Genomic DNA, 51,058 nt, shown 5'->3' on the forward strand with positions numbered 1-51,058 from the left:
CTTGTATAGCAAATTCTTTTGGTTTATAATTTTTACTCAAATATAATCACCCCTAAATATATTATATTACATTTGATTATATTTGAATATATTTTTAATAACTATTAATAAGCTCCTTAAATAATTATTTATTCCAAAATTCTAAACATTTTTTATTAACATCTTGTGGATCTCTAACTTTGCAGTTATATTTCCAATCAATAGGAAATAAATCCTTGTATGTTCTATTTCCATACCTTTCATCAATTAAAAGAATAACTCCCTTATCATCTTTAGTTCTTATACATCTCCCTGCTGCTTGCAAAACTTTTATCATTCCAGGATATACATAGGCATAGTTAAAGCCTCTATTATTTGACTTTAAACGGTTTATGTTATCCTTTATAATATTCCTGTCTATACCAATCCTTGGCATTCCAACACCTACAATTATAACACCAATAAGTTTATTATAAGCTAAATCTATGCCTTCTGAAAAGTGGCTTCCAAGTACACTAAAAGCAACATTTGTATCATTTAAATCTTCTTTAAATATAGATATAAAGTCTTCTTTTTCTTCTTCTTCCATTCCTTTACTTTGAATATGAATATTAGATTTAGTATCTATAGTAATATATTTATCATAAATCATATTCATATAATCATAGGATGGAAAAAATACAAGATAATTCCCCTTTTGTGATTTTACACAATTCTTAATATAATCCACAATTTTCATACTGGTTTCCTCTCTTTTTTTGAAAGTTGTGGATAAATTGTCAGCAATCATTAACAATCTATTATTGTGATCAAATGGACTCATTAAATTTACTATATAATCTTTTTCTGTATACCCATACATTTCTTTAAAGTATTCAAGTGGAATAAGTGTTGCAGAAAATATAACAGAAGCTCTTCCTATGTTCATTTTATCCTGAAGGAGCTTTGATGGATTTACACAATAAAGTTTTATTATAATATTATTATCCTTTTCTTTAAATACAGTAACATAATTATCATCATAGTAATCCATCATAGAAACAAATGTATGTGCTTCAAAATAACATTGCAAAAACTCATCACTTTCTTCATTATTTCTTGCTAAATATTCATCACATGCATTAATAAATAATTTTAATATTTCCTTTAAATCACTTGGCGATCCATTTTGAACAATAATTTTATTTTTTTCTGCACTTAGATCTATAGATTTTTCACTAAAATAAAGTTCTATTTCCTTTATACATTTTAAAATCTTTCTATTTTTCTTTATAACTTTTTTGCACTCTTTAATCTTATCTTCATATAAGTAAGCAGAATACATTTCTCTTCCTCTATCTATAAGATTATGTGCCTCATCTATTAAAAAAGTATAATCAGTATTTTTTACATCAAAAAATCTTTTTAAATACACAGATGGGTCAAATAAATAATTATAATCACATATTACAATATCACATAATAAAGTAAGCTCTAAGGCAAATTCAAAAGGACATATTTTATATTTCTTTGCTATTTTATTTATAGTTTCTCTATCAAAAAAGTTATACTCCTTTCTAACCTCCATAATTATATTGTTTATTTTATCAAAATAGTCTTTTGCATATGGACAATATTCTGGATTGCAATTTGTTTCTTCCATAAAGCATATTTTATCTTTAGCAGTTAATGTAACAGATTTTATTTTTAAATCTTTACTAATCATAAGTTTTACCGCATTTTCTGCTACTTCTCTCGTAATAGCCTTAGCTGTTAAATAAAATATTTTAGATGTAATACCTTCTCCTATAGCTTTTACTGTTGGGAAAAGTGTAGATATAGTTTTTCCTATACCTGTAGGTGCCTGTGCAAAACATTTACTTTTATTTTCTATAGCTTTATAAACCCTTACAGCAAGTTCTCTTTGACCTCTTCTATATTCATTAAATGGAAATTCAAAATTTTTAATTGAAATTTCTCTTTCTTTCTTCCAGTTAATATCTGCCATGCACCATTTTTTGTATTCATTAATTAAGAAAAAAAAGCTTTCTTTTAATTCATCAATATTATAGCTTTTTCTTATGGATCTTGTATTTTGCGTATCTATATTGTAATAAGTTACTTGAATATCAATATTATTTAAATCATTTTCTACTGAATAAATATATCCATAACATTTTGCCTGTTCAAAATGAAGAGGATTATAATCTTCATCTATTAATAAAAGATCTCTTGTGGTTGTTTTTATTTCATCAATAATTATTTTATCTTTTTCTTTTAATATTCCATCAGCTCTTCCTTCTATTTCAATATGTATATCATCATCTTCATAATCATAATTTAATGTAACCTCTGCCTTATCATCTTTTCCATATGCACTTTGAACATATTTGTGCCCCTTAATTCCTTCAATAGCCTTAGAAGCTGCTTGAAACCTACTATCTATACTTCCTCTGCGCATTACAAATTCAACTAATGTTCTTACAGATATCTTATAATTATTAATCAACTTTTTCACCTTTTATTTTTATACTTTAAAAACATTATTAAGTAAAATAAAAGTGGCATAAAACCACTTTTATTTTACTATTCCATAAATCCTTGTACTATCCTATCTTCAGCTTCCTTTTCGGTTAATCCAAGTGTCATAAGCTTTATTATTTGTTCTCCAGCAATTTTACCAATTGCTGCTTCATGAATAAGTGATGCATCAATTGAATTTGCTGTTATTTCTGGAACTGCAGTAACTTTTCCATTATCCATAATAATAGCATCACACTCTGAATGCCCTGTACATTTATTATTACCATTTATTTGAGATTCAAACTTTTGTTTTGAATTTCCTTTTGCTACAGATCTTGAAATTAAGTTAACTGCTGAATCTTCACCATTTAATTCCACTGCAAAGCTTGTTTTTGCTGTTTGATCTCCATCTGTCATTATTTTTTCCTTAACTACTAATTTTGCATTATCCTTAAGTTCTGCTGCACATTCCCTATGAGTAGAATCTACTCCTCCAATTTGGACTGTATCCATTTCAAGATACCCACCTTCTTCAATAAATGCTTCAGTTTTAGGATTTATAATTCTTTTACCTTCTCCGTTTCCTGTTCCAATATGCTTTTCTAAATATAATACCTTAGCATTTTTTCCCACAAAAAATCTGTGAATTCCTCTATGTTCTGAATTATTGCATCCATCATTATGAACTCCACATCCTGCTGAAATAATTACATCTGCATTTTCTCCAATATGAAAATCATTATATACAAGATCCTCTACATTATCATGAGTTACAAGAGCTGGTATGTACACAGTTTCACCTTTTGTATTAGGTTTTATAATTATGTCTATTCCAGGTTTATCCTTTTTAGAAACTATATCTATATGATCAGTTACATGCCTATCTGCGCACTGACCATTTTCACGTATATTATATGCATCATTTTTTCCTATCTTTGTATCTGATACAAGTTCTATTAGGCTTTTAGTTATTTCCTGCATTACAGCCACCTCCTGCTTTTCTACAGCATGATTTATCTGCCTTTTTTAATAAACAAGGAAGAATATCTTCTCTTTTTTCGTGAGAAGTAACTTTTCCTTCTTCAATTAGTACTATATCATCTGCTATGTCCATAATTCTTTCTTGATGTGATATTACAATAATTGATTTATTTTCTTCCCTCATATTTTGAAATACTTCAATTAAATTATTAAAGCTCCAAATATCTATTCCAGCCTCTGGTTCGTCAAAAAGATAAAGTTTTGTATCTTTTGCCATAACCATAGCAATTTCTATTCTTTTCATTTCACCACCAGAAAGGCTACTATTTACTTCACGATTTATATATTCATCACCATTAAGTCCCACTTTACTTAAATATTCATAAATTTCTTTAGATGATATTTTTCTATTTGCTGCAATTTCTATTAAATCTTTTACTGTAATCCCCTTAAATCTAACAGGTTGTTGAAATGCAAAACTTATGCCCTTCTTTGCACGCTCTGATATACTCATATTTGTAATATCTTCACCATTAAAAAGTATTTTTCCTGATGTAGGCTTTTTTATTCCCATAATAACCTTTGCAAGAGTAGATTTTCCTCCACCATTAGGTCCAGTTATTACAACGAACTTAGAATCTTCGATTTTTAAGCTAATATTTTTTAATATATGCATATTAGCATTATCCTCTGCTATATATGAAACATCAATTAATTCTAACATGGCAGTCCTCCTAATATTAGTATTTTATTTCAATAAAATTGATAAACAATTAATTTTTATTTACTAAACACTATTCTATCATTTTAATATATTTTTTCCAACATAATAAAAAAAATATATATATGATATTTATTTTGCCACTTTTACCCCAGAAAACTAATATTAAAAAAGAGCATGGCTCATGATTATAAAAAATACTTCTAAGCAACACACTCTAAAAAATTGTTTTAATACATTCTTTTTTTTATTACAGAAAGATACCTTTTATGATAGTTCAAATGCTCCAGTATATAATTGATAATATCTTCCTCTTTGACTTATTAATTCATCATGACTTCCTCTTTCTATAATTCTACCTTGATCTAGAACCATAATAACATCTGAATTTTTAACAGTTGAAAGTCTATGGGCAATTACGAAAACTGTTCTTCCTTCCATAAGTTTATCCATACCTTCTTGAACAATTGTTTCCGTTCTTGTATCTATACTAGATGTTGCTTCATCTAATATAAGTACTGGTGGATCTGCAATTGCTGCTCTTGCAATAGCAAGAAGTTGTCTTTGTCCTTGTGAAAGACTTCCTCCATCACCAGTAATTACAGTATCATATCCATGAGGAAGATGCTTTATAAATTGATCTGCATTTGCAAGCTTTGCCGCATTTATTACATCTTCATCAGTAGCATCTAAATTACCATATCTTATGTTATCTTTTATAGTTCCAGTAAAAAGATGGGTATCTTGAAGAACTATTCCAAGAGATTTTCTTAAGTCATCTTTCTTTATTTTATTAATATTTATACCATCATATCTTATTTTACCATCTTGAATATCATAAAATCTATTAATAAGATTTGTAATAGTAGTTTTACCTGCACCTGTTGCTCCAACAAAAGCAATTTTTTGACCAGGTTTTGCAAAAAGTTTAATATTATGAAGAATTATTTTTTCATCATTATATCCAAAGTCTACATCATTAAATACAACATCTCCTAGAAGCCTTGTATAGGTAATTGTACCATCACCATGTGGATGCTTCCATGCCCACATTCCTGTATGTTTTTCTGTTTCTTCAATTTCTCCATTATTATTAATTTTTGCATTAACAAGTTTTACATAACCATCATCTATTTCTTTTTCCTCATCCAAAAGTGTAAATATACGCTCTGCACCAGCTAAAGCCATAATAATGGCATTAAATTGTTGTGATATTTGTGTAATAGGCATATTAAAACTCTTTGTAAGTGCTATAAATGATGCAATAGAACCTAATGTTAAAGATCCAACTCCATTAATTGCAAGTATCGAACCTACAACTGCTGTAATAACATAATTTATGTTACCAAGGTTCCCCATTATAGGCATTAAAATATTTGCAAAAATATTTGCATTATTAGCACTATCAAATAATTTATCATTTAATTTGTCAAAGTTATCCTTTGCTTCTTCTTCATGACAAAAAACCTTAACAACTTTTTGTCCTTCCATCATTTCTTCTATATAACCATTTACTACACCTAAATTAGTTTGTTGCTTTATAAAATACTTTGAACTTTTACCACCTATATTTTTAGTTACAAAAAACATAATTATAACCATTAGTACAACAATTAATGATAGTGGAATACTTAAAACAAGCATTGAAGCAAATACACTAACAATAGAAAACACTGATGATATTAATTGTGGAATACTTTGACTTATCATTTGTCTTAATGTATCTGTATCATTTGTATAAAGACTCATTAAATCACCATGTGCATGTGTATCAAAGAACTTTATAGGTAAAGTTTCCATATGAACAAACATATCATCTCTTATTTTCTTTAAAGTCCCTTGAGCGACATTTATCATAATTCTATTAAATGCATATGTTGCTACAACACCAATTAAGAATATAATTGCCATTACAAATAAAGCTTGTGATAATTTAGTAAAATCAGCTGTTCCTGATTCTGATATAAAAGGAAGTATATAATCATCTATTAAATTTTTTATAAATAATGTGCTAGCTACAGTAGCTAATGATGATATTAAAATACAGATTACAACTATAATTCCCTGCCACAAATATCCATCAATTATATACTTCATAAGTCTTTTTAATGTTTTCATAGGATTTGTTTTATTTTCCTTATGTTTTGAAGCAGGTTCTTTACTATTTGTCATCCTTATCATCTCCTTTTACCTGTGATTCATATACTTCTTTATAAATTTTATTATTTTTAACTAAATCTTCATGAACACCAAAAGCATTTATTTTTCCATCATCTAAAACTATAATTTTATCTGAATCTTGAATTGATGAAATACGTTGAGCAATTATAATCTTAGTTGTATTTGGAATATCTTCCTTAAATGCCTTTCTAATTAATGCATCTGTTTTCGTATCTACAGCACTAGTAGAATCATCCAATATTAGTATTTTAGGTTTTTTAAGCAATGCTCTTGCTATACACAATCTTTGCTTTTGACCACCTGAAACATTATTACCACCTTGTTCTATAAATGTATCATAACCTTCTGGAAATTTTTCAATAAACTCATCAGCACAAGCTGATTTACATGCTGCAATAATTTCTTCATCTGTAGCATTTTTATTTCCCCATCTTAAGTTTTCTTTTATAGTTCCTGAAAACAATACATTTTTTTGAAGAACCATTGATACTTCGTTTCTTAAAGTTTCTATATCATAGTCCCTTACATCTACTCCTCCTACTTTTACGGATCCTGATGATACATCATAAAGTCTTGGAATAAGTTGAACAAGAGTTGTTTTTGCACTACCAGTACCACCTAAAATTCCTATAGTCTCGCCAGAGTTTATTTTTAAATTTACATTATCTAAATTTAAACTATCTTCACTTTTATCATATTTAAAATCAACATGATCAAATTCTATTGAACCATCTTTAACTTCAAATATTGGATTTTTAGGATTTATAATATCACTTTTTTCTTCTAAAACTTCTACAATTCTTTCTGCAGATGATTTAGACATAATAACCATAACAAAAACAAATGAAACCATCATTAAGCTCATTAAAATGTTCATTAAATAAGTAAATAAACTTACAAGTTCACCTGTTTGCATAGTATTACTTACTATCATATTAGCACCAAGCCATGAAATTACAATTATGCAAGTATACATTACAAATTGCATAATTGGATTATTTAAAATAATAAGCTTTTCTGCAATAACTGATAAATCATATAACTTTTTAGATGCTTTTTTGAATTTTTGTTTTTCATATTCTTCTCTAACATATGCTTTAACTACTCTTATGCCAGTTAAATTTTCTTGAACACTTGCATTTAATTTATCATAATTTTTAAATAATTCTCTAAAATGTGGATGAGCTTTTATCATTATAAAATATAAAGCTACTCCTAAAACTATAATAGCAATTAAAAATATACATGATATTTTTATATTAATATAAAATGACATTATCATTGCACAAATCATAGTAAATGGTGCTCTTACAAACATTCTTATAATCATTTGAAATGCATTTTGCACATTAGTTACATCTGTTGTAAGTCTAGTTACAAGCCCTGCTGTGGAAAATTTATCTATATTTGAAAATGAAAAGTTTTGTATATTATAATACATTTCCTTTCTTAGATTTCTAGCAAAGCCTGTTGAAGCAGTTGCTCCAAACTTTCCTCCTAATATACCAAAGGTTAATGAAAAGCATGCTGCTACAAGCATTAATGCTCCTACCCTATAAATGTATCCTAAATCACCTTTTGATATTCCGTTATCAATTAAAGAAGATAATAAAAATGGAATTAGTATTTCCATAACAACCTCAAGGGCCATAAATATTGGCGTTAAAATTGTATCTCTTTTAAATTCCTTAATACAACTAGATAATTTTTTTATCATATTAATCCTCCTTTTGTTAGATTTCTAACTTTTTATATATAAAATTACTTTATTTACATTTAACTTGTAATATTCTTATTAAGTCTTGTTATTATATCAAAAAACATATCAATTTCTTCCTCTGTTAAAACTCTTTGCATAGAATTTTCAATTTCAGTAATTGCCTTATATGCATCCATATGAATATTTACACCCTTTGGTGTTAAAACTATTTTTTTAAGTCTGCCATCTTCCTGACTTGGAATTCTTTCTATACATCCGTTTTTTTGCAATAAATTTAAAACACTTGTTACAGATGAACGCCTAATATCAAATTCTACTTCAATATCCTTTTGAAATATATCCCTTTTAGGTGATTCACTATAAATGTATCCTATTATCTTACCCTGAATACATGTAATGCCGTATTTAGATATGTTCTTATTTATCATTCTGTTCATTTTATTAGCTAAAATGCTAATTTCCTTACCTAAACATTTAGAATTGCACAAATGAAAGCCTCCTTTTGTTAGATTTCTAACTAATTATACTTAAATAATATTTTATTGTCAAACTAAAAAACTCAAAACATCCCATATATTTATTATGAGAGGTTTTGAGTTTTATATTTTCTACTATCTTTTTAATTTGATAACATTATCTACATCTTCATAAACTTAGACATAATACAAGCTCCAACTGCATTAGTAGATTTTATTAAATCTAAATTATCCTTATTAATTCCACCTATTGCATATACAGGAACATTAGAATTTTCACACATATCATTTAAAAAATTAATTCCACGTCCAGGTAATCCTTTTTTACAATTAGTTTCAAATATATGACCTGCATTTACATAGGTTGCTCCAAGGTTTTCTGCATCTTTAAGCTGCTGCAATGAATGTATTGACATTCCAAGACAATTAAAATACTTTAATAAATGCTTATTATTTTTACCATCTTCTACTGATAGATGAATACTTTTATGGTTTAACTTACAAGCCACATTTATATACTTATGAAGAATACATTCTATATTATATTCATTACACTTTTTAATTATTTTCTTGGCTAAAATATAATATTCATCTTCACTTAAATCTTTTTCACGAAGTATAAGCCTATGAGGTTTGTATATTTTTGATATTCTATCAATTTGATCAGGCAAAGCTCTTTCACAAAGTTTTCTATTTGTTACAAGTGTTATTTTAAACATAGACATAATCATTCATAACAGGTTGAAGTCCATGTTCCTTAAGTGCTTCTCTTACTTCTTCAACATTTCTTGTATCAGCTATTTCAAACTGACTATCACCTTTTTCATCTTCAGGTTCTTCTGAATGGCTTCCTATTCCTGTACTAACTCCTGCTGATATTTTTGTTGCAGCAATTCCTACAATATTATCTCTAAATCCCTTACGTTCTCTTGTTGAAATTGTAATACTTGCATATGGCATAAATATTCTATAAGCACATATTATTAAGAGAAGTTGCTTTTCATGAACATCCTTTGGATTTATTTTATCATTATTAATAATTGGTCTAAGTCTAGGACAAGAAAATGCTATTTCTGCATGTGGATATTTTTTTTGAATTAAATATGCATGCATACCAGTTGCTAATGCATCTTTTCTAAAATCAGATAATCCAAGTAATGCTGCAAAACCTACACCTCTCATGCCACCCATAAGTGCACGTTCTTGGGCATTTACTCTATATGGGAATATTCTTTTATGGCCTGCTAAATGAAGTGTTTCATATTTATCTGAATTATAAGTTTCCTGAAATACTGTAACATAGTCAGCACCGCATTTATGAACATATGCATATTCATCAGAATTCATAGGATAAACTTCAAGTCCCACCATTTTGAAATACTTTTTAGCTATTTTACATGCCTCTCCAATATACTTTACATCAGACATAGCTTTACTTTCACCTGTTAATATAAGTATTTCTTCAAGTCCTGTTTCTGCAATAGCCTTCATTTCCCTTTCTATTCCTTCTTTATCAAGCTTTGCACGTTTTATTTTATTATGGCAGTTAAAACCACAATATATACAGTAATTTTCACAATAATTAGATATATATAATGGTGTAAACATATATACAGAATTACCAAAATGCTTTCTAGTTTCTTTTTGTGCCTTTTTTGCTATTTCTTCTATAAAGTCTTCTGCAGCAGGTGATAATAATGCCTTAAAATCATCTATTGAACATTTATCATGTAAAAGAGCTTGCCTTACATCTACTGCTGTATAAGCATTAGGGTCATATTCATTCATTTCTTTTATTACTTTATCCATTATATCAGATGGTATTTGCTCCATATCATCCATATATTTCATATGATCTATTCTTTGTTCCATTTTTATCTACTCCCTTATAAAACCTGTTAATGGTGATGATGCTGAAGCTCCTTTTTCAAGAACTCTACCAAGCTTAGACATATAAGCAGCTCTTCCAGCTTGAATTGCTAAACTAAAAGCTTTAGCCATTTGTGGAATATTACCACTTGTAGCAATAGCAGTATTTGCCATAACTGCTGATGCTCCCATTTCCATAACTTCACAAGCCTGAGATGGTCTACCTATTCCAGCATCTACTATTATAGGTAAATCTATTTCATCAATAAGTATTTGTATAAATTCTTTTGTAGCAAGCCCCTTATTAGTTCCAATTGGTGCCGCAAGTGGCATTACAGCAGAAGCTCCCGCATTTACTAAATCACGAGCTGTATAAAGATCTGGATACATATAAGGCATAACAACAAATCCTTCCTTAGCTAAAATTTCTGTAGCCTTAACAGTTTCTTTATTATCTGGTAAAAGATATTTAGAATCTCTCATTATTTCTATTTTAACAAAATCACCGCATCCAAGTTCCCTTGCAAGTCTTGCTATTTTTACAGCCTCTTCTGCATTTCTTGCACCTGATGTATTAGGAAGAAGAGTTACCCCTTTAGGAATAAAATCTAATATATTATCCTTATCTTTAGTATTTGCACGACGTACAGCAAGTGTTATCATTTCTGCCATTCCATCTGTTACTGCTGATTTAATTAAATCAACATTATATTTACCTGATCCTAATATAAATCTTGAGTTAAATTCATGACCACCAATTATTAATTTATCATTTTTATCCATTTTTTCTTCCTTCCTTACTACTTATTTAAATATTAATTAAAAGCTAATTTAATCAGCCTCCACCTACAAAACTTACAACTTCTATACTATCTCCATCTTTAATAACTTTTTCTTTGTAAATATCCTTAGGTACAATATCATCATTTACTATTACAGCAATTCTAGATGTATCAAATTTATTAATTTCAAGAAGTTTTTCAAGAATTATTTCACTACTTAATTCCTTTTCTTCACCATTTATTTTTATCATTTTGTCACCTCCCAAATAGCAATTTAATGTATAAAAAAAGTCGCAGAAAAGACCTACACCCGTGGTGGTGTACCCCTTCCTGCGACTTGTCCAATCACATTCTATAACTTATTATATATTCTTTTTCTTATTTGTCAATATATTTCAAAGTTTTTTATTTTAAACAATGCATTTTATCTTTAACCTCATTCCATGGAACAATATATCCCTGACCCTTACTGCAAAATATAGATGAGGATGTATATTCAATATCTGCATTTTTATCATAATTTTGATTTTTTAATATTTCTTGCTCATTATGACAAGGTTTATATCCATTATTAATCATCATAATTGAACTTTGCCCCTTAGTTATAGCTGCAAGTTCCACTGGATAATCCATAAATGTTTCTACAGGACCTTCTCCTGTAATTTTAACATTTTCACCTAAAATAATAGGTTCATTAAACGTTCCATAGAATCTTTCAATATCTGTTAATATTTTTCCCATACAATTTTATTGTTTGATATACCTTGCTTTGAATCATCATGAGTTATTTTATATATTTTTCCTGAAAATTTAGCACTATTATCATAACTTGTCTTAGTTAATTTATCTAAATTATTAATAAAAGTAGAAACTTCAGTATCTAAAAGTGCAGAGCCTTTAGATGCTATAAATACTTTTCTATGTTTTATTAAATTTACAAGTGTATTTATCCACAAATCTTCATGATAATTGCCTTTTAAATATTTTTCCATAAGACTATCATCATATTCACATATAAATTCAATAAGTTCTTCCTTTAAACCATTACTTAAATCATAATCTAAATAATAAATATTCTTATTTAAGTTTGCTTTTAAATCCTTTATAACATTACAATAATCTGAGCCTTCTCTATCATCTTTATTAATAAAGAAAAATACTGGAACATTATTTTTTTGTAAAAGATTATAAACAGTCTTTGTATTTCCTTGAATTCCTTCAACTGCACTTAATAATATAATGGCATAATCAAAAACCTTTATTGCTCTTTCCATTTCAGGTGAAAAATCCATATGACCAGGAGTATCAATAAGATAATATCTTGAATTATTAATATCAAAAATTGCCTGTTCTGAAAATATTGTAATTCCTCTTTCTTTTTCAATAACATTACTGTCAAGAAAAGAATCTTTATGATCTACTCTTCCTTTTTTTCGTATAGCTTTTGTATAATTTGAACCTCTCATGGCTAAAGCCACGAGATTCTTGGGAACTTCTTACTACCGTAAGAATATTTACCAAGCTATCCCGATTGTTCCAACCGTTCTTTTATAGCTATTACGCTACATCTAATATTCTTAATCCTTCATTCAGAATGTTAATAGCAGAATTTATATCTCTATCTAATTCTGAATGACATTCTGGACAAATCCAAAATCTAATATCTTCTGATTTCTTACCATCTCTATTCCCACAACAGTGACAAATTTGTGATGATGGATAATACCTATCTATTACAGATAATGTTTTTCCATACCATTCACATTTGTATGTCAACATTCTACGAAATTCTGACCAAGACACATCGCCAACTCGCTTATTGCGAATAGTAGAATCTGTTTCTTTCATAGATTTAGCATCTAAATCTTCAATACAAATTACATCGTAATTGTTTACTATCGTTGTAGATAATTTTTGTAAGAAGTCTTTTCGTTGATTAGAAATATGTTTCTGTAAATTTGCAACCTTAATTCTCGCTTTGTTCCAACGATTACTACTAATTGTTTTTCTCGATAATTCTCGTTGTAGCTTTAAAAGCTTCTTTTCTGACTGTTCATAAAACTGAGGATTCTCTATTTTATTTCCATTAGATAAGATTGCAAAATCACATATTCCCAAATCTATTCCAACATTTTTATTAGTTTTTGGTAACTGCTCAAACTCTACATCTGTACAACATAGAGAGCAGTAGTAATGTCCACTAGGTTCTTGTGATACAGTAGCATTAAGTATTCTTCCTTGAGGCATTAACTTGTTTTTCGTTTTTACCATTCCAAGTTTAGGTAACTTAATATACCTATCACAATACTGAATATTATTATTTACACATTTTGACTTGTAAGAATATCTATGTGTTTTCTTTGATTTAAACTTAGGATAGCCTGTATGTTCTTTAAAAAACTTTTGATAAGCTGAATCTAAATCTTTAAGTGAAGATTGAAGAGCAGTAGAATCGACTTCTTTAAGCCAGTCAAGTTCTGATTTTAATTTCTTCATATCATTTGCACACTGAACATATGAGAATGTTTCTTTATTCTGTTCATACATATCAATTCGTTTCGCAAGATATTTATTATACACAAATCTACAACATCCAAATGTCTTTGTAATTATTTCTTTTTGCTTTTTATTTGGATAAATCCTGTACTTATAAGCTTTTTCCACTACTCTCACCTTACTTTCTTTTCTGATTTTGGATATATTTTCTTATTTGTTCTTCTGTATTTTCTGATACAGTTGCTACGAAATATGATGGATTCCACAAGTGACCACCCCATAATTTTCTTTTTAATTCTTCTCCATATTCTTTCATTAGCAATCTTGCAGATACACCCTTTAATGCTTTTATCATATCTGGTATATAATGTTGTGGAGAACAATTTACAAGAAGGTGAATATGGTCTTTATCTGTATTACATTCTAATATTTGAAACCCATTATCATCAGCTATTTTATTAAGTATCTCTATTAATCTATTCTCTATTTGTTCTGTAATTACTTTGTGTCTATATTTAACACACCAAACAATGTGATATTGTATTGAATATACATAACCACGTCCGTTAGTTACTTCCATATGTTATCACCTCTTAAATATAATAACATATGTATATTACAAAATCAAGTATTTTCAATATATTATCGTATGTTTTAATTTAACATATGTATGTCAATTCATCCTATGACTAAAGTCACAGGTGTTCTTGACATATTAAATAAAATTAATAATGATGTTTTAATTAATATAATCAAAAAAAACACCAATACAATAATCTGTAAAAAATATCATTTTGAAAATATAAATTCTATAGAAGATTACAAAAATAATATGCCTCTAACTACCTATTATTTCTACGAAAATTACATTAATGATATGACTAATGGCAAACATAATGTACTATTTTCAGATGATATTGACTACTTTGGACATACTTCTGGTACTACAGGTAAACAAAAGCTAATTCCTGTTTCTCATAAAAATAGATTACTAGCTTCAAAATATATGGCTTTTTTAATTCAAAAATTTGCTTATAATAAAGTAAAAGATAAGTACAATTTTAAAAAAGGATTATTAATATCTGACATTGTATTAACTTCTTATACTTCATCTGGAATCCCTATATGTTCTGCTACTTCTGGTGGCATTGAAAAATCAAATAAAAATACCACGAGTAATAAACAATAATAAATACTTATTATCAATATTGCAAAAAAATTTACTTTAAAATTTAAAAAGGGCCCTATTAAAAAGTCCTTTAATCTAACAGAAATTAAATTTGCACAATTTGTAAGTGCTAGTGAAACATTAGCTTGTCCATCATCTACAACTTTATTATTACCTGTTGATTCATCATAATAAGTGCCATTCCATGAATAACCTTCATTAAATAAACCTGCTAGTGAATATTGAATATAATAAGAATAAAGATTTTTTGTTCTATCATTAAATTTTCTTGTATTACCTACTAAGTTTTTGTTTTTATCTAACACTTCTACTTTGTATTCCCTAGCGTTTCTCAAAAAATATGTCATTAATTGAACATCATCTTTAACATTATCATTATTAGGAGAAAATGCAACATTATCACTATTAACCTTAACTTTTGAATTATACTTTTCATTATTCATTCCATATGGAAAATCATAATCATTTTTCTCTGTACTTCCATAATATTATATTGCTTTCATTAAAAGATATTTTTGCTCCACTAATTTCTTTTTCCATACTTATATTATTTTCACATACTTCTATATATAAATTTTCATCTTTTAAAGTATAAAAAACATCTTCTTTACCATAATTAGTTAATGTCATTTCAAATGAAACACTATTACTATGGATATTTTTCAATGCAATATATGGTTTCTTTCTATCGTCAGTAACAATAACATTATTGTTTACTGCCTTTTCAAGTTGCATAAGTCCTGCTCCTTGTTGTCTTGGTGAATATATTACTCCAGTACTGCTGTTTGTTAAAACTTTTGCAGTATTCATCATTAAACATTTTATTATATCAACTTTATTAATATCTTGAGAATAATCAATGTTCTTATGTTTTAATGACTGAAGTATTAATGCACAACCACCAGCCACATTAGGTGATGCCATTGATGTACCACTTTCTGTTTCATAAGAATCATTATATACAGTAGATTTTATATTTCCACCTGGTGCTGTTATTTCAGGCTTTAATTCTAAATCTGGGCTTGGCCCCCATGATGAGAATGAATACATATTTTCGTTTTTGCTGTTGCTACCTGCATTATTTGAAAAAGGAAAAAAATCATCTCTATCATAATTATTATTTGTTAAATTGTCCATTTTTATCAGCAACTCGCATAGCAAGTAGCTGCGCTTCTGGAGCTACCCCCTTAATTTCCCCGTTAGCTAAAGCAATACCTGCTACATGCATTCCATGTATTTGGTCTTCATTTTTAATCTCATCATTTCCATCTGCATAATTGTACCCATAAGGAATTTTTTCACTGAAATATTTTCCATATCCAAGATTTTTTATATCATTATCTGCTAAATCCTTTGTAATTTTTACATTTTCCTCATCAATAGTTTGAAAATCTTTGTGAGTATAATCAAAACCAGTATCTATTACTGCTATAACCATACCTTCCCCTTTATATGAACAATTATTCCAAACAGATTCAGCTTCTGTAAGCGTATTAGATGTTTGCATTTTACTTTGCATTTTAACAGATTCTTCTGGATCTTTTATTGAAGAAACCATTGAAACATTAGTATTTTGCCTATTGTCTAAACTATCATTTGCATATGTAGTTATGCCGCTAAATAAATTACAAACCATAAAAGATGAAATAATTACAGAAAAAAACTTTTTCTTAACACTTTTCACAAAAAACATCCCCCATACTTTTATAAATTTATATTATATAATACCAATAAAATCTTAAAATTAGCTGATATTTTAAAAAAATGAAATTAATTCTTTAATAGCTTACTCTAAAGAATTAATTTCATTTTCTAACATTTCTATTTGCGATTTTAATTTTTTAATTTCTTCCTTCAATCTTCTAATTTCCTTATTTTTTCTATCTTTTTTACTAATTATATCTTCATCATTGTTAGTATCACAAGCTTTACCTAAATCCGAACGTTCACCACCATTAGGTGCTTTTACATTAGTACAAAAAGGATTTGATACATTTCTATATACGGGATTATAGTATCTTCCAGGGCCTCCTTGAAAATATGCTTGTTGAGTATTAAAAGCTACAATAACTTGTGCTATAAGTTGAAGCCAGTTTCCATAGGCATTTGCTATATTAGTTGGAAGTTCATTAGAAACTACATTTGATAGTATTTCACATACAACAATAGAAAGCATCGGGTCAATATCTTGAAACCCATAAAAAACATCTGAATCAAAATTTCTGCAATAATTATCTTTAGCTCCAGCTGTTGGATCTATTTTTGTGTCTGATTCTGAAGAATTACAATTACACTTTTCATATCCATAAGATTTTAATATTTCATCTATATTTCCAAAATAAATTGAATTCATAACTTACCTTTATTTGTATATACACTTTCTATTTTATCTATTTTTAGATTAATCTCATTTATTTCCCGGGAAAAATTATCCTTCATTAAATTTAAATATATTTCTATATTTTTTATTTTTTCATACACATTTTCATTGTCATCATTATCTGCTTTTGAATTATCTTTTTCAGCACAACTCATAAAAGGATTTGTTACATTTTTATATTTTTTATTATAAAGTCTTCCAGGACCTCCTTGAAAATATGCCTGTTGACCTGCATATGTTTCAATAACTTGCCCAATTAAATTCAAATAATTTGAAATTGCATTAGCCACATTAAATGGTGTACTACCTGCAATAATATTTCCTATAAGTTCGCCAACTACAAGAAATAATATTGGATCTAAATCTTGAAATCCATTAGGTATGTCCATATTAACATCTGCACAACAATTTGAATCTGCTCCTCCAGACTTATCTATTTTACAATATTGTTGTTTTTTACTATTATTTTTTTCAGAATTATCTACATTTACCTTTTTGTACCCAAGATAATTTAAAATTTCTTCTATAAAATTATTATCATCCATAATTAACACTATTAAAAGTAATTTACTATATTTTACTCAATATTTTTGTATATGATACAAAAAGTATCTGCATTTTTAATTATAACTCATATAATAATATTGTTATTATTGCATGGGAGTGATTATTTGTATGATTTTTCTTTTATAAATAATATAGATGAGTACTTAAAAAATATAGATATAAATATTGCTCAATTAGAAAAAATAGGTGCTACATTTTTATCTATTGGATATGCAATATTTTTTTATGGAGCAGATTTAGATATTAAAGAAGCTACTAAAAATCATGATGATTATATTCCCACAGATGAAGTAACTTTATTCGGACAAACACTTGTACTTATAGGTTATATAATTTTATATATAGTTAACAAAAGGCGAATTAAGGAAAAAATACTTTTAAATAAATATAAAAATGATAACATTAAATTGTGGCCATATATATTAATTACTAATGGATATCTTTTAAGTGTTTTTTCAAATATTTTAAGATATATAGGATTTTATTATATTATAATATTAGAAGATTCTGATGATTAATCTTTGTAAATATTTTTCAAAAACTCAATTCCAGCTTTAGTTTTAAAAATCTTATTTTTTACAGTTTTTATAGAATCACTACTAATTCCATCTTCATATATATTAACTAAAAAATCTGCTTCAACTAATATTTGATAATCTATACTACAAATATTAGTATAAGTATGATGATGACCAATTAAAAAGCATACTCTTTTTATAATATCATCATTAAAATTAAGTTTTTTCAACATTTTTTCTGCTATAATTGGTCCCTCTAATTCTTGGTATTTTCCTGCTGAAGAATTATATTTTTCTTCACTTACTTTTATGCCTATATCATGCATAACAGCAGCTACTTCTAAAATATATTGAGTATCATTATTTATTTTTTCAAGTTCTCCTATTGATTTTGCAAAAGAATAAACTTTTAAAAAATGATTAATTCTTTTTACATCACCAGCATAGTATTTTATCATTTCATTTATAACAATAGATACATCCATACAATATTCTCCTTTAATTATTTATCAAATAATCCACCACCATTATGACTACTTCTACCTTTTTTAGCTGCTCCTATTTTTTTAGTTGCTTTATCTGTATTTTTTGTATTTTGACCTTTTTTCTTTTTTTCCTCTATAAGTTTTTTCATTTTTTCAATACTTTCTTTATTCAAAAATAATACCTCCAATATATTTTTATATACTATTAAATTCATTATACATTAATAAAATAAAATTCTAAAGCTTATTAAATATACATTTATAAAAAAAATATTTATTGTACTGCTACTAAAATAAGACAAGGTAAGTCTATTGCCTTTTATAATGCTGAAATAACTAATGATAATGGTGAAATCTTAGAAACTGGTTCTTTTTCTTTTTACATATTAAAAAACACTAAATTTAATAATTAGTTATTTTATTCACCTTCGTATATTTGCTACATATACTAAATAATAATATTATTTAGATTTAGCAATTACAAAGGAGTATTTTATGTTTACCCTTGATAAAATAACAGAAACCAATGGTTTTGATACATCCTGCAAAAAAAATGCTATTCAAAACAGCTACGCATCATGTATAACTGAACTTGGTGATTATATATATGTAGGAACTGTGCGAAATGCCTTAACTACCCTAGGCTGTTCTAAAAGGTGCATAATAAATATTCCACCTTGGATAATAAAAGGCACAGATAACAATGCAGAAATTTGGCGTTATAAAAGAGATGGCAGCCGAGGCTGGGAAAGAGTTTTCAGAGCAGATTGTAATGATAAAATAAAAGGCTTTAGTTCACTTATAACTCACTCAACTGATAATGAAAAAGCAATGTATGCTGCAGGATTAGGCACAAAAATTTACCTGATAAAAAGTACAGATGGTATAACATGGACAAAAGTTAATACAAAAAATGTTTTAGGTACTACATGTAAATGCCTACTTTCATTTAAAGGGAAATTATATCTCTCTACAATAAAAATTGGTTTTGCTAAAAATACCCCCTTCCTTTATGAAAGCAAAAACCCTGACTGTAAAAAATTTAAGCCTGTTATAGATACAGAAAATATCTGTTTTGATTCAAATAAAAACCCTGTTGGAAGAATCGAAAATTTAAATGAATTTAATAATAAGCTTTATGTGGGAATATCTACAAATAGTGGATGTGAGCTTTGGCGTTCTATAAATTCAAATCCTAAAACTAATGAATGGGTCAAAATTGGAAATTCTGGTTTTTATGACAGAGCAAATTCAAATATAATAGCTTCTTATGTATTTAAAAATCATCTATATATATCTTGCACTAAAAACCTTCCTCTTTCTCTTTTCGCACCACTAGGATTTGATATTATAAGAGTAGATGTAAATGATAATGTAGATGTAGTAGTAGGTGGGGACCCTTTAATTCCATTAAACAAATGTGACAATAATATACAAAGCTTATCTGGATATAAATCTGGTTTTAACAATTTTTTTAATATTTATGGTTGGCAGATAAATTGCTATTGTGGCACATTATTTATAACTACTTTAGATAATTCAACAAATATGAAATTAATAAGAGATACAATTATATACAATAGTGATCAATATATAGAAAAACTAGGTTATGCAAATTATAATGAACTTTTAAGTGCTTATACAGATATATGCAATATAATAACATGTTATAAATACCCAAAAGGATTTGATATTTACACATCTACAGATGGCATACATTTTAAATCTTTAACTCTTAACGGATTAGATAATAAAAATAATTACGGTGGAAGTTCGTTATTTAAAAGCTGTAATGGCTTAATGTATTTAGGAACTGCAAATCCTTATGATGGATGTGAAGTTTGGGAAATAAATAAAAATAACTTTATTGAAGAATCTAATGAAGAAGAAAAACTTCTTTATCTTGAAACTCTTAAAAAAATAAATAAGCAATTAATGAAAATTTATCCTAAATTGCTAAGAATTTTAAGTTCAACATCTTGTATTGATAGAAATTGAAATTTAGGATAATTAATGTGGGGTCTATTTACCCCACATATAAAATCTTATTCATTTAACATTCCTACTTTATACCCTAAATCCTTTAGCATTTTCATATCATAATCTATTGTTATTCCAGATGTTGTAAGCATATCTCCAGATATTGCTGCATTAGCACCTGACATAAAACACTTCTTTCCTTTATCAGGTAATAGTCCTCTTCCTCCTGCAAGTCTTATATTAGCATCTGGATTAATAAATCTAAATAATGCAACAATTCTACACATTTCATCATTAGTAAGTACCTTATTATTTTCATAAGGAGTACCTTTTATAGGATTAAGCATGTTTACAGGTATTGACTTAACATTAAGTTCTCTTTCCTGAAGTGCTAAATCAATTCTATCTTCCATAGTTTCTCCAAGTCCTACAATGCCACCACTACATACATTAAGGCCTGCTTCTCTTGCCATTTTTATAGTTTGTATCTTTTCATCATAGGTATGAGTTGTACAGACTTTAGAAAAATATTTACGTGATGACTCAAGATTATTATGAACTCTCTTTAATCCTGAATTTTTTAATTTAACAAACTGTTCCTTATTTAATAAACCAAATGAACCACATAATGATATATCACATTTCTTTTGAATCTCTCTTAAACTATCACACACACTATCAACTTCTTTATCTGATAACCTTTTTCCTGATGTAACTATAGAATACCTTAATATACCTTTACTGTGGTTATATACAGCTTCTTCTACAATTGGCTTACTAGATAGAAGTGGATATTCTTGTATTTTTGTATTATAAGAAATAGATTGAGCACAGTACTTACAATTTTCCGAACACCTTCCACTTTTTCCATTTATAATAGTACACAAATCAAACATATTACCACAAATCTTTTCTCTTATTTCATTTGCACTCTTGCATAATTCATCTAAATCTTGCCTAGATAAAAATATTGCTTCTTCTCTATTTATAGAACCACCATTTAACACTTTATTTTTTAAATCTTTAACTGAATATTTCATTTTATAATTTCCTCCAAATTATATAAGATATCCTAAATATATTCCAATAGTCTTTAATTGTCAACTCGCTTAAGAAATAAAGTTTACATTTATGTTATAAAATAAAAAATACTTTAATTTTTTCCCTATTAATATATAATAATATGTAATGGTACTATATAAGGAGGTTATAAATATGCATAATACTTTAACAGAAGAAAATATAAAAAAATTAAGAGAAGAATTAGATTATAGAATGACAGTTAAAAGAGCTGAAATTGCAAAGGAAAAATTAATTGCTGCAGCTCATGGTGATAGGTCTGAAAATGCAGAATACAAAGAAGCCTGTGCTAATTATAGAGCTAATGACAATAGAATCCAATATCTCTTAAATATGATTTCTACAGCTACTGTTGTTGATGATACTGAAACTAATAATTCTGTTTTAGGCATAAATAGCAAAGCTAAAGTAAAATTTGTAGAAGATGATGAAGAAGAAATTGTAACTCTTGTTACAACAATGGATTTAGATCCAGAAAATATGATGATAAGTATAGAATCAGACCTTGGAAAAGCCCTTTCTGGTAAAAAGGCAGGAGATATTGTTACTGTGGAAGCTCCTGGTTCTAGTTATACAGTTGAAATTCTTGAAATACTTTAAAAAATAGGATTAAGCTAAGCTTATCCTATTTTCATATCTAAAAATATTTTAATAATCTTTATTAATTTCTCCTATCTTTCCTGTTGAATTATCTATTGAAACTGACATTTCAACATATTCATCGCTACTAGTAATATTATTATTTATCACATTAAAATCGTTAAACATCATATTATCATAAGAAAAATTACCACCCATAAATGACTTTACTTTATATGTAGCTTTTGTTGTAGCAAATGTACTAATTCCAATAGATTCAAAAGCTAATGTAAATAATATTATAAATGAAAAAACTTTCCTTATAATACTTGATTTTTTAGAATTTAGTATGATATACAACCTATTTTTTATATATTTGCTTTCACTACATAATCCTAAATATACTACTGTATCATTTATTTGCTCATTATCTACATTTTCTATAACCTTTAACAACAAATTTCCGTATAATTTTCTTTCAAATTTTTCTTTACTTTTTACTAACAGTTCATCACAAGATATTTCACACCATCTATTAACATTTTTATTAACTACATATATAAGTGGATTAAACCAATTTATTGCCATAATAAATATATTTATAATTTTAATAAGTAAATCTTTTCTTTTATAATGAATCAACTCATGTCCTATTATTAAATTTAATTCATCATAATCATTCAAATACTCTGGTATTCTTATAACAGGCTTTCTTATACCTATAAGCATAGGAGACTTAACATTAGAATTTCTTTGAATTGAAACTTTATAATTTTCATTAAAAACATGATTTTGTAAAATTTCGTCTAATTTTTGATCTTTAGAATCAAATTTACCTATAATCCTCTTAAATCTAAAGTAATTAAAGGAATTTATAACAAGAAATAACACAAAACCAATAAACCAAACTATTATGAATAAATTCACATAATTAAATGAACTATATGCAATATTAGCTATATCAAAACTATAAATCGACATAATTTCACTTTTAGGAAATAATTTGGAACCCACAATAAGACTTATAGGAGCTATAAAAAGAAACATACAAATTTTAGAAACCTCAAAATGCCACTTAGAAGAAAGTATTTTTTTTGTAAATAAAGATAAAAGAAATGCTTGAATAAAAAATACACTGCCTGTAATAGTTATTTTAATAATAGTTTCAAATATTATCTGATTCATTTGAAAACCAATCCTTTAATTCTTGCATATCTTTTTTTGAGACTTTATTTTTATCATGATATAATGCAGCTAAAAAATTTTTAATTGACCCATTATACATATTATTTAATATATCTTTAGCATTTTTTTGTTCGTATTCACTAATTGATATAGCTGTATAAAACCTATTACGTCCTTGACTTTCTACACTTAAAACACCTTTTTTCATCATTCTATTAAGTAATGTAGTTATAGTTTGCTTAGCCCAACGCTTTCCATACTTCTTTTCACAAATATCAATAAGTTCTGTTGGCGTAATTTTTCTATTTACGTCCCACATTATTTTTATTATATTCATTTCTTCTTTAGATAATTTATTTAGAGTACCTATTTATATCGCCTCCATATTTTACAGGCAAAAAATCTTCATTAATAAAAATTATAACGCAAATATAACAAAATTACAATTTTATAACAAAAATATGCTTAATAACAAATAAAGATAGAATTAATATGTATAAGCTAATAATAATTTATGTAACATGCCTTAATTATACAAGGATAAAATAACTATAATAAAAATATATACAATACACTAAAAATACATATTAATCCCATCCCCCATTTAAAAAAAGTATTGTATAATTCTTATATAAGTATATTATACAATACTACTCATATGTAGTACAATATTTTTTAAATTTTACAGAATATTTTTATATTTCCGCATACGAACACTTGTTCTTGTATTTAAAATTGTTTATAATATTAATATAGAAATTATTTTAAAAGTATGGTGATTGTTATATGGATATATCTCATAAACTAAAAATATTATCTGATGCAGCAAAATATGATGTATCTTGTTCTTCTTCTGGTTCAAAAAGAAAAACCACAAAAAATACTATTGGTTCTACTCATGCATCTGGCATATGCCATTCCTTTACACCTGATGGGAGATGTATTTCTCTTTTAAAAATTCTTTTATCAAACTGCTGTATATATAATTGTTCTTATTGCATAAACAGAAAATCTAATGATATTAATCGTGCTACTTTTACACCTGATGAAGTAGCAAACCTTACTATAAATTTTTATAGAAGAAATTACATAGAAGGTTTATTTTTAAGTTCCGCAATAATTAAAACACCTAATTATACTATGGAAATGCTTTATAATGTAGTTTATAAATTAAGAAAAGTTTATAACTTTGGTGGATATATTCACCTAAAGGCAATACCAGGCAGTGATGAGGACCTTATTAAAAAAGCTGGTAATTTAGTAGATAGAATGAGCGTAAATCTAGAATTACCTTCATCAAAATCCTTAAAGCTTTTGGCTCCCGAAAAAAATAAACAAGATATATTATCTCCTATGAAAACAATAAAAAATAATATTTCAATAAACAAATACGAACGAAAAAAATTTAAAAATGCTAATTTATTTGTACCTGGTGGACAAAGTACACAACTTATTGTAGGTGCTTCAAAAGAAACTGATTTAAATATACTAAATCTTTCTGAAAACTTATATAATAAAATGAATTTAAAAAGAGTTTATTATTCAGCATATGTTCCTGTAAATACAGATAAAAATCTACCAACTATAAAAAATCCTCCTACACTTCGTGAACATAGACTTTATCAAGGTGATTGGCTTCTTAGATTTTATGGCTTTAAAGCTTCTGAACTTTTAAGCCATAAAAATCCTAATTTTGATATAAATTTTGATCCTAAAACATCATACGCTTTAAATAACCTAGACAATTTTCCTATTGAAATAAATGAGGCAAGCTATGAAGCTCTTCTAAGGGTTCCTGGAATTGGTGTTAGAGGTGCTAGAAAAATAATACTTACTAGGAAAGTAGGATTTTTAGATTTTTATGACTTGAAAAAACTTGGAATAGTCCTAAAAAGAGCACAATATTTTATTACCTGCAAAGGTAAATACTATGGCTCTGTTGAATTTGATGATATAAAAATACGTAGAGCCCTTACACCTAAAGTTAATTTAAATTATATTGATGAAAATATAGAACAACTAAGCTTTTTTAACAACGATTTATCTGTTAACGAAAAGAAATCTTTTCTACTAGAAGATAAATCTTCTTCTTTAACAGGCGAATTATAAATATATTTTAAGGAGAATAGCATGGATAATTATATTAAAGAACTAATATATGATGGAAGTTTTGAGGGGCTTTTTACTAGCATCTTTTATGCATACTCTATAAAAGATAAGGTAATAATTACAAATAAAAAAAATTACATTCCTAATATGCTTAATCAAATTACATATGTTAAAACAGAAATGGACAAATACACTAGAGTCTATAAAAGTATAAAGAAAAAACTTAATAATACCGTCCTTAAAAATATTTATCTAACATACCTTAGTGAAATTGATTCTTGTGAAAATACAATACTAAAATATCTTAAACTTTGCTATAAGTTTGGCACTTCAATAAATTTAGCTAAAAATAATAGTACTATTATTCTAATTGATAAGTACTGCCAAAAAGTAAATATTGAAGCTGAACGTTTCATGCAATTTGTTCGTTTTAAAGAAATTGCTCCTTTGAGTTTTTACTCAAAAATAGAACCAGATTATAATATACTTCCTTTAATTATTGATCACTTTACAGAAAGGTTTTCTGATCAAAATTTTATAATACATGATCTTAACCGTGAAATTGCATTAGTATATGATAAAAAGTCATCTTTCATTACACATTTAAGCAAGGATAAATCAAAAGAAATATTATCCTTAAACAAAGACAATACTTTTGAAAATTTGTTTAAAATTTTTTATAAATCAACGACTATAAAAGAACGTATTAATTTAAAATGCCGAGATAATTTTATGCCTAGAAGATATCACAAAAATCTTACCGAACTTTGGTAAGGTTTTTTTCTATCTTTTATCATTAAAAATTTATCAAAACTTTATACTATTTTTAATTCTTCTAATATTTCTCGACAAATAACTACATTGTTTTTTGATATTTTTATAATTATTATAAAAATATATTGAAAATTTCTTGTGAGTAATTATAATATTTTATAGCATATTAAAAAGGAGAAACATTATGAAAAATAAAAATAAGACAAACTTTATTGAAAAAATAGGGAAAAAAATACCTGATCCTGTTATTATATTTTCAATATTTTTTGTATCTGTAATGATAATAACACTATTTATGGGAGGAATTACTTTCCAAACAGCAGGCAAAGATGGTGAAGCTGTAACATATGAAATTTTAAATATGTTCAAATCAGAAAACTTCAGATGGATACTTGATAATGCTCTTGTTACAAACTGGCTTGCATATGGTGGTGGTGTACTTGGCACAATACTTATTGTTATGTTTGGAGTTGGCCTTGCTGAAGAATCTGGCCTTTTGACTACATTAATAAAAAAAGCTGGCACAAAAGTATCAACAAAACTTCTCCCAATGCTTTTAGTATTTCTTGGAATAATGAGTAGTATTGCAACAGATGCAGGTTACCTTATTCTTATTCCTTTAGCAGGACTTTTATATTCAGGCCTTAAAAAAAATCCATTAATTGGTATAGCAGCTGCTTTTGCTGGTGTATCTGCTGGATTTAGTGCTAATTTAATTCCTGGAACACCTATTGATGTTATTATAGGTAAAAATGCTCAGGTATTTTCAGAATCCCAAGGTATTCCTTTTGTAACTTCTGCTGGTAATGCAATAAATGCCCCTACAATGCATTATATATTTATACTAACATCAACTGTACTTTTATCAATAGTAGGGTATTTTGTTACAGTTAAATTTATACAACCAAAACTTGAAAAAGAAGAATACTCAATTCCAAAAGATTTAAATTTAACAGATTTTACTGTAAAGAAAGAAGAAAACAAAGCATTAAAATTTGCTGTATTAGGCTTAATACTAGCTTTATTAATAATAATATTATTAGCTTTAGGTCCATTAAAACCTTATACTTCTGATGATGGAACTACAGTAAAACCATTTATGGATAACATAATCTTAGTTATTACATTTGCATTCTTTATGCCAGGTTTATTTTATGGAGTATCTATTAAAAAATTTAATAAACCTATGGATGTAGTTAATGCACTATCAAAACAACTTGGAAGTATGGGATATATATTATTGTTAACATTTGTATCTTACAATTTTTTAGCACTACTAAGCCATTCAAACATTGGTACATATATTACATATTTAGGTGCAACATTACTTCAACATTTAGGATTGTCAAATTCTCCAATTCTGCTATTAATAGGATTTATATTAATAACTGCAATAATAAACTTATTTGTTGGAGGGTTAACTTCAAAATGGATGCTGCTTGGACCAATATTTATTCCAATGCTTTATCATGTTAACACTTCACTAACACCAGATATAGTTGCCGCAGCATATAGAATTGCTGATTCATCAACAAATGTAATATCACCATTAATGTCTTATGCTGGAATTATTCTTGTTTTCATAAAAAAATATAAACCAGAATATACTTTAGGTGATATGATAAAATTAATGTTTCCATATTCTATAGCCTTTATGATATCATGGACAATACTACTTATATCATTCTTTATGTTTAAAATTCCACTTGGAATATAAATTTTCAAAAAAAATCACACGCATATAACGTGTGATTTTTTATTTAAAAATTAGTTATTTTTCTTCTTTCTGCTTAAGAAAGTTCCTGCAATTGCAGCTGTGAATAATGAACCTAAAGCAAATATTCCATGATTATCAGCAGTAACTGGTTCCTTTGGTTGTACTGTAACTTTAACTGTAGTAGTGAAATTATTATAAGTAATAGTAAGAGTTTGGTCTCCCACTTTATTCTTATCATATCCTGCTACCATATCTGCAGTTAATTTAACATCTGCAATTGTATTATTAGAGTAAGTAACTTTAATTTTAGCATTAGCTAAATCTAAATCTGATCCAACTTTATAATTTGTTGCAAAAGTAGCTGTATCAACTTCTATCTTACTTATTGTAGGAGCTTGTGCATTTTTATCTTTAAGAACTCCATTTTCAAGTACATATCTGTCGTTATTAGCAAATTCAATTTGTCCAATTTGTTTATTGGCAACCTTTGAATTTATATCATTTATATCCATATCAGTTACAGTTGAAGGAATTATAAGTGTTCCTATAGTTACACCATCAAATGCACCTTTTTTTATGCTTGTAATTTCGCTTGGAATATTTACTTTTCCATCGTTACTTACAAGTACTTTATTTAATTGATTACCATTTGTTTCAAAATACTCATTAGATGAAGTTACTTTATTATAATTATCTATAAGTTCACAGTCATCATCAAATACGTCATTAAACACTAAAACTATCTTCTTTTCATCTTTGTCATCATAGTATTTATTATAAATAGGTGCAACATTTGCTCCATTTACTGGATTGATAGACTTTTCATCTGCCATAGATATAGTTTTGGCTGGACTTGATATTTTAACCTTTTTCAATTTACCACCATTTGCTGTGCATCCTTTAAATGCATCAGGTCCAATTACTGCAACTCCACTTGGCACTTCAAATTCACTTGCTTGCAATCCTATAGGATATTTTACTAAAATAGCTTGTTTTAATGCTTCTTCTGTTGTAGATTGATCTGAAGAATCCTTTTTCATATATAATACACTATCTTTTGTAAAGAAATTTTTACCTATTTCATTAACTACATTATTTACTTTTAATTTTGATAAAGACTTACAACCATTTAATGCAGTAACATCAAATGACTCTAATTCTGGTGAAAGAGTTAAGCTTTCCAAAGACTCGCAATTATTAAATGTTTCTTTTTCAACTTGTTTTATTGAATTAGCTAATTCAATACTCTTAAGAGCATTACAACCTTCAAATGAATTTTGTCCTAATTTTAAAACAGAATCTGACCATGTTATATCAGCTAATTCTGTACAATTAGCGAAAGCACTTTCTCCTATTTCTTTTACCTGTGTTGGTTTCATCGCTATCTTTTTAAATTTAGTATTTCCTTGGAATGCATAATCACCAATAATTTCTACATCCTTACTTACCTCATAAGTTCCTGTAGTTGCATCTAAAGTACTAGTCATATTAGGGCACTTTACTAATGTTTTTTGCTTAGCTACTGTTTTATATAATACACCCTTATCTGTAAAATAGTTTATTTTGTTTCCTTTTTTATCGGTGTATCCACAATTAGCTTTTTCTATAGATATAGTTTTAAGATTTGTACAATTATTGAATACGCCATTTCCTAAATTTAATTTTTCACCAGGTATATTGAAATTTTCAAGTGAACTACAACCATCAAAAGCAAAATCAGAAATTGTTCCAACTGTTGATGGAATTGTTAAACTCTTCAATTTGCTACATCCTTTAAAAGCATTTTCTCCTATATAAGTTACTTGTGGGTCATCTGTATTACCTTCGTTATTTTTTAAAGTTACATTTTCTAGAAATTTATTTCCTTCAAAAGCATAATTTCCAATTGATGTTATATAATAAGATGCACTTTGATCCTTTATAGTTTTTATTTCATAATTAGATTTTCCAAGACTTTGTGGAAATTTTACAAGTGTTACTTTTTTTGCTGAAGCTGTACCTGGTGTAGTTGTTGCGGTTTTTTCATTATTTATTTTAAATAATATACCATCATTTACAAAATAATTTGAATTAAATTCTTTTTCTTTGATATAAAATGAAGATAAATTACTCATTCCTAAGAAAGCGCTATCTGCAATATTTTCTACCCCAGCACCAAAAGTAATTGCTTGTATACCTTTTACATTAAAAAATGCTTTTTCTCCAATTTTTTTAACATCTGGTAAAATAGTAAATTTATCTACCACTTTCTTTTGTGGAAAACATACCAATGTATCTAATGCAGCAGTATATAACACTCCGTCTTCTGACTTATAAGCAGTGCTTGAACCTGAATTTATGCTTTCCAAGTTAATACATGTTTCAAAAGCCTTTTCACTTACACCATTATTTGAAATATATTGTGGTAATGTAACAGTTTTTACGTTTGCACCATTGTCCTTGAATACATTATCATCAATTTCTGTAACATTTTTACCACCTACAGTATCTGGGAAAACAACATTACTACTATTACCAACATATTTAACAATCTTTGCAAATTTTTGATCTTGTGCAACTACGTATTGAAAATCCCCTTCTGTTTTTATAGAATCATCAGTATATTTACCTAACTTTTCAGCAGCTTCTACTTTATCATCAGTATTAACTGTTAAATCATCTGCATAAGCACTAACATTATTAATTGCTGGAGCTACACTTGCTGTTATAGCAAGTACAGAAGCCATAGCTATAATTTTCTTTAAATTCTTATTCATTTTTACACCCCTGTAATTTTGTATTATATAAATTTTTATTTATTATCAATAAACTACCATATAAAAATCATGATTTTATTATAACATCAATTTGTTAAATTTCAATATTATGTATTAAACACAAGTAAACATATTAACGTTTACAACTGGTTTTTATAATATTTTTTACAATTAGTTAACATTTTTAATAGATAATACATTTGTTAGAGACGGTTTTATTAAAAAGCAAAAGTATTGAATTAAATATAATAATAAAAAAATACATTTTATGTATGTAAAATATAATGAGTGCTAATAATATTAGCACTCAAAATAAAATCAATTGTTTACTTAAGTTTTAGCAATCACAATCACTATAGTAACAATTATTACGTCTTCTATTATATCTAGGGCCACAATCTGAACTTGAAGAACTACTTGAACTGCTATCTGAACTTGAATCACAATCAAAAGAAAAATCTGAACTTGAATTGTAGCTTGATGAAGAACTTGAGCTTGAATTACAACTTGATGAAGAACTTGAGCTACTGCTAGATGAAGAGCTACATTCATCATCTTCAATGCAATCTACATATTCATTAAAAATACACTCTAATTTTTCATTTAATTCTTTTACATCTTCAATTTCTTCTATTGCTTCACATATTTCTTCTATAGCTTCATCTAATTCTTTTCCTATCTTGCATATTACACCTGCTAATTTATCAGCATGTCCACCACATTCACATTCATCATATCCAATTCTACAACCACATTTATCAAGCCAACGCTCTATTTTGTCATTTATATTCATTAATTTGCATTGTGCTTCTTTTGCTTCCTTTAATTGACACAAAGCTTCTTTTGCTGCTTCAAAAGCTCCAAATACATTATCTTCTAATTCGTCCTTTTGTAAATTAAATCCACATAAAAGATCCATAAGATCCTTTACATCACAACACTTGTCATGTCTTCTTCCATGTTTCTTTCCACTTTCTCTATTTTTGTTGTATCCCATAATATCTTCCTCTCCAAAATATTTTATGCCTTTTTTTAAGGCTAATATATATTATGGAAAGGAAGCTCAATTTGATACACTTTTAATAATATTTACTGTACTAAATTACTTTCTTCTAAAACATCTGCAAAATTATTCATTACTTTGTTTATATATTTTTTTAAAATAACACCAATTAACAATGCAATTATAAAAAAAATAGTTAGGCAAAATATATCATATAAAATTATTTCTTTAACCGGGCCCCCTATGGATTCCCTAAGAAGAGAAATAGCATAGGTAAATGGCAAATAAGGATTTAATTTTATAAAGAAGTTTGATGTAAGCTGTATAGGAAAAGTGCCTCCAGAACCTGCAACTTGCAAAATCATAAGTATAATGGCAATAACTTTTCCTACATTTGCAAATACAGAAACTAAGGTATAAACAATAATTGTAAATACTATAGATGTAATTATCATACTTATAATAAACAAAACTGGAAACTTGCAATTAATTTTCAAGAAATATAAATCTCCTAAAGCAATTATAAATCCTTGTATAATAGAAATTGCCATAAACAAACCCATCTTACCAAAATATACTTCGTAAGACTTTTCTAAGCCACTTGTATTAACTTTAAACATAGATATAAGAAATGTAAGTCCTACCCATGATGCAAGAACACTATAAAATGGAGCCATTTGACTGCCATAATTACCCATAGGATACATTGTTACATTTTCTATTTCTACAGGATTTTGCAAATAATCTATTCTTTCAGAAACATTATTTTTTATAAGTTCTATTAAGTCTGTTATATTTTTATTGGAGTTTATATTGTCAATTTTTATAGTAATATCATCAATTTTTTCTTTTACATTAGGCAATATTTCCATAAGTTTATCCATCCCAGATACACCAATATTAAGCAATTCTTTTGCACTACTAATGGCACTTACAATGCTAGGTAATTCATTTTTTGTTTCTCTAATTATTTTATTAATACTTGATATTGTTTTTAAAGAATTATTTAAAATAGAATTTATTTCTGGTGATATTTTGGAATCAAAATTTTCATTAATATATGACAATAATTTATTTATATCCTTAATTACTTCGCTAATATCATTAAATCCTTCATAATTTGAAAAATCATTTTTCAATATATTATTTAGTTTTTCTTCTTTTTCTCTGATACTACTAATTATTTCTGATAAAACATCACTATGGGCTAAATTATTTATAGATTCCATAATATCTACTGTACCCTTTATTATATTGTTAATATCTGTAAGATTATCTTTAATGTTATTTATAGAATTTAAAACTTCTTCATTGTTTAAATTTTCAATTGTACTATTTAATGATTCAGATATACTACTTGCAATATCAATATTTTTTTTAATTAAAGGAAGCACACTATTTAAACCTCCTTGAATTGTTACAATATAGTTATCCAAACTTTCCATAATAGTATCAGCATTATTTAATATTTCTTCTATTTTAGGTACATTTAATGATATTTCACTTACAAAGTTTTCTATAGAATTAACTTTATCCTTTGAATCATCAATTCCCTTATATAAAGTGTCATAACTATCTAAAGCCTCATGTAAAAACTTGCTCGCCTCAAGAAACTTTGGCATTATATTTTCTTCTATATTTATTCCTGCATCTCTTGCCATATTCAAAAGTACTGTACTAATGGTTTTTATTATTTCCTCATTTATTGTATTTTGAATTGTATCTGCACCTTTACTTGTTATTTTTGGTGCAATAGCATTTAATTTTTCATTTATAATATATATAAGCTTAGGTTTTTTTATATCATTTGTTACAAATGATAATAAATCTTTAGAAAAATCTTCTGGTACTTCTATATTTGCATATACTTTGCCAAATTTTAATTTTTCTTCTGATTTTGAAGAAGATAAAAATTCCCAACCTAAAGTTTCATTATTCTTAAGTTCATCAACAAGTTTATTTCCTAAATTTATATATAAATCATTAAAAGTTGTACCTTTGTCATTATTTGCAATGGATATCTTAAGCCTTCCTGTAGCCTCACTTGAATAAGGATCCCAAGAAGCCTTTATATTAATCCATGCATATAACGAAGGAAGAATTGAAAGTGCTATTACCACAATTAACAATGCATAGTTTGTAAAAATCTTTATAAAATCATTTCTAGATATTTTTAAAATATTTTGCAAATAAAAACACACCTTTCAAAAATAATATATTTTATTTTGTGCTAAAATATATTATTTTAATCGGTGCTAAAAATTAATTAAGATGATTCTTAGATTCTATAAATGCTTTTTTAGAATCATGACTAATTATTGCTTCTAATATTATTTTGTGATCATTTATAACTTTTTCTCTATCAATTTCATACATTTTTGACTCGTCTATATATTCTTCAATTAAAGATGAAACAGAAAAAACAATTGTTGAAAGAAGATGATTTTTTGAGGCTTTTGCAATAACATAATGAAATTCCTTATCAAGACTTGCACATATTTTACTATCTGTAGTTTTAGATAATTTTTCTATAATATTTTCTAATTCTTTAATTTCATTTTCTGTAATATTTTTTGCTGCCATAGATGCTACTTCAGGCTCTATTACCTTTCTAAGCTCTAAAATTTCACTATCATTACTTCCAAGAAGCATAAACGCAATTGATAAAGGTTCTAATAAAATATCTTCAAAATCATTTTTTATGTAATTGCCCCCACCATGCTTAGATTCAACAAGACCTAATGTTTCTAACGCCTTTATTGCTTCTCTAACTGATGTCCTACTTACATTTAATCTTAACGCTAATTCTCTTTCAGATGGAAGTTTATCACCTCTTTTAAGTTCACCACTTTTTACAATGTCTTTTATCTGTTTCATTATTATTTTATATACTTTTTCACTTTTAATAGGTGTTAACATAAATTATTCCTCTCATAATTTATTTCTCTAAATATTCTAATAATTTGTTATAATTATTTATAGCTATTTTTTCTTTTTCCTTTGAATAGCTAATTTTATCATATGGTTTATTAATATTATTTTTAAAATTTTCAAGAGTAAATAATATTTCCTTTTTAAAAAGTTCCTTAGCATCAATAATTTTTTTTATTCCATATACATATTCATCATCACTAATATTAAAACATTCAAATAATCCTGATGTTAATCTCCCATCATTAAACATATAAATATATCTATCTTTCATTTCATCTGATAAGTCTACCTCTATTTTATGTTTATACAATCTAAATATAGTATTGTCTTTCTTTACAAAGATAGGAAAAATACTATCAAAAAGTTTTACAACACTTTGATCTTCATCTAAAATTTCAGAGAAATCATATTCATTCATTTTTTTTACTATATCATCTGTAAATATGCTTTCTCTTATTTTTTCTGCTAATTTTGCTTTTAATTTTTGTTCTTTGTTTTCTATTAAAAGATTATCTATTGACTCAAATAATTTATCTATATGTGATAATTTTTTATCATTCATAAAACTCCCACCTTAAATTAAATTTTAATTTAATATTATGCCCCAAAAACTTTTATAAAAAGATTCCAAATAAAAGGTGCTAAAAGTACTGTTATTATACCAGCTATTGCAATAGTAAGACTACTCATTGCTCCTTCTGTTTCACCAACTTCCATTGCTCTTGATGTTCCTATGGCATGTGATGAATTACCCATAGCTATTCCCATGGCAACTTTATCATTTACTTTAAATACTTTATTTAATATTGGTCCAACAATAGATCCAAAAATTCCTGTTATAATAACTGCAACTACTGTAATAGAAGTCATACCACCCATTTGATCTGATAATGCCATAGCAATAGGTGTTGTTACTGACTTAGGAAGTAATGACATTGTAATATCATCAGTTAATCCAAATAATTTAGAAAGACCAATTATGCATATAATTCCTGCTATTACTCCACATACAATACCTACTAATACAGGAACAGCATTCTTTTTAAATAATTCAAATTTCTTATAAAGTGGTAATGCTAAAGCAATTGTTGATGGAGTTAAGAAAAATGATATTATGGAACCACCCTTATTATAATCTTCATATGAAATATTAAAAACAGATAAAAATGCAATTAATACTATTATGGCAATAAGTAATGGATTAAATATTGCTAGCTTAAATTTTGATTTAACAGCTTCTCCTATTTTATAAGCTACTAAAGATATAAAAACTCCAAATACTGGCGAACTAATTATGTCTTTCATCTTTTGCACACACCTTTCTTAATAATTTAACAACATATGCAGTTACAAGCCATACAACAATTGTTGAAACAAAAATAATAATTAAAAAAGAAATTACCTTTCCCTTTAATAAGCCAAAACTTGTCATAAGACCTACTCCTGCAGGAAGAAATAAGAACGCCATATGTGATATTAATGTATTGCAAATATCCTCAATCATTTCTATTTTTATTATCTTTGTATATAACCCAATAAATAAGAATATAAGTCCAAGCACTGTTCCTGGTATAGGCAAATTAAATACACTTTGAACTATAGCACCTAACATATATGCAAGTAAAATAATCATTAATTGTTTTAAACTTTTCAAAAAAAACACCTCCAAATAAGTGGTCATACCACTATACCAATATACCACTTATTGTTACATTATTCAACAATTACTTAATATTATGTTTTCTAATTTTTATTTTTATAAAAAATAAAGTCAAGGCAAAACCTTGACTTATCTTACTTTTCCATCACATGTAATTGTAACTACTTCACAATTTATATTTTTATTACTATTTGCAATAGCATTCATAGTTGCTCTTTCTATACCACCACAACATGGTACTTCCATACGTACAACTTTAATACTCTTAATGTTGTTATTTTTTATTATTTCAGTAAGCTTTTCTGAGTAATCAACCATATCTAATTTAGGACATCCTATGATTGTTATATGATTTTTTATAAAATCTTCATGAAAACCAGCATAAGCATAAGCACTACAATCAGCTGCAATTAAAAGATCAGCATTTTCATAATATGGTGCTTTAATAGGTACAAGCTTTATTTGAACAGGCCACTGCATAAGCTGACTTTGCAAAATATTATATTTCTTTTCTTCAATTGTATTTTCTTTCTTATCTCTAGCCAAACTCATTGCCATACTTCCAGGGCAAGCACCCTTGAAACTAGCTTTTTGATGTTTGTTTTTTCTTTCATTCATTCTTTTTAAAACAGCTTCCTCATCATATTCTGCTGCTTCTCTTTCTATAATAGTAATAGCATTTGTTGGACATGCTGGTAAGCAATCACCAAAGCCATCACAATAATCATCTTTAATAAGTGTTGCTTTTCCATCTATCATTTCAATAGCACCTTCATGACATGCACTAGCACATGCCCCACATCCATTACAAAGTTCCTTATTTATCTCAACAATTTTTCTAATCATAAAAAGACCTCCTATGTTACTTTCTAAAATGATTCTATCAAATACAGTTTCATTTTTATGTAACATATGTTACGTCAATTCAAATTAATTATATGTTATAAATATTCTTCAAATTTTTCTTCATCTGTAATAATTATATTATTACCTTTTATTTTTATAATTCCATCTTTCTGCATATTAGAAAGTTCCCTTGATAAAGATGGCCTTGCCACATTAAGATAATCAGCCATATATTCCCTATTTAAATTACCTTTTACATTTCCCTCTTCATTAAGTCTTTGAAAAAGATATTGAACTATTTTTTCCCTTATACTAGAACTTCCAAGTATTTTAATTTTACTTTTCATAAAATAAGCTTTAGATGCAAAGATACACATAAGATTATATTGTAAAATTTCTTCTGCCTCTGACTTAGCCTTTGCATTTTTTATAAAAATGTTATTAGATATTTGAAAAACTGTTGAATCCTCTGCTGCTTGAGCATATACATCATATTCATTTTTTTCTATAAAAACATATATTTCTCCAAATATATCTCCACTCATTTCAATGCTTGTTATTAATATTCTTTTACCTGATGATAAATCTTTAGCTATATCAATTTTGCCATTTATAAGTATAAATAATTTTTTAGGTATATCCCCTTCATGAAATATAAATTGATCTTTTTTATATGCTTTTATACTATTATCTTTTGTCAAAAGTTCTTCTATTTGATTTTTAGATATATTTTTAAAAAGCTTACACCTAGACAAAATTTCAATACTGTCCTTAATTATTTGTCCCATAATAAAACTCCAGTTTTTTCTGCCTCTTCATCATAATCTCTAATACCACTTGATGTTCCATGTACTGCTGGAATTAATCCTATTCTTTCATAATATCTAAGAGTATCTTGAGAAATATCATATTTCTTACTTACTTCTGCTATCTTCATAATTTAATTTCACCTACCTTATTTTTATTATATTCTTTTTAATGTTTATTAATCAATTGCTATATTTAACAAATATATTAAACCATCTGCAAGGGTTTCATCCCAATAAAGGTAATCATGACCACTACCAAAAAAATCAAACTTAACATTATACCCCAAATTAATTAGATTGTTTTTAAATTCAATATTAGTATCTATCATTGAAACCTTTGGTTCAATACTTCCAACATTAATATAAAAATTTATTGGCAACTTATGCACCTTTTTAAATTCATTAACTATCCAAGGTTCATTTTCATTATAATTATCTTTTTTATACCAATAAGAACCAGATTGAGATAAAACATTTCCAAAAATATTACTATATTTTAATGCAACATACGAAGCCTCAAGACCTCCAAGGCTATATCCTCCAATCACCTTGTCCTTTGGCTTATTGGAAATGCTTGTATTTTTATATAAAAACTCCATAAGTTCTAAACATATAAACTTTGAAAAATTATCACTACACTTTAAATTTTCTGCTCTTTTATTAGTAGATTCAATAAATACAGCTATTACAGGAGGTATTCTTTTCATCTGTATTAAATTATCTAATATGTTTTTTGCATTTAATATCCTTAAATACTCTATTCCATCATTTAAAACTACAAGCTTATATTTTTTATTTTCATCATATTCATATGGAAAATAAACTTTAAATTTTCTATTTTCATTAAGAATATTACTAAATATAAAATATTCTTTTATATTTCCCTCTTTTGAATTATTATTTTTATTTACAAAAAACTTCTTTCTTGCATTTTCAAGATTTACATAAGGAACCATTCTCTCTACATTTATTGATTTATCAAAATGAAGTATAGCCTTTTTATTAAAAATATCACCTTTTACATTTTTCCATCTTCTATTCCAATCATTATCAAGAGGATCATTAGGTGAAAATTGATATGTAAAACTTATATCATTTTTTACTTTATACGATATATACCATACATCTGTCCCATAAACCTTATTCATTATACATTTTTCAAGCTTTCTCATTCCAACTGGTGGTATTAATACAACATTATCAAGTTTTTTTTCTTCTTTATATATTAATGTAACAAGGTCATATTCCTCTAAATCTTCAAATTTTTCTATAAGTGGAGTTCCAACTTTATCTATATAATACCAAAATTTTTCCAATGAATTTTCTTCTTTATTTAATATACTATTTTCTAAATCTTTTATTATTTTTGGTTTTACAAATGTCCTTTCCATAATATACCTTCTTTAATTTTAAGTTTGCCAAATAATTTCTGGATTTTCTATAATATCTTCATTAGAAAATAGCATTTCTACCATATCCCTATATTCACTTAGGTTTTTTGATTTTCTAATTTTCTTTCCATACTTTGAATTGTTTGAAAAAAGATATATCATATATCCCCAAAGTTCTTTCATTTTAAATAATGTGTTTACTTCGTTATGAAACATTTCTAAGTAATCATTAACTATTTCATCATGAAAATCCTTTAATTTTTTCTTGCTTATTGGACCTATATCTCCATTTATATTATCCATCAATGCAGGATTTCCGATTATCCCTCTTCCTATCATTACCTTATTTAATTCTTTAAATTTACTTACAATATGATTATAATTATCGACAGTGAATATATTGCCATTGTAACATATACTACTATTACTTGTTTCCATAGCATATTTAAACATTTCTAAATTAGGCTTATTATTATAGTAATCTCTTTGTGTTCTTGGATGAATAATTAATTCTGAAATAGGATATTTATTATAGATTTTTAAAATTTCATAAAATTCTTCAGGCATCTCCTTACCTATTCTAGTTTTGATTGAAATTTTTATATTATCCATTTTAAATATTTCATCTAAAAAAATATCAAGTTCATCTCTTTTAGCTAAAAATCCAGATCCTTTAAATTTTGAAACTACTGTACCTGAAGGACATCCTAAATTTAAATTAACTTCATTATACCCAAATTCCTGAAGCCTTCTTACAGTATTTTTAAAATCCATTGAACTGTTAGTTAAAATTTGAGGAATTATAGTAATACCTTTATTATTTTCAGGCAAGATGTCTCTTAACTCTTTTGTTTTTAATCTTCTACTCTTATTAGGAATAATAAATGGTGTAAAATATTTATCTATATTATGAAAATATTTATTATACAAATTTCTATATACATATCCTGTTATTCCTTCCATTGGCGCTAAATAATACTGCATTTTCTCCTCCTACTTTACTTTTTATATATATGAGTGTGTATAAAAGGCATAAATAAGCATAATACCCATAGATAACCCTTGACCTAATAATTCCTTATATAATTCTTTATCAAATTTAAAATGTTCTTTTTTGGGTATAAGTATTTCAGCTTTTTTATAAATATATAAAATACATAATATTGATGATATTGCCTGGGAAATAACTGTTGCAACAGCTGCTAATGAAACATCTCCTAAATAGTTACCTACAATCATTACATCAACAGTATTATAAAGTTGTTGAAAAAGATTTGATATAAAAAGTGGTATTGAAAAAATAATTAGTGATTTTAAAATATTTCCTTTTAACAAATTAACACTTTTATCTAACATACATTTTTCCCTTTTCTAAGTATTTTTTAAAAAATAGGTTCCTGATTATTCATAGAGTATCCATCTGTTTTTATATCCTTTAAATCTATATCTTCCTTAATATTAATTTCTTTTAATTTTTTTACAGCTCCATAGCTTTCCTTTAAGGATAATTTTTGACCTCTTCCTGAAATAACCCATAATATTTTATAATTTTTAGGTATAACACCTAATACATTTTCTCCTTTTCCATCTGTAAAATATATTAAAAGATTTATTTTTTTTAAATTTGCATACTGAAAAACTGGTGTAAATCTTGTACCACCGCTATATGCAGATCTTTTCTTAATATCTTTTACACTTCTAACATTATATACACTTTTTATTTCCTTGTCACATTCTATAATTGTAATTTCATTATTATAATTTCTAACAATTGAAAGTACCTCACTAATTGCTTGCTTAAACTCCTCTTCACTAATGCTTCCGCTTATATCAAGAGCTACAAATATTTTAGCCTTATAATTTGTAATTTCACCTTTTAAATCAAGTCTAGCAGGTTGTCTTCTACTAAGTCGTGTGGTAGTTTTCCTTTTATTTGATGGCATTGTTCCCATTAACTTTTTTAAATACAAATTCCAAGGAAGCTCACCCTTTACATTTTTAATAGCAGAAATTATATTTTCAATAAAACTTGGTACAACTCCCTTTTTTGCGCCATTAATATATTTTTGTGTAAAATCTATTAATGTATTATAATCTACATCATTATCCTGACTCCATATATTATGAGAATTTTCCACTTCAAATTTAGTTTTTATAAAATCATTACTATTGTTATTAGATTTTTCTTCTGTTTCATGACTATCTATTATTTCACCTTTTTCATTTTCATTTAATAAATCTATTTCTTTTTGAATATTATCTGCATAATATTCAAATGTATTATAGGGTTTAAGTTCTAATGAATATTTATTATTTACATAATTAATTGTAATAGAATAAGGTGGAAGGTTATCTAGATATTCATTTACCACAATATCCATAGCTAAATCTATTGTGAGAGGTGAATACTTATTTTTAAGTTCATTTGCTCTAACTATATGAAATGATATTATATGAAGAATTTCATGTTTAATAGTGCTCTGCATTTGTTTTAAATTAAGTTCTAAAAATACAATAGGATTAAAATACATAATATATTTTGCATCTTTAAAGTTTACTCCAGTTGCACTAGATATATTAAAGTTTATTCTTCTTTCCATTTGAAATAAAAAGTATCCATAAAAATTATCTTTATCCTTCATAAGTTCAAAGTAAACTTTATCCACAATTTCAAAAAATCTTTCTTGTAATTCATTTGAAAGTTGTGGATTAAATGTTAATTTAGCTCTATTACATTTAGTCATTTCTACACTATTTATTACTTTATTTATTTCATCTTTAAGACTTATGACAATATCTTCAAAAGAATTTTTCATAATTATCTCCTTACTATTTTACTCTTTATAGCACTTAAAATAGCCCTCTATGAATTTGTCATTATCAAGAGCTTTTTCATAAATAGTATTATAAGTATTTTTCATATCTTTCATAATACCAACCATTAAATCAGCAGGATAATAATTTATAAATTCAATAAATCTATTTATATAATATGATATTTCATCTTCTTTAATATTTTTTATTTTATTATTAAGTTTCACAAGTATATTAGTTGCTGCTAAATAAAGTCTTGTATGACTTTCCTTTTTAACCCTATCTATAATATTTTGTGAAATTACATCACCAAAAAATACATCATCAAATGATATTAATTCTTTAGCATTTGATTCAATAAAAGAAATTAACTCCTGTGCAATAACTCTTCCCACATTACCTTTTAAAACATTTAGTAAAACTTCTCTCTCTATTAAATCTTTGTTTTCCCTATATATATTTAAGATTTTTGAAATTCTTTCATAACTTCTTGGTGTAGCATCTACATCCTCTTCATTCTTTTTATATAAATATTGTGGAAAATTTGATATAAATTCTATTACCTTATTATTAATATTATTTTTTATAGCCCAATTAATCCAATTTTCAGAATCACTTTCCATTCTAAGCCATACAAATCTATTTTCTTGAGCAGCATCCATATCTACAACTTGATAATCAAAATCTTCACCATATTTTCCTGAAGGGTTCATAGCTGCAATTATTTTAACTTCCTTTGATAAATTATAACCATTAATTTCTCTATTTAATATAAGATTCATAAGCTCCTGCTGAACAGTATGCTCACATCTATTTATTTCATCTATAAATAAAAGAACTCCTTTATTATTTAATATATAATTATCAATTTCTCTAAGTTTAGTATGAACAGCATATACTGTAGATTTTTTATAAATTCTTTTGCCACTTTCATCTAATGTTTCATAAGATTCAATAGTAGGCAAGCCGCCTATCTCACCCTCTTTCAACAAATTTCCATCTATTGATACTAAATTTAAATTCTCATCTTCTGCAAGTTTTTTTGCTAATGCAGTTTTGCCAATGCCACTTTCACCAACTATTAATGGTACTTCATTAGTTTTAATAACTAATTTAGCACTTTTTAATGTACTAATAAAATTCACTTTACTTTTCTCCTTTGCAAAATTAATTATATTGGTTTTATTAACTTAATTTTTCATCTACAGTTATTCTTTTAGCCTTCTTACTTCCATACTTATAAATAAAATTAATTTTATCTATATCTATTTTTTCACTACCGACCTCAATAACACTGCAATTTAAAAGATCCCTAATATATTTTTCTGATACATTTTCATCACTTACAACTTCTTTTAATATGCAGATAATATCTTCTTTACACACTTTATCAAATATATATTTTATAACAAGTATATTCTCTTTTAGAAATATTTTTATCTTTTCTATATCTAAATTGTCTATAAAATTTACTGCTGCTTCATTTATTCTTATTGCCTCTACTTCTGCCTTTAAACTAGGCTTCTTTATATACCTTAAAGCATCATATTTATTTTTTACTGCTTCTATTTGTACATCTTCTTCTGGATCTTTTATATACTTAATAGCATCGTAATCCTTTTTTACTGCTTCCATTTGTATTTCCTTAGATGGATTTTCAACATATTGAATTGCCCAACCTTTTTCCTTAACAGCAGCCTTTATAACATCATTTGTAGGATTTTTTATATATTTTAAATTACTCCATGAATCTTTTACTGCTTCAATCATCATACTTTCGCTAGGATCATTTATATATTCAATTACTCTTTTATTATTGCAAAATGCAATTTGTTCTAAATTTTTTGTATGATTTTTTATATATCTTAATAAAAGTCCATCCTTTTTTAAAGCCACCGACATCATTTCATATGTAGGATTTTCAATGTCCTTTATCATTTTAGGGTTTATATGTATCATTTCAATAAGCTTTGCATTATCCATAATTTTCACCTCGCAAAATATATAATTTTTTACTTAATTATATCTCTTATTAGAAATTATAATATAAAGTTTTTAATATAAAAAGCTTACCATAAGCTTTTTATACTATATACTTATGATAAGCTAATTTTATTATTTATTACACTTTGTAACATAACTCTTTAGTAATGTAAAATTTCCTATAAGTTCATATTCACCTAATGTTGCAGGTATAAAAACACTATCACCCATTAGTATTTTTTCTTCTCCATCTTTATATTTAATAACTCCATTACCATCCACACATGTAAAAAGATAAAATCTTTCTTTATCACTGTTTTCCTTAACAGATTTTTTTATTTCATACTTCTCTATTGTAAAATACTCACTTTCACATAATATTGTTTTTAAATAATTATCATGCCTTTCTAATTTTCCTTCAAGCTTTTTACCATTTAGAGAAAAATCAATAACATCAAGCGCTTTATCTATATGCACTTCTCGTCCTCTGTTATAATCATATACTCTATATGTTGTATCACTACTTTGTTGTATTTCAGCAATTAATACTCCCTCACATATAGCATGCACTAATCCTGATTGTACAAAGAAAAAATCTCCCTTTTTAACTTTTACCTTATTTAAATATTTATCTAAATCTCCCTTTTCTATGGCTTCTTTAAATTTCTCTTTGGTACAATTTTTAGTTCCTACAATTAATTCAGCCCCTTCTTTGGCATCAATAACATACCAGCTTTCAGTCTTGCCAGAATCATTTTCTACTCTACTAGCATATTCATCATTAGGATGAACTTGTACTGATAATTTATCATCTGCTGTAATAAGCTTTATAAGAAGTGGAAAATCTTTTGTTTTTATTTTTGTTCCTAGTAGTTTGTCTTTATATATTTCTATTATTTCATTGAACTTTTTTCCTTGTAGGCTACCATTAACTACAGTTCCTATACCATTTTTATGACAAGATATATCCCAGCTTTCACCTATTATCTTATCTTTCGGAACATTGTCTCTAAACTTTTCTAAAGCCCTCCCTCCCCAAATTCTTTCATAATATAAATTATTAAACTTTATGGGATACAATTTTCTCAACTCCTTGCTTTAATTGTTTTTATATATTAATATTTCTTTCTCCATATTGATGTGCTAAACATTATAAGCATAGGATATATTTCAAGTCTTCCTGCTAACATACAAAATGAAAAGACCAATTTACTAATAGGCGAAAAAACTGCAAAATTACCCGTTGGTCCTACTAATTCTAATCCTGGCCCAATATTACTTATTGTTGTTATTACTGATGCTACTTGGAAGGCTGATTCCCTAATAGAAAGGCCTATGTTTCCCTTATTTAATCCTAGTATATTAAATGTTATAACCACTACTGCTATTAAAATCATTAATAAATAATATTTTAACTCTTCACTTTTAAAAAAGCTTGTAAATTTACCCTTTAATAGTTGAAAATAAAGAGCAAAATTAATTCCAAAAAGAATCATAAAAAGATAATCCTGAAATCATCAACAAAATGGTTTGAATAACTGTTAATACAAAATATATTATGTATAATGTTTTTGCAGTTTCTTTTATTTTAGGAAGAATTTTACCCGGTGTAGGTCCAGGACTTTCTGCCTTTAATAAAAAAATTGCTTTTTTACTAATTGAAGGTACTAATGCTAATACAAATATTAAAACTCCCATTCCACCTATCCAATGAGTAAAACTTCTCCAAAAAAGTATCCCCTTAGGAAGGGATTGAACCTCTGATAATATGGTAGAACCTGTTGTTGTAAAACCTGATACAGTTTCAAAAAATGCATCAATAAATGACGGAATACTTCCACTTAAGAAAAATGGAACAGCTCCAACTATTGAAATAACAATCCATGTAAATCCTACTGTACAAAAGCCTTCCTTTGCATATATTTCATTACTGTTAGTTTTAACATTACATAAAAGTACCGTTAGTGGTATAAACATAATTATTGTAATGATAAATGATTTTGTGCATCGCCTTCACCATAATATATTGCTACTGCTAAAGGTAATAATAAAAGTGCAAGTTCATACTTTAACACATTTCCTATTATTTTTAGCATAAACCTATAATTCATCTTTTACAGTACCTCCATCAAAGATATCATTTATATCTAAAATCATAGGATTTTTTGTAACAATAACTACCCTATCATTTATTTTTAAACAATCATCACCGCTTGGAATTATTGTTTTATCATTTCTTACTATAACTGCAACTAGATTTTCTTTATTAAACTTTATGTTTTTAAGCTTTATACCAACATCATCTATAGATTTAGCTAAATAATAACCTATTCTGCTGCCTCCAATTATCATGACATTTTTAACTCTTTTTTTGTATTTTCCTAATCTTTTCAAGAAACCTTCAATATTTTTATGTTCTCCAATAACATAAATTTTATCCTCTTTCTTAAACTTAAATTCTCCATTAGGAATAATAAAATCATCATCCCTTTCTACTCCGCAGAATAGTATAAGTCCTTTAATATAGTCAATATCACACACTCGCATATCTACAAGAACAGAATTCTCTGAAATAGTAAATCCCACAAGATTAACTTGGCCTCTTGAAAAATCATCAATACTGCATATAGATGGATATCTAAGCATCTTAGAAATTTCATTAGCAGCTGCTTTTTCTGGATTAATAATAAGATCAATTCCTATTGCATCTGCAAGTACAGTTACATCTTCGTCATAATGAGGTGTTCTTACTCTAGCTACTGTATATTTAGCTGCTAATTTTTTAGCAGCAAGACAACATAACATATTAAGCTCATCACTATTTGTAACAGCAATTAATATATCAGCTTCATTAATACCTGCCTCTGACAAAACTCTTAAATCTGTGCAATTTCCTTTTACACACATTACATCTAATTCATCATTAATTTTTTCTAATACTTGAACCTTGTTATCAATAATTGTAACATTATCATTTTCATCTGAAAGGTATCTAGCTATTGTCTGACCAACCTTTCCTGCGCCAATTATTATGATATTCATTTTTATTTATCCTTACATGGATTATATTATTTATAATTATTATACCACATATTATTATTAATCATTAGTTATTTTAAATTACAATGTATATGTACTTAAAAACAACAAAAAAATATACTATAATAATAAAGTTGACAAAATAAATATTAAGGAGAAATTTTTATGGAAGCAAATGTAAGAAACTCACTGGGAGAGGCTCCAGTAAAAAAACTGCTCATGAAATTTTCAATACCAAGTATTATATCAATGATAGTTGGTGCTCTTTATAACATTGTAGACCAATTTTTTATTGGTAGAAGTGTAGGTACCCTTGGAAATGCTGCCACAAATGTTGTATTTCCATTATCTATTTCATGTGTAGCCTTATCACTTCTATTCGGAATTGGTGGTGCCTCTAATTTTAATTTATCTATGGGTGCAAAAAAAGAAAAAGAAGCTACATACTATATTGGTAATTCAGCTATTTTACTATTTATCTCAGGTATTATTTTATTTGTAATAGTACAACTATTTTTATCACCTATGCTAAAAGCTTTTGGTGCTCCTGACAATATAATGGATTATGCAAAAACATATACAATGATTACTTCCTTTGGCTTCCCATTTCTTATATTTTCCACTGGTGGAGGTCATTTAATTCGTGCTGATGGTAGTCCAAAATATACTATGATATGTAATTTATCTGGTGCAATAATCAACACAATTCTAGACCCAATACTTATATTTGGTTTTAATATGGGAATGGCAGGTGCTGCAATTGCTACAATAGTTGGACAAATTTTTTCAGCAATTCTTGCCTTTTGCTATTTAAGAAAATGTAAAACTGTAACGCTTAAATTAAAACACTTAATACCAAAACTTAAATACATATTAAGAATAACTTCATTAGGAGCTTCACCATTTTTCAATCAAATTGCTATGATGGTTTTACAAATAGTTATGAATAATTCCCTTACATACTATGGTTCCTTATCATCATATGGTGATTCCATTCCACTTGCATGCTCTGGAATAATTGCAAAAGTAAATATGATATTTTTCTCAGTAATTATAGGTATTTCTCAAGGACTTCAACCTATAGCAAGTTTCAATTATGGTGCCCAAAAATACCCTCGTGTAAAAGAAGCCTATTTAACTGCAATGAAATGGGGAATGATTATTTCTGTAATATCATTTTTAATGTTTCAATTAATCCCAAGACAAATAATTTCGTTATTTGGATCAGGTTCCGAAATGTATTATCAGTTTGCTGAATCATATTTTAGAATATTCTTATTTTTTACATTTTTAAATTTTATTCAACCAATTTCATCTAACTTTTTTACTGCCATTGGAAAGCCTATGCAAGGTATCATATTATCCTTAACAAGACAAATCATAGTTCTTTTACCTTTTATAATAATATTACCATTATTCATGGGAATTGATGGCATTATGTATGCAGGACCAATAGCAGACCTTGTTGCAGCTTTAATTGGTATATTTTTAGCATATAAGGAACTTAAATTAATGAAATTAGAATCTAAAAAATTAAGTACATGATTTTACAAATTCCTTAAGTATTTTTAGATTATCATTATCTTTTTTGAACAAAAATTCAGGATGCCATTGCGTTGCCCAGACAAATTTCTTCTCTGGGGCGCAAATAGCTTCTATTAATCCATCTTCAGAATAAGCCATAGCACTTAATTTAGGTGCTATATTTTTTATAGCTTGATGGTGATAACTATTAACACTTATTATTTCTTTTTTTATCAATAAATATAATGGCATATCTTTCTTAAGCTTAACACTATGTACTGGTACATCATAAGGTGGACATTGATGATGCTCAATATTAGAAGGCTTTTGAGTTTTTAAATCCTGATAAAGTTGTATCTCCTAAAAGTACATTTATAAGCTGTATTCCTCCTGCGTCTATTATTCCATTCATATACCCTAGTAACATCCAAAAACTTTCTCTTTCTTTATCTATTAAATTAAAAATTATGTATATGGTCAAATTTATACTATATTATCTACTCTATTTTTATGATGATTATATACATATATAGGAATACCTATAAGCATAAGTATAAAGCCCCACATAACTGTTTCTGCCCCCGAACCATATATTGTCCAAATTACATATATAAAAGCTATTAATGGTATAATTGATTTTTTTATAAAACCACTTATTGTGATATTTTTTTCTTTTTTAAATTTAAGCATAATCTCAGCTGATATACTTAATAAATAAACAGGTAAATAAGATAATGTGGCAAGTATTGTAATAAAATTAAATGCATCTACCATTCCTTTTTGATAATTAAAAATAAGCAATATATTTACAAGAACAGAGCTTATAATAAGTGAATTAACTGGTGTTCCTGTTTTTTCATTAACTTTCCCAAAAAATTTAGGAAATACTCCATCAATACCAGCTGCATATGATACTCTTGCTGTAGATAATATCCAACCTATTATTGTTCCTATAATGCATATTACAACTGAAATAGTTAATATCTTTCCAATGTTATTTCCTAATGCATTTGTAAGTATTTCTGTTAATGGTGCAGTACTATTTTGAAGATTAATATTACTCATAGCTCCCATACTGCTTATACTTATTGCCATATAAATAGCAGCAGCTATTAAAAGTCCATAAATTGTACTTTTTTTAATATTTTTTTCTGGATTTTTTATTTCGCCAGCTGTTATTGTAGAACTTTCTAAACCTACAAAGGCCCAAAGAGTTGATGTTGCTGCCATAGGGATGGATGAAACACCTTTTCCTTCAGGAAATAAAGGAAATATATTACTCGAATCAAAATTCATAAATGCAACTATAATAAATAGAGTAAAAAATAATATTTTAAAAACTGTAATAAAAGCTTGAATAATTCCTGCTTTTTTTACACCTGCCATATTAAGAAATGTAAAAATCCATAATATAAAACTTGAAAATATTAATGACATTATAGGATTATTAAGTATAGGAACGACTACAGATAAATAGCTTGTAGCTGCTACTATTATAGCTGCATTTCCAATCCATGAACCATTCCAATAAAGCCATGCACTTAAAAAACCTGCAAAATCTCCAAAAGCTTCTTTTGTATAATAATATGCTCCTCCATCTTGAGGATATTTGCTTCCCAAATTTGCAAATGAAATTGCAATAAGTATTGAACCTATTGTTGTAAGTATCCATGCAATTATTGTGCCTCCAGCACCTGAAACCTGAGCAAGAGTTGATGGTAACATAAATACTCCTGACCCTACCATATTACCACACACAAGCATAGTTGCCATAAAAAGACTTATTTCTTTTTTTAAATTTTTATCTTCCATTTCTTCTGCTACTTAAAATGTAATCAAATATAAACATTTCAAGAATTTTACTGTTTCAATGTATCTGCTTTTGTTATAAAAACTACTTGCATTTGATATGATACTTCACAGTCGTAAATTCCCGACTAGCCATCGGTACATACTTACAATAACTTTTACTGTGCTATTTTGTAAGTTAAGCAATCTCTTAAATTAAGACTTGCATTATAATCTCTGT

Annotated in this window: 51 protein-coding genes and 2 pseudogenes; 8 read left to right on the forward strand and 45 right to left on the reverse strand. The window is 26.8% G+C overall.

Features of this window, described 5'->3' with window-relative positions:
• Window positions 1-124 precede the first annotated feature (124 nt).
• From ACTNAO_RS07355 to tnpA, 14 genes are all read right to left on the reverse strand, one after another.
• A complete protein-coding gene (locus ACTNAO_RS07355; RefSeq protein WP_441027819.1) occupies window positions 125-2,467 on the reverse strand; it encodes an ATP-dependent DNA helicase in 2,343 nt (780 codons plus the stop codon).
• Window positions 2,468-2,544: 77 nt separating this feature from the next.
• Window positions 2,545-3,462: a SufB/SufD family protein gene (locus ACTNAO_RS07360; protein ID WP_441027818.1), complete on the reverse strand. Its 918-nt coding sequence runs from the start codon at window positions 3,460-3,462 to the stop codon at window positions 2,545-2,547.
• A complete protein-coding gene (locus ACTNAO_RS07365; RefSeq protein WP_441027817.1) occupies window positions 3,446-4,186 on the reverse strand; it encodes an ABC transporter ATP-binding protein in 741 nt (246 codons plus the stop codon). The genes ACTNAO_RS07360 and ACTNAO_RS07365 overlap by 17 nt, the downstream gene beginning before the upstream one ends.
• A 264-nt stretch (window positions 4,187-4,450) precedes the next feature.
• Window positions 4,451-6,355, reverse strand: a complete 1,905-nt coding sequence (locus ACTNAO_RS07370; protein ID WP_441027816.1) for an ABC transporter ATP-binding protein — start codon at window positions 6,353-6,355, stop codon at window positions 4,451-4,453.
• Window positions 6,345-8,081, reverse strand: a complete 1,737-nt coding sequence (locus tag ACTNAO_RS07375; protein ID WP_441027815.1) for an ABC transporter ATP-binding protein — start codon at window positions 8,079-8,081, stop codon at window positions 6,345-6,347. The genes ACTNAO_RS07370 and ACTNAO_RS07375 overlap by 11 nt, the downstream gene beginning before the upstream one ends.
• A gap of 59 nt (window positions 8,082-8,140) precedes the next feature.
• Window positions 8,141-8,572 (reverse strand): MarR family winged helix-turn-helix transcriptional regulator, encoded by a 432-nt coding sequence (locus tag ACTNAO_RS07380; protein WP_441027814.1) that lies wholly within the window; start codon window positions 8,570-8,572, stop codon window positions 8,141-8,143.
• A 149-nt stretch (window positions 8,573-8,721) separates the two neighbouring features.
• Entirely contained in the window at window positions 8,722-9,279 is a 558-nt protein-coding gene (locus ACTNAO_RS07385) for a thiamine phosphate synthase (protein WP_441027813.1), read from the reverse strand.
• The gene (thiH, locus tag ACTNAO_RS07390) at window positions 9,272-10,432 is read right to left on the reverse strand and encodes a 2-iminoacetate synthase ThiH (protein ID WP_441027812.1); all 1,161 of its coding nucleotides are present in this window, start codon (window positions 10,430-10,432) and stop codon (window positions 9,272-9,274) included. Before thiH ends, ACTNAO_RS07385 begins: the two co-directional genes overlap by 8 nt.
• A gap of 6 nt (window positions 10,433-10,438) precedes the next feature.
• The gene (locus ACTNAO_RS07395; RefSeq protein WP_441027811.1) at window positions 10,439-11,212 is read right to left on the reverse strand and encodes a thiazole synthase; all 774 of its coding nucleotides are present in this window, start codon (window positions 11,210-11,212) and stop codon (window positions 10,439-10,441) included.
• A 52-nt stretch (window positions 11,213-11,264) separates the two neighbouring features.
• The gene (gene thiS, locus ACTNAO_RS07400) at window positions 11,265-11,462 is read right to left on the reverse strand and encodes a sulfur carrier protein ThiS (RefSeq protein WP_441027810.1); all 198 of its coding nucleotides are present in this window, start codon (window positions 11,460-11,462) and stop codon (window positions 11,265-11,267) included.
• A 154-nt stretch (window positions 11,463-11,616) separates the two neighbouring features.
• Entirely contained in the window at window positions 11,617-11,952 is a 336-nt protein-coding gene (locus tag ACTNAO_RS07405) for a hypothetical protein (protein ID WP_441027809.1), read from the reverse strand.
• Window positions 11,937-12,677 carry a GTP-binding protein gene (locus ACTNAO_RS07410; RefSeq protein WP_441027808.1) on the reverse strand — a complete coding sequence of 247 codons (741 nt, stop codon included), beginning with the start codon at window positions 12,675-12,677 and terminating at the stop codon, window positions 11,937-11,939. The genes ACTNAO_RS07405 and ACTNAO_RS07410 overlap by 16 nt, the downstream gene beginning before the upstream one ends.
• Window positions 12,678-12,768: 91 nt before the next feature.
• Window positions 12,769-13,875, reverse strand: coding sequence for an IS200/IS605 family element RNA-guided endonuclease TnpB (gene tnpB / locus ACTNAO_RS07415; protein WP_441048062.1), 1,107 nt, complete (start codon window positions 13,873-13,875; stop codon window positions 12,769-12,771).
• A 10-nt stretch (window positions 13,876-13,885) separates the two neighbouring features.
• The gene (tnpA, locus tag ACTNAO_RS07420) at window positions 13,886-14,287 is read right to left on the reverse strand and encodes an IS200/IS605 family transposase (RefSeq protein WP_441027806.1); all 402 of its coding nucleotides are present in this window, start codon (window positions 14,285-14,287) and stop codon (window positions 13,886-13,888) included.
• 105 nt (window positions 14,288-14,392) lie between these two features.
• On the opposite strand from tnpA, the gene ACTNAO_RS07425 reads away from it, so the two are divergent.
• Window positions 14,393-14,896, forward strand: a complete 504-nt coding sequence (locus tag ACTNAO_RS07425; RefSeq protein WP_441046116.1) for a GH3 family domain-containing protein — start codon at window positions 14,393-14,395, stop codon at window positions 14,894-14,896.
• Here the strand turns inward: ACTNAO_RS07425 and ACTNAO_RS07430 are convergent.
• From ACTNAO_RS07430 to ACTNAO_RS07450, 5 genes are all read right to left on the reverse strand, one after another.
• A complete protein-coding gene (locus ACTNAO_RS07430; protein WP_441027804.1) occupies window positions 14,809-15,339 on the reverse strand; it encodes a hypothetical protein in 531 nt (176 codons plus the stop codon). The genes ACTNAO_RS07425 and ACTNAO_RS07430 overlap by 88 nt on opposite strands.
• Window positions 15,340-15,358: 19 nt before the next feature.
• Window positions 15,359-16,033 (reverse strand): S8 family serine peptidase, encoded by a 675-nt coding sequence (locus ACTNAO_RS07435; protein ID WP_441027803.1) that lies wholly within the window; start codon window positions 16,031-16,033, stop codon window positions 15,359-15,361.
• Entirely contained in the window at window positions 16,014-16,580 is a 567-nt protein-coding gene (locus ACTNAO_RS07440) for a S8 family serine peptidase (RefSeq protein ID WP_441027802.1), read from the reverse strand. The genes ACTNAO_RS07435 and ACTNAO_RS07440 overlap by 20 nt, the downstream gene beginning before the upstream one ends.
• Window positions 16,581-16,682: 102 nt before the next feature.
• The gene (locus tag ACTNAO_RS07445; protein ID WP_441027801.1) at window positions 16,683-17,249 is read right to left on the reverse strand and encodes a hypothetical protein; all 567 of its coding nucleotides are present in this window, start codon (window positions 17,247-17,249) and stop codon (window positions 16,683-16,685) included.
• On the reverse strand, window positions 17,246-17,821 hold the full coding sequence (locus tag ACTNAO_RS07450; RefSeq protein WP_441027800.1) for a hypothetical protein: 576 nt from the start codon (window positions 17,819-17,821) through the stop codon (window positions 17,246-17,248). Before ACTNAO_RS07450 ends, ACTNAO_RS07445 begins: the two co-directional genes overlap by 4 nt.
• A 126-nt stretch (window positions 17,822-17,947) precedes the next feature.
• Between ACTNAO_RS07450 and ACTNAO_RS07455 the strand changes: the two genes are divergently transcribed.
• Window positions 17,948-18,361 (forward strand): hypothetical protein, encoded by a 414-nt coding sequence (locus ACTNAO_RS07455; RefSeq protein WP_441027799.1) that lies wholly within the window; start codon window positions 17,948-17,950, stop codon window positions 18,359-18,361.
• Here the strand turns inward: ACTNAO_RS07455 and ACTNAO_RS07460 are convergent.
• Window positions 18,358-18,846: an HD domain-containing protein gene (locus tag ACTNAO_RS07460; protein WP_441027798.1), complete on the reverse strand. Its 489-nt coding sequence runs from the start codon at window positions 18,844-18,846 to the stop codon at window positions 18,358-18,360. The genes ACTNAO_RS07455 and ACTNAO_RS07460 overlap by 4 nt on opposite strands.
• Before the next feature lie 17 nt (window positions 18,847-18,863).
• On the reverse strand, window positions 18,864-19,019 hold the full coding sequence (locus tag ACTNAO_RS07465) for a hypothetical protein (protein WP_441027822.1): 156 nt from the start codon (window positions 19,017-19,019) through the stop codon (window positions 18,864-18,866).
• Between the two features lie 322 nt (window positions 19,020-19,341).
• On the opposite strand from ACTNAO_RS07465, the gene ACTNAO_RS07470 reads away from it, so the two are divergent.
• Window positions 19,342-20,844, forward strand: coding sequence for a hypothetical protein (locus ACTNAO_RS07470; protein ID WP_441027797.1), 1,503 nt, complete (start codon window positions 19,342-19,344; stop codon window positions 20,842-20,844).
• Between the two features lie 47 nt (window positions 20,845-20,891).
• On the opposite strand, the gene bioB is transcribed toward ACTNAO_RS07470, so the two are convergent.
• A complete protein-coding gene (gene bioB, locus ACTNAO_RS07475) occupies window positions 20,892-21,866 on the reverse strand; it encodes a biotin synthase BioB (RefSeq protein ID WP_441027796.1) in 975 nt (324 codons plus the stop codon).
• Between the two features lie 175 nt (window positions 21,867-22,041).
• Between bioB and ACTNAO_RS07480 the strand changes: the two genes are divergently transcribed.
• Window positions 22,042-22,506, forward strand: a complete 465-nt coding sequence (locus tag ACTNAO_RS07480; protein ID WP_441027795.1) for a GreA/GreB family elongation factor — start codon at window positions 22,042-22,044, stop codon at window positions 22,504-22,506.
• A 48-nt stretch (window positions 22,507-22,554) separates the two neighbouring features.
• Here the strand turns inward: ACTNAO_RS07480 and ACTNAO_RS07485 are convergent, their stop codons facing one another.
• Both ACTNAO_RS07485 and ACTNAO_RS07490 read right to left on the reverse strand, forming a co-directional pair.
• Window positions 22,555-23,670 (reverse strand): M56 family metallopeptidase, encoded by a 1,116-nt coding sequence (locus tag ACTNAO_RS07485; RefSeq protein WP_441027794.1) that lies wholly within the window; start codon window positions 23,668-23,670, stop codon window positions 22,555-22,557.
• The gene (locus tag ACTNAO_RS07490; RefSeq protein WP_441027821.1) at window positions 23,651-24,040 is read right to left on the reverse strand and encodes a BlaI/MecI/CopY family transcriptional regulator; all 390 of its coding nucleotides are present in this window, start codon (window positions 24,038-24,040) and stop codon (window positions 23,651-23,653) included. Before ACTNAO_RS07490 ends, ACTNAO_RS07485 begins: the two co-directional genes overlap by 20 nt.
• 416 nt (window positions 24,041-24,456) lie before the next feature.
• Here ACTNAO_RS07490 and ACTNAO_RS07495 point away from each other — a divergent pair, with 416 nt between their 5' ends.
• The 3 genes from ACTNAO_RS07495 to ACTNAO_RS07505 all read left to right on the forward strand — a co-directional run bounded on the left by ACTNAO_RS07495 (window position 24,457) and on the right by ACTNAO_RS07505 (window position 28,270).
• Entirely contained in the window at window positions 24,457-25,779 is a 1,323-nt protein-coding gene (locus ACTNAO_RS07495; RefSeq protein ID WP_441027793.1) for a putative DNA modification/repair radical SAM protein, read from the forward strand.
• Window positions 25,780-25,800: 21 nt separating this feature from the next.
• Window positions 25,801-26,553, forward strand: a complete 753-nt coding sequence (locus ACTNAO_RS07500; protein ID WP_441027792.1) for a TIGR03915 family putative DNA repair protein — start codon at window positions 25,801-25,803, stop codon at window positions 26,551-26,553.
• 184 nt (window positions 26,554-26,737) lie between these two features.
• The gene (locus ACTNAO_RS07505; RefSeq protein WP_441027791.1) at window positions 26,738-28,270 is read left to right on the forward strand and encodes an AbgT family transporter; all 1,533 of its coding nucleotides are present in this window, start codon (window positions 26,738-26,740) and stop codon (window positions 28,268-28,270) included.
• 50 nt (window positions 28,271-28,320) lie between these two features.
• On the opposite strand, the gene ACTNAO_RS07510 is transcribed toward ACTNAO_RS07505, so the two are convergent.
• The 19 genes and pseudogenes from ACTNAO_RS07510 to ACTNAO_RS07600 form a co-directional block, all read right to left on the reverse strand.
• Window positions 28,321-31,026: a leucine-rich repeat protein gene (locus ACTNAO_RS07510; protein ID WP_441027790.1), complete on the reverse strand. Its 2,706-nt coding sequence runs from the start codon at window positions 31,024-31,026 to the stop codon at window positions 28,321-28,323.
• Window positions 31,027-31,363: 337 nt separating this feature from the next.
• Window positions 31,364-32,023 (reverse strand): hypothetical protein, encoded by a 660-nt coding sequence (locus tag ACTNAO_RS07515; RefSeq protein ID WP_441027789.1) that lies wholly within the window; start codon window positions 32,021-32,023, stop codon window positions 31,364-31,366.
• Between the two features lie 92 nt (window positions 32,024-32,115).
• The gene (locus tag ACTNAO_RS07520; RefSeq protein ID WP_441027788.1) at window positions 32,116-34,218 is read right to left on the reverse strand and encodes a YhgE/Pip family protein; all 2,103 of its coding nucleotides are present in this window, start codon (window positions 34,216-34,218) and stop codon (window positions 32,116-32,118) included.
• Window positions 34,219-34,291: 73 nt separating this feature from the next.
• Window positions 34,292-34,948 (reverse strand): FadR/GntR family transcriptional regulator, encoded by a 657-nt coding sequence (locus tag ACTNAO_RS07525; protein ID WP_441027787.1) that lies wholly within the window; start codon window positions 34,946-34,948, stop codon window positions 34,292-34,294.
• A 19-nt stretch (window positions 34,949-34,967) separates the two neighbouring features.
• Window positions 34,968-35,525, reverse strand: coding sequence for a hypothetical protein (locus ACTNAO_RS07530; RefSeq protein WP_441027786.1), 558 nt, complete (start codon window positions 35,523-35,525; stop codon window positions 34,968-34,970).
• Window positions 35,526-35,560: 35 nt separating this feature from the next.
• Window positions 35,561-36,268, reverse strand: coding sequence for an LrgB family protein (locus tag ACTNAO_RS07535; protein WP_441027785.1), 708 nt, complete (start codon window positions 36,266-36,268; stop codon window positions 35,561-35,563).
• On the reverse strand, window positions 36,252-36,617 hold the full coding sequence (locus ACTNAO_RS07540) for a CidA/LrgA family protein (RefSeq protein WP_441027784.1): 366 nt from the start codon (window positions 36,615-36,617) through the stop codon (window positions 36,252-36,254). Before ACTNAO_RS07540 ends, ACTNAO_RS07535 begins: the two co-directional genes overlap by 17 nt.
• A gap of 135 nt (window positions 36,618-36,752) precedes the next feature.
• Window positions 36,753-37,469: an ATP-binding protein gene (locus tag ACTNAO_RS07545; RefSeq protein ID WP_441027783.1), complete on the reverse strand. Its 717-nt coding sequence runs from the start codon at window positions 37,467-37,469 to the stop codon at window positions 36,753-36,755.
• 95 nt (window positions 37,470-37,564) lie between these two features.
• Window positions 37,565-38,257, reverse strand: a complete 693-nt coding sequence (locus ACTNAO_RS07550; RefSeq protein ID WP_441027782.1) for a Crp/Fnr family transcriptional regulator — start codon at window positions 38,255-38,257, stop codon at window positions 37,565-37,567.
• Window positions 38,258-38,277: 20 nt separating this feature from the next.
• Window positions 38,278-38,406 (reverse strand): annotated as a pseudogene (locus ACTNAO_RS07555) (MerR family DNA-binding transcriptional regulator); the annotation flags it as partial.
• Between the two features lie 48 nt (window positions 38,407-38,454).
• Window positions 38,455-39,669: an alpha/beta hydrolase-fold protein gene (locus ACTNAO_RS07560; RefSeq protein WP_441027781.1), complete on the reverse strand. Its 1,215-nt coding sequence runs from the start codon at window positions 39,667-39,669 to the stop codon at window positions 38,455-38,457.
• 18 nt (window positions 39,670-39,687) lie between these two features.
• A complete protein-coding gene (locus ACTNAO_RS07565; protein ID WP_441027780.1) occupies window positions 39,688-40,653 on the reverse strand; it encodes a tRNA dihydrouridine synthase in 966 nt (321 codons plus the stop codon).
• Window positions 40,654-40,674: 21 nt separating this feature from the next.
• Entirely contained in the window at window positions 40,675-41,025 is a 351-nt protein-coding gene (locus tag ACTNAO_RS07570) for an MATE family efflux transporter (RefSeq protein WP_441027779.1), read from the reverse strand.
• A 26-nt stretch (window positions 41,026-41,051) separates the two neighbouring features.
• On the reverse strand, window positions 41,052-42,485 hold the full coding sequence (locus ACTNAO_RS07575) for a vWA domain-containing protein (protein ID WP_441027778.1): 1,434 nt from the start codon (window positions 42,483-42,485) through the stop codon (window positions 41,052-41,054).
• 18 nt (window positions 42,486-42,503) lie between these two features.
• Window positions 42,504-43,628 (reverse strand): ATP-binding protein, encoded by a 1,125-nt coding sequence (locus tag ACTNAO_RS07580; protein ID WP_441027777.1) that lies wholly within the window; start codon window positions 43,626-43,628, stop codon window positions 42,504-42,506.
• A 40-nt stretch (window positions 43,629-43,668) separates the two neighbouring features.
• Complete coding sequence (locus ACTNAO_RS07585) at window positions 43,669-44,466, reverse strand: hypothetical protein (RefSeq protein ID WP_441027776.1); 798 nt, start codon at window positions 44,464-44,466, stop codon at window positions 43,669-43,671.
• Window positions 44,467-44,598: 132 nt separating this feature from the next.
• Complete coding sequence (locus ACTNAO_RS07590; protein WP_441027775.1) at window positions 44,599-45,546, reverse strand: type I phosphomannose isomerase catalytic subunit; 948 nt, start codon at window positions 45,544-45,546, stop codon at window positions 44,599-44,601.
• Window positions 45,547-45,581: 35 nt separating this feature from the next.
• Window positions 45,582-46,577, reverse strand: a pseudogene (locus tag ACTNAO_RS07595) (potassium transporter TrkG).
• The gene (locus tag ACTNAO_RS07600) at window positions 46,567-47,508 is read right to left on the reverse strand and encodes an NAD-binding protein (protein ID WP_441027774.1); all 942 of its coding nucleotides are present in this window, start codon (window positions 47,506-47,508) and stop codon (window positions 46,567-46,569) included. Before ACTNAO_RS07600 ends, ACTNAO_RS07595 begins: the two are co-directional and overlap by 11 nt.
• A 162-nt stretch (window positions 47,509-47,670) precedes the next feature.
• Between ACTNAO_RS07600 and ACTNAO_RS07605 the strand changes: the two genes are divergently transcribed.
• The gene (locus ACTNAO_RS07605; RefSeq protein WP_441027773.1) at window positions 47,671-49,050 is read left to right on the forward strand and encodes an MATE family efflux transporter; all 1,380 of its coding nucleotides are present in this window, start codon (window positions 47,671-47,673) and stop codon (window positions 49,048-49,050) included.
• On the opposite strand, the gene ACTNAO_RS07610 is transcribed toward ACTNAO_RS07605, so the two are convergent.
• Window positions 49,039-49,386, reverse strand: coding sequence for a gamma-glutamyl-gamma-aminobutyrate hydrolase family protein (locus ACTNAO_RS07610; RefSeq protein ID WP_441048063.1), 348 nt, complete (start codon window positions 49,384-49,386; stop codon window positions 49,039-49,041). The genes ACTNAO_RS07605 and ACTNAO_RS07610 overlap by 12 nt on opposite strands.
• Window positions 49,387-49,512: 126 nt before the next feature.
• Window positions 49,513-50,841 (reverse strand): APC family permease, encoded by a 1,329-nt coding sequence (locus ACTNAO_RS07615; protein ID WP_441027771.1) that lies wholly within the window; start codon window positions 50,839-50,841, stop codon window positions 49,513-49,515.
• Window positions 50,842-51,058: the final 217 nt, after the last annotated feature.

It is taken from the genome of Clostridium sp. HCP1S3_C6 (assembly GCF_052066735.1).
Classification (GTDB): Bacteria; Bacillota; Clostridia; order Clostridiales; family Clostridiaceae; genus Clostridium.

Bases quoted from the DNA above. Each gene is read 5' to 3' on its own strand.
- ACTNAO_RS07360 (WP_441027818.1), bottom strand. From the start codon at position 3,462: ATGCAGGAAATAACTAAAAGCCTAATAGAACTTGTATCAGATACAAAG.
- ACTNAO_RS07365 (WP_441027817.1), bottom strand. From the start codon at position 4,186: ATGTTAGAATTAATTGATGTTTCATATATAGCAGAGGATAATGCTAAT.
- ACTNAO_RS07370 (WP_441027816.1), bottom strand. From the start codon at position 6,355: ATGACAAATAGTAAAGAACCTGCTTCAAAACATAAGGAAAATAAAACA.
- ACTNAO_RS07375 (WP_441027815.1), bottom strand. From the start codon at position 8,081: ATGATAAAAAAATTATCTAGTTGTATTAAGGAATTTAAAAGAGATACA.
- ACTNAO_RS07385 (WP_441027813.1), bottom strand. From the start codon at position 9,279: ATGTTTAAAATAACACTTGTAACAAATAGAAAACTTTGTGAAAGAGCT.
- thiH (WP_441027812.1), bottom strand. From the start codon at position 10,432: ATGGAACAAAGAATAGATCATATGAAATATATGGATGATATGGAGCAA.
- ACTNAO_RS07395 (WP_441027811.1), bottom strand. From the start codon at position 11,212: ATGGATAAAAATGATAAATTAATAATTGGTGGTCATGAATTTAACTCA.
- thiS (WP_441027810.1), bottom strand. From the start codon at position 11,462: ATGATAAAAATAAATGGTGAAGAAAAGGAATTAAGTAGTGAAATAATT.
- ACTNAO_RS07405 (WP_441027809.1), bottom strand. From the start codon at position 11,952: ATGGGAAAAATATTAACAGATATTGAAAGATTCTATGGAACGTTTAAT.
- ACTNAO_RS07410 (WP_441027808.1), bottom strand. From the start codon at position 12,677: ATGAGAGGTTCAAATTATACAAAAGCTATACGAAAAAAAGGAAGAGTA.
- tnpA (WP_441027806.1), bottom strand. From the start codon at position 14,287: ATGGAAGTAACTAACGGACGTGGTTATGTATATTCAATACAATATCAC.
- ACTNAO_RS07425 (WP_441046116.1), top strand. From the start codon at position 14,393: ATGACTAAAGTCACAGGTGTTCTTGACATATTAAATAAAATTAATAAT.
- ACTNAO_RS07430 (WP_441027804.1), bottom strand. From the start codon at position 15,339: ATGAATAATGAAAAGTATAATTCAAAAGTTAAGGTTAATAGTGATAAT.
- ACTNAO_RS07435 (WP_441027803.1), bottom strand. From the start codon at position 16,033: ATGGACAATTTAACAAATAATAATTATGATAGAGATGATTTTTTTCCT.
- ACTNAO_RS07445 (WP_441027801.1), bottom strand. From the start codon at position 17,249: ATGAATTCAATTTATTTTGGAAATATAGATGAAATATTAAAATCTTAT.
- ACTNAO_RS07450 (WP_441027800.1), bottom strand. From the start codon at position 17,821: ATGGATGATAATAATTTTATAGAAGAAATTTTAAATTATCTTGGGTAC.
- ACTNAO_RS07460 (WP_441027798.1), bottom strand. From the start codon at position 18,846: ATGGATGTATCTATTGTTATAAATGAAATGATAAAATACTATGCTGGT.
- ACTNAO_RS07470 (WP_441027797.1), top strand. From the start codon at position 19,342: ATGTTTACCCTTGATAAAATAACAGAAACCAATGGTTTTGATACATCC.
- bioB (WP_441027796.1), bottom strand. From the start codon at position 21,866: ATGAAATATTCAGTTAAAGATTTAAAAAATAAAGTGTTAAATGGTGGT.
- ACTNAO_RS07480 (WP_441027795.1), top strand. From the start codon at position 22,042: ATGCATAATACTTTAACAGAAGAAAATATAAAAAAATTAAGAGAAGAA.
- ACTNAO_RS07485 (WP_441027794.1), bottom strand. From the start codon at position 23,670: ATGAATCAGATAATATTTGAAACTATTATTAAAATAACTATTACAGGC.
- ACTNAO_RS07495 (WP_441027793.1), top strand. From the start codon at position 24,457: ATGGATATATCTCATAAACTAAAAATATTATCTGATGCAGCAAAATAT.
- ACTNAO_RS07500 (WP_441027792.1), top strand. From the start codon at position 25,801: ATGGATAATTATATTAAAGAACTAATATATGATGGAAGTTTTGAGGGG.
- ACTNAO_RS07505 (WP_441027791.1), top strand. From the start codon at position 26,738: ATGAAAAATAAAAATAAGACAAACTTTATTGAAAAAATAGGGAAAAAA.
- ACTNAO_RS07510 (WP_441027790.1), bottom strand. From the start codon at position 31,026: ATGAATAAGAATTTAAAGAAAATTATAGCTATGGCTTCTGTACTTGCT.
- ACTNAO_RS07515 (WP_441027789.1), bottom strand. From the start codon at position 32,023: ATGGGATACAACAAAAATAGAGAAAGTGGAAAGAAACATGGAAGAAGA.
- ACTNAO_RS07525 (WP_441027787.1), bottom strand. From the start codon at position 34,948: ATGTTAACACCTATTAAAAGTGAAAAAGTATATAAAATAATAATGAAA.
- ACTNAO_RS07530 (WP_441027786.1), bottom strand. From the start codon at position 35,525: ATGAATGATAAAAAATTATCACATATAGATAAATTATTTGAGTCAATA.
- ACTNAO_RS07535 (WP_441027785.1), bottom strand. From the start codon at position 36,268: ATGAAAGACATAATTAGTTCGCCAGTATTTGGAGTTTTTATATCTTTA.
- ACTNAO_RS07545 (WP_441027783.1), bottom strand. From the start codon at position 37,469: ATGATTAGAAAAATTGTTGAGATAAATAAGGAACTTTGTAATGGATGT.
- ACTNAO_RS07550 (WP_441027782.1), bottom strand. From the start codon at position 38,257: ATGGGACAAATAATTAAGGACAGTATTGAAATTTTGTCTAGGTGTAAG.
- ACTNAO_RS07560 (WP_441027781.1), bottom strand. From the start codon at position 39,669: ATGGAAAGGACATTTGTAAAACCAAAAATAATAAAAGATTTAGAAAAT.
- ACTNAO_RS07565 (WP_441027780.1), bottom strand. From the start codon at position 40,653: ATGCAGTATTATTTAGCGCCAATGGAAGGAATAACAGGATATGTATAT.
- ACTNAO_RS07570 (WP_441027779.1), bottom strand. From the start codon at position 41,025: ATGTTAGATAAAAGTGTTAATTTGTTAAAAGGAAATATTTTAAAATCA.
- ACTNAO_RS07575 (WP_441027778.1), bottom strand. From the start codon at position 42,485: ATGAAAAATTCTTTTGAAGATATTGTCATAAGTCTTAAAGATGAAATA.
- ACTNAO_RS07585 (WP_441027776.1), bottom strand. From the start codon at position 44,466: ATGGATAATGCAAAGCTTATTGAAATGATACATATAAACCCTAAAATG.
- ACTNAO_RS07600 (WP_441027774.1), bottom strand. From the start codon at position 47,508: ATGAATATCATAATAATTGGCGCAGGAAAGGTTGGTCAGACAATAGCT.
- ACTNAO_RS07605 (WP_441027773.1), top strand. From the start codon at position 47,671: ATGGAAGCAAATGTAAGAAACTCACTGGGAGAGGCTCCAGTAAAAAAA.
- ACTNAO_RS07615 (WP_441027771.1), bottom strand. From the start codon at position 50,841: ATGGAAGATAAAAATTTAAAAAAAGAAATAAGTCTTTTTATGGCAACT.